Below are 57,671 nucleotides of genomic sequence, written 5' to 3' on the forward strand. Positions count from 1 at the left end.
GCCTGTATATCCCTATTTTTTATTCCTTTTGAAAGCGTTCAGGCACAGTGATTTGGTATTGAGCATTGAACTTGCCATTTACCACGATTTGCCGCTTACCCGCTCCCAGATCGATTTTTTGGCTATCGATTCGTCTGAGCCAACCATGCTCGTAAAAACTGGCGAAAAAGAGATACAAACGCTTGGTCTGCACGGACTGGCTGACAGAAAGCAGATACTCTACTTTACGAGGATTAAGATTAACCAGTCCCTGGAAAAGCTCTGCCGCGTGGTTAAATGAGAGGGTCCCCGGTACCGCGCTCAGCAACTCGTAAGCAGCCAGTTCTGGCGCACTGCCGATGAGTTTTTTCCCTTTTACATCAAGCATTATGCGGTATTTATCATTCAGCACCGGCAGTTTTTTCCCCGATATGACTATCCACTCTACACCCGGGAATTCCCTGAACCATTTTGGCAGCAGCGCTTTATTTTCCATACTCAGCCAGCACTGGTTTTGTTTGAGCTGTAGATAGTGTGAACGACCCTGCCAGACTAAGCTACTGAGCCCAGCGACATACACCGGAGCGGCTAGCTGGTTTTGCAAACATGCTAATGCATCGTTCCACTCCGGCTCACGTCCCGCACGCGCGTATACGCCGTTACCTCGTTTTTTTAACCAGCCACTTTGCGTGTATTTAAAGGCCAGAGAGGGCGAGATGGCATGCCGGCTTAACCAGGACTGAAGGATCACATCTCCGGGAGCACTGTTTTGCAGCAGCCAGTTTAATTTTGATGGCATAGATTAACCCAGGGTGTCACTTTAATAAAAAAAGTAAACTCGCTGCGCCAAATAAAGTCAAGAGCGGGTTGGCAGCCCCCCGCCCTACGCCGCTTTCTCGCTGTGGGTCACGTCGGCGGAAAACACATAGCCCAGACCACGCAGGGTTTTAATCAACGTCGGCTGATGCGGGTTTAACTCGATTTTGCGCCGCAGGCGCATGATCAGCACATCGATGGTCCGGTCGAACACCTCGGTGCTTTCATTATGAGTCAGCGCCAGCAGCTGTTCGCGATTCAATACCCGGCGCGCGTTCTGCGCCAGCGCCAGCAGCAGGCCATATTCTCCCTGGGTCAGCGGGATCGCCTGTTGCTGCGGGTTATACAGCTCACAGCGGGTGGTATCCAGCCGCCAGCCGTTAAACGTTAGGCCGGCAGCGGTGCCCGGCACCTCGCTGGCCAACGCCCCACTACGCCGCAGCACCGCCTTTACCCGGGCCACCACCACCCGCGAGCTGAACGGTTTGGCGATGTAATCATCGGCGCCCATCTCCAGGCCCACCACTACATCAGACTCACTGCCCAGACCGGAGAGCATCACCACCGGCAGCTCAGGCCGCGTGCGCTGCAGCTGCTGGAGCACCTGCAGGCCATGGGTATCCGGCAGGATCATATCCAGTAAGACCAGCGCGATGTCCGCCCGCTGCGCCACCATCGCCAGCGCGTCGTTGCCGGTCTGGCTGACCAGCACGTCAAACGCGTGCGCGCCGAGCACATCGCTGAGCAGCTCGCCCATCGCCCTGTCATCATCCACCACCAGAATGACTGGTTTCATTTTTGCCTCTGCCCGCCGGGAATTAATGTCAGTCTGATCGATTCTGCAAGGGTGCGCCGACAAATTCCTCTCCCGGTGACATTTTTTCAAGCGCCGTCACATCTCCAGCGTATCGACACGTCAAATCTGTCGACAGGCTGTTTTTCGTCAGCATTTCGCCCAAAAAAGCCACGTATTATCAAGGAATACCCACAGTGAAAATATGGCATAGAAGATGCATAGTGACGGCGCGATAGCGCAAACGCGCCCATTGAATAACTGGAGCAAGACCGATGAAAAAAGTCGTCACGGTTTGCCCGTATTGCGCATCAGGTTGCAAAATCAACCTGGTGGTCGATAACGGCAAAATCGTTCGGGCTGAAGCGGCGCAGGGGAAAACCAACCAGGGAACCCTGTGCCTGAAGGGCTATTATGGCTGGGACTTCATTAATGATACCCAGATCCTGACGCCGCGCCTGAAAACCCCTATGATCCGTCGTGAACGCGGCGGCAAGCTGGAAGCCGTCTCCTGGGACGAGGCGCTGGATTACGTCGCCACCCGTCTCAGCGCCATTAAAGCCAAATATGGCCCGGATGCAATCCAAACCACCGGCTCCTCCCGCGGCACCGGTAATGAAACCAACTATGTGATGCAAAAATTCGCGCGCGCCGTTATTGGTACCAATAACGTCGACTGCTGCGCTCGCGTCTGACACGGCCCTTCGGTTGCAGGTCTGCACCAGTCGGTCGGTAACGGCGCCATGAGTAATGCCATCACGGAGATTGATAACACCGATCTGGTGTTTATCTTCGGTTATAACCCGGCGGATTCCCACCCTATCGTGGCGAATCACGTCATTAACGCTAAACGCAACGGGGCGAAAATTATCGTCTGCGACCCGCGCAAAATTGAGACTGCGCGCATCGCCGATATGCACATTGCGCTGAAGAACGGCTCGAATATCGCGCTGCTCAACGCCATTGGCCACGTGATTATTGAAGAGGATCTGTACGATAAATCCTTCGTCGCCAGCCGTTCCGAAGGCTTCGAGGAGTATCGAAAAATCGTTGAAGGCTATACGCCGGAGTCGGTAGAAGAGATCACCGGGGTCAGCGCCCAGGAGATCCGCGCCTGCGCCCGGATGTACGCCAGCGCCAAATCCGCCGCCATCCTGTGGGGCATGGGCGTCACCCAGTTCTACCAGGGCGTGGAGACAGTACGGTCGCTGACCAGCCTGGCCATTCTCACCGGCAACCTCGGCAAGCCGAGCGTCGGCGTCAACCCGGTGCGCGGTCAGAACAACGTCCAGGGCGCCTGCGATATGGGCGCACTGCCGGACACCTATCCGGGCTACCAGTACGTCAAGTTCCCGGAGAACCGCGAGAAATTCGCCAAAGCCTGGGGCGTGGAAAGCCTGCCGGCGCATACCGGCTATCGCATCAGCGAATTGCCGCACCGCGCGGCGCACGGTGAAGTGCGGGCGGCGTACATTATGGGTGAAGATCCGCTGCAGACCGATGCCGAACTCTCGGCGGTCCGCAAAGCATTCGACGATCTGGAACTGGTTATCGTCCAGGATATTTTCATGACCAAAACCGCCTCCGCGGCCGACGTCATCCTGCCGTCCACCTCGTGGGGCGAGCACGAAGGCGTCTATACCGCAGCGGACCGCGGCTTCCAGCGCTTCTTTAAAGCGGTGGAGCCGAAGTGGGACCTGAAAACCGACTGGCAGATCATCAGCGAAATCGCCACCCGGATGGGCTATCCGATGCACTACAACAACACCCAGGAGATTTGGGATGAGTTGCGGCATCTGTGTCCGGACTTCTACGGCGCCACCTACGAGAAAATGGGTGAGCTCGGCTATGTCATGTGGCCGTGCCGCGATGAGTCCGACGCCGACCAGGGGACGTCGTATCTGTTTAAAGAGAAATTCGATACCCCGAACGGGCTGGCGCAGTTCTTCACCTGCGACTGGGTCGCGCCGATCGATAAGCTTACCGACGAGTACCCAATGGTGCTGTCGACGGTGCGCGAAGTCGGCCACTACTCGTGTCGTTCAATGACCGGTAACTGCGCGGCGCTGGCGGCGCTGGCGGATGAGCCTGGCTATGCGCAAATCAACACCGCCGATGCCGAACGGTTAGGCATCGAAGATGAAGCGCTGGTGTGGGTGAATTCGCGTAAGGGCCGCATCATCACTCGCGCACAGGTCAGCGACCGGCCGAATAAAGGCGCGGTGTACATGACCTACCAGTGGTGGATTGGTGCCTGTAACGAGCTGGTGTCGGAGAACCTGAGTCCGATAACCAAAACGCCGGAGTACAAGTACTGCGCGGTCAACGTTGAGCGGATTGCCGATCAGCGCGCGGCAGAACAGTACGTGATCGATGAGTACAACAAGCTGAAAGCCCGCCTGCGCGAAAGCGCAATGGGTTAAGGTTCGAACCTTTGTACCATTGAGTAGCCCCGGTAAGCGATAGCGTACCGGGGATTTTCCCCGGAGGCGGCGCATTGCGCCTTCTCCGGGCTACCAAATCACACAACGCTGTAGCCCCGGTAAGCGATAGCGCTACCGGGGATTTTCCCCGGAGGCGGCGCATTGCGCCTTCTCCGGGCTACCAAATCACACAACGCTGTAGCCCCGGTAAGCGGTAGCGCTACCGGGGATTTTCCCCGGAGGCGGCGCATTGCGCCTTCTCCGGGCTACCAAATCACACAACGCTGTAGCCCCGGCAAGCGGTAGCGCTACCGGGGATTTTCCCGGGAGGCGGTGCGTTGCGCCTTCTCCGGGCTACCAAATCGCACAACGCTGTAGCCCCGGTAAGCGGTAGCGCTACCGGGGATTTTCCCCGGAGGCGGTGCGTTGCGCCTTCTCCGGGTATTCACACCGCTAATTCCTGCCATTTTCTTCTTTTTCGCCTCCCTTTATACTGCGCGCTATGTTCCTTACTGATAATAAATACAAATGAAATACCTCTTTTTATTTTTACTGGTTTTCACCAGCGGCGCAGCGGTGGCCACCGAACCCGGCAGTCAGTATCAACAGCAGGCGGAAGCCGGCGATCGACGCGCACAATATTATCTTGCCGATACCTGGGTCAGCTCCGGCGATTATCAGAAAGCCGAATACTGGGCACAGAAAGCGGCCGCCCAGGGCGATGGCGATGCGCTGGCACTGCTGGCGCAGCTCAAAATTCGCAACCCCCAGCAGGCGGACTATCCGCAGGCCCGCCAGCTGGCGGAAAAAGCCGTCGAAGCCGGCAGTAAATCCGGGGAGATCGTCCTCGCGCGGGTGCTGGTCAACCGTCAGGCTGGCCCCACCGACGTGGCGCACGCCATCACGCTGCTGCAGGATGCCGCCCGGGATAGCGAAAGCGATGCGGCGGTCGACGCCCAGATGCTGCTGGGGCTGATCTACGCCAGCGGCGTGCACGGCCCGGAAGATGATGTGAAAGCGAGCGAATACTTCAAAGGCAGCTCGGCGCTCTCGCGGACCGGCTATGCCGAATACTGGGCCGGAATGATGTTCCAGCAGGGAGAAAAAGGCTTTATCGAACCGAATAAACAGAAGGCGCTGCACTGGCTCAACGTCAGTTGCCTGGAGGGGTTTGATACCGGTTGCGAAGAGTTTGATCGGATCAGTAAAGGATAAGAAAAAGCCCGGCGTACCAGCGCCGGGCTTTGTGTTTTATTGGGCGGTTTTATCAAACTTGCCCAGCACTTCGCGTTCATACGCCAGCGCTTTTTTGCGGTCGAACTTATGCTCCCACTTGGCGATAACCAGCACCGCCAGCGCATTACCCACCACGTTCAGCGCGGTACGCGCCATGTCGAGGATACGGTCGACGCCGGCAATAAAGGCGAGGCCTTCCAGCGGGATCCCCACGCTACCCAGGGTGGCCAGCAGCACCACGAAGGAGACGCCCGGCACGCCGGCGATCCCTTTAGAGGTCACCATCAGGGTCAGCACCAGGGTGATCTCCTGCCAGATGGAGAGGTCGATACCATACAGCTGGGCGATAAAGATCGCCGCGATGCTCTGATACAGCGTTGAGCCATCGAGGTTAAAGGAGTAACCGGTCGGCACCACAAAGCTGGTGATCGACGCCGGTGCGCCATAGGCTTCCATCTTCTCGATAATACGCGGCAGCACGCTCTCTGAACTGGCGGTGGAGTAAGCCAGAATCAGCTCATCCTTCAGGATGCGGATCAGGATCCAGATGCTCAGACCGCACAGACGCGCGACAATCCCCAGCACCACCAGCGCGAAGAACAGGATCGCGAAGTAAACCAGCAGCACCAGCTTGGCCAGCGGCCACAGCGAGGCGAAACCAAAGGTGGCGACGGTCACCGAAATCAGAGCGAACACCCCGATCGGCGCATAGCGCATCACCATGTGGGTGACTTTAAACATGGTTTCGGAGATGGAGCGGAAGACCGTCACCAGCGGCTCACGGTGGGTCGCCGGCAGCGAGGAGAGCCCCAGACCAAACAGCACCGAGAAGAAGATAATCGGCAGCATATCGCCTTTCGCCATCGACGCCACGATGTTGGTCGGCACCAGCGACAGGATAGTCCCCATCAGGCCATGCGCATGGCTCTGCACCTCGGCAGTGGTGCTTTGGTATTTCGAAATATCGACCGCCGCCAGCTGCGACATATCAATGCCCGTTCCCGGCTGGAAAACGTTGGCCAGGGTAATACCCAGCACAATCGCCACCGTGGTGATCACTTCGAAATAGATAATGGTTTTGGCGCCGATCCGGCCTAACTGTTTGGCATCGCCAACGCCGGCAATCCCGACCACCAGGGTCGAAATGACAATCGGGACCACGATCATTTTAATCAGATGGATAAAGATATCGCCCGCCGGCGTCAGCAAATTGCTAATTAACCAATCGCGACTTTCGGCGTGGTAATGCAGATAACTGCCCAGAAGGATACCCAGCACCAGGGCTAGCAAAATTTGCCAGGCCAGACTGACTTTTTTTGTTTTCTTCACTACTGACTTCCTCAATGAAAGGCACCATTCCTTTTCGTCATGGTACCCACTGCAGGGGGTATGAATTGTGTTGCGTTGCTTTGTAGGGTTATTTAACGCGCAATATCAGTATCATTTGCACGGCATGCTGTGCAAGCCTTTAAGAACAGGGCTTTCCTCTGCTTTTATGCATAAAGCAGCGAATTTCCCCCAATTACATTGCATAAGTATTTGTAATAAAAAATATTTCACACCATCAGTTTCTATAAATTCATTTCCGTAATTATTTCACTTCAAAGTTTCATTTGATGAAATTTCACTCAGTTTAATCATTGCGTGATCTGCCCCCCAATTAACAAACAAAGCTGTCAGAACCCCTACTATTAACGTTTGTTTGACATATATTTAACAAGTTCAAAGGAGAAAAAAAGCCATGAGCCAAATACACAAACACCCTATTCCCGCTAATATTGCGGAACGTTGCCTGATTAACCCGGATCAGTACAAGGCGCAATACCAACAATCCATAACCGACCCTGATACATTTTGGGGCGAGCAGGGCAAAATCCTCGACTGGATACGCCCCTATACCCGCGTGAAGAACACCTCCTTCGCACCGGGTAATATTTCCATCAAATGGTATGAAGACGGCACCCTGAACCTCGCCGCCAACTGCCTCGATCGCCATCTCGCCGAACGCGGCGATCAAACCGCCATCATCTGGGAAGGTGACGACGCCAGCCAGAGCAAGCATATCACCTACCGTGAACTGCATGCGGACGTGTGCCGCTTCGCCAATGCCCTGCTCGACCTTGGGATTAAAAAAGGCGACGTAGTCGCCATCTATATGCCGATGGTGCCGGAAGCCGCGGTGGCGATGCTGGCCTGCGCCCGCATCGGGGCGATCCACTCGGTCATTTTCGGCGGCTTCTCGCCGGAGGCGGTGGCCGGACGCATTATCGACTCCAGCTCGCGCCTGGTGATCACCGCTGACGAAGGGCTACGCGCCGGTCGCGCCATCCCGCTGAAGAAAAATGTCGATGACGCGCTGAAAAACCCGAACGTCAAAAGCATTGAGCACGTGGTGGTCCTGAAACGCACCGGCGGTAACATCGACTGGCAGGAAGGCCGTGACCTGTGGTGGAGCGATCTGATGGCGAACGCCAGCGCCGAACACCGGCCCGTCGAAATGAACGCCGAAGATCCGCTGTTCATCCTCTATACCTCCGGCTCCACCGGAAAACCGAAAGGGGTGCTGCACACCACCGGCGGTTATCTGGTCTACGCGGCCACCACCTTTAAATACGTTTTCGACTACCATCCGGGCGATATTTACTGGTGCACCGCCGACGTGGGCTGGGTCACCGGCCATAGCTATCTGCTGTACGGCCCGCTGGCCTGCGGCGCCACTACCCTGATGTTCGAAGGGGTGCCGAACTGGCCAACGCCGGCGCGTATGTGCCAGGTCGTCGATAAGCACAAGGTCAATATTCTCTATACCGCCCCGACGGCTATCCGCGCCCTGATGGCGGAAGGCGACAAAGCGATCGAAGGCACAGACCGCTCCTCCCTGCGTATTCTCGGCTCGGTCGGCGAACCGATTAACCCGGAAGCCTGGGAGTGGTACTGGAAGAAGATCGGCAATGAGAAGTGCCCGGTGATGGACACCTGGTGGCAGACCGAAACCGGCGGCTTTATGATCACCCCGCTGCCGGGCGCGATCGAACTGAAGGCCGGCTCCGCGACGCGTCCGTTCTTCGGCGTCCAGCCGGTGCTGGTGGATAACGAAGGCCTGCCGCTGGATGGCGCCACCGAAGGCAATCTTGCCATCGCCGACTCCTGGCCTGGCCAGGCGCGTACCCTGTTCGGCGACCATGAACGCTTTGAGCAAACCTACTTCTCCACCTTCAAAAATATGTACTTTAGCGGCGACGGCGCGCGCCGTGATGAAGATGGTTACTACTGGATCACCGGCCGCGTGGATGACGTCCTGAACGTCTCCGGCCACCGCCTGGGTACCGCCGAGATCGAATCGGCGCTGGTCTCGCACCCGAAAATCGCCGAAGCGGCGGTGGTGGGGATCCCGCACAACATCAAAGGCCAGGCCATCTACGCTTACGTGACGCTCAATCACGGCGAAGAGCCTACCCCGGAGCTGTATGCCGAAGTGCGTAACTGGGTGCGCAAAGAGATCGGCCCGCTGGCGACGCCGGATGTGCTGCACTGGACCGATTCGCTACCGAAAACCCGCTCGGGCAAAATCATGCGCCGCATACTGCGCAAGATTGCCGCGGGCGACACCAGCAACCTCGGCGATACTTCGACCCTCGCCGATCCTGGCGTCGTGGAAAAACTGCTCGAAGAGAAGCAGGCCATCACCATGCCATCGTAAGTAAGGACCGATTCCCTACACCCTCTCCCCTTCCGGGGAGGGGATAAAAATAAGTCCCTCCCCCAGGATTTCACTCGCAGGAACGCCGTCAGCAAACCCTGTCCCGGCTACGTCGCCGGAGGGGTTGCTGTCGCCAGCGTCCGCCGAGTGGATGACGAAAGGGAGACCTCTGGAGACGCTAAGATGAATGAACAACTTTGTCAGCGGATAGAAAATAGTGCGCATTTCAGGGAGTTAGTTGCATCACGGCAACGGTTTGCCGCCATTCTGTCAGTGATTATGTTAGTGATCTACGTGGGCTTTATTCTGCTTATCGCCTTCGCGCCAGGCTGGCTCGGCACCCCGCTGCATGCCGGGACCAGCGTCACCCGCGGGATCCCGCTGGGCATTGGCGTGATCGTCATTTCGTTTATCCTGACCGGTATTTATGTCTGGCGGGCCAATGGTGAATTCGACCGTTTGACCAAGAGCGTTCTCAACGAGGTAAAAGCATGATCAAGAGAGTCCTGACGGCGCTCGCCGCCACGCTGCTGCCCCTCGGCGCTCACGCTGCAGACGCCATTACCGGCGCGGTACAGCGCCAGCCGACCAACTGGCAGGCGATAGTCATGTTCCTGATTTTCGTCGCTCTGACGCTGTACATCACCTACTGGGCCTCAAAACGGGTGCGTTCGCGCAGCGATTATTATACCGCCGGCGGCAATATTACCGGCTTCCAGAACGGGCTGGCGATTGCCGGTGACTTTATGTCGGCGGCGTCGTTCCTCGGCATTTCCGCGCTGGTGTATACCTCCGGCTACGACGGGCTGATCTACTCGCTGGGCTTTCTCGTCGGCTGGCCGATTATCCTGTTTCTGATTGCCGAACGTCTGCGTAACCTTGGCCGCTATACCTTTGCCGACGTCGCCTCGTACCGCCTGAAGCAGGGGCCGATCCGCACCCTCTCCGCCTGCGGTTCGCTGGTGGTGGTGGCGCTGTATCTGATTGCCCAGATGGTGGGCGCCGGCAAGCTGATCCAGCTGCTGTTCGGCCTCAACTACCACGTTGCGGTGGTGCTGGTTGGCGTGCTGATGGTGCTCTATGTCCTGTTCGGCGGCATGCTGGCGACCACCTGGGTGCAGATTATTAAAGCGGTTCTGCTGCTGTGCGGCGCCAGCTTTATGGCCTTTATGGTGATGAAGCACGTCGGCTTCAGCTTCAATAACCTGTTTACCGAGGCGATGGCCGTCCACCCGAAAGGGGCGGCGATTATGAGTCCCGGCGGACTGGTGAAAGATCCGATATCGGCGCTCTCTCTGGGTCTGGGCCTGATGTTTGGTACCGCCGGCCTGCCTCATATCCTGATGCGTTTCTTCACCGTGAGCGACGCCAAAGAAGCGCGTAAAAGCGTGTTCTACGCCACCGGTTTTATGGGCTACTTCTATATTCTGACCTTTATCATCGGCTTTGGCGCCATCATGCTGGTCGGCGCGAACCCAGTGTTCAAAGACGCAGCCGGGCAGCTTATCGGCGGCAATAATATGGCGGCGGTGCATCTGGCGGATGCCGTCGGCGGTAACCTGTTCCTCGGCTTTATCTCGGCGGTTGCTTTCGCCACGATTCTGGCGGTGGTGGCTGGCCTGACGCTCGCCGGCGCGTCAGCGGTGTCGCACGACCTGTACGCCAACGTCTTCCGCAAGGGCGCGACCGAGCGCCAGGAGCTGAAGGTGTCCAAGATCACCGTGCTGATCCTCGGGGTGGTGGCCATTCTGCTGGGTATTCTGTTTGAAAATCAGAACATCGCTTTCATGGTCGGCCTGGCCTTCTCCATCGCCGCCAGCTGTAACTTCCCGATTATTCTGCTGTCGATGTACTGGTCGAAGCTGACCACCCGCGGGGCGATGATCGGCGGCTGGCTGGGCCTGTTGACTGCAGTGATCCTGATGATCCTCGGACCCACCATTTGGGTGCAGATCCTCGGCCATGAGAAAGCGCTGTTCCCGTATGAATATCCGGCGCTGTTCTCCATCGCCATCGCGTTCATCGGTATCTGGGTCTTCTCCGCGACCGATAACTCACCGGAAGGGTTGCGCGAGCGCGAGCAGTTCCGCGCCCAGTTTATCCATTCACAAACCGGGATCGGTATCGAACGCGGCCAGGCGCACTAAGCGTCGCCTCCCCTTCCCCGACATCATCCGGGGAAGGGGGGTATTCTGGCCGACTCAGTTATAGGTAAATGTGATCACCCCAGTGGCGTTTGCCGAACCAGCGGTCACCGCGCTGCCTGTTTTATAATAGTTGGTGGTAAAGGTGAGCGTTTGCATGGCTGCCGCGCCACCAGGATTGTCGGGATTAGTAAAATAGCTATAGCTGGCATCCGCGCCGCTGTTGGTCACCGTCGTGCGGCCCGAGGAATAAAGACTGAGGTCAGTATTCAACGGCATCGCTTTGCCATCCATATTTAACTGAACCCCCACCCCGGTGGCAACATTCTCCTCTGCCGTTAAGGCCATCACCGTGTTGCCAGGATTATTGCCGCTCGCTTGCGTCGCCGCCACCCGCATTAAAACATTGGTCCCAGGCTCGCAGGAGAGGGTCAGGGGCTGTTGCGCACTCCCCACCTTTGTCGCGGTGTTAAACTCGCTGGCATTGATGCTACCCATGGCAAAACTGAGACTGTTGCTACTGACGATGCATCCCATCGGGATCATCTGGATGCTGGTGGTGCCGCTGATATGTAGCCGGGAAATGGAGATTGTCCCCTTACTATCCTTCGCCGATACGGTAGCCACCGGATCGCTGAACGATAATTGACTGTTGCTGGCGATAGCGCCGCCGGTGGCTACCAGCTGTAGCTGATATGCCGGGGTGTAATGGGTCGAGGCATAATAATCAAACAGGCCGGTGGGCTTACCGAGATAGTAGTTCACATCGCCGATATAATGTACCTGCGAGTCGGGGCTGAAATCATCTGTATCGTTGTCATATTCACCGCTGATATTGAGCCACACCTTGACGCGGAGGCCGATCCCCTGCACCGAGGTGGCATAGATATTATCCCCTATCAGCGCCCCGGCATTGTTCGAGGACCAGGCAAACACCGCGTAGGTGCTTCCCTCGCAGTTAAGCAGCTCCGTTTGCGCGCGGGTAATTTTCCCCGAGTCATACAGCACGGTACCCGCGGTGTAGCTCCCGGCGTTGACCAGAATCTTTTCCGGCAGGTTGGTCATTGAGACATCGCCATAGTTGGTTCCGCCGCAGGTCGCCCAGCTATAGAGGGGACACAGTACCAGCATGAACAAGAAGATCAGTTTTTTCATACCCATCCCTGTCGAAACGTTATTTGTAAGCCACATCAAACGTGGCGGTAAAGCCGACAATCCCCGGCCTTACCTGGCCATAGGGCGAAAACATGCGTGCTACCATATTGAAGGTATGAACGTCCGCATTATCACCAAAGGTATAGAGAAACTGGTCGCCGGGGCCGAGGGGCTGCTGTTCGGCCAGACTGAACAGCTGCATGCCGACGCCGCTGGCCCCGTCGCTGCCTGTGCGGAAGTTTTTATAAACCGAGGTATAAGTATCATCGAATTTTGCACCGCTAAAGGCGATGGTGACCGCCGACGCATCGGCGGAACAGCTGGAAAAGACCAGCTTAACCGGCACGCTGGCTCCGCTCGACCCGGCATATCCGGAGAACGTCTGCGAGGAGACGGTGCCTAAATCGATACTGTTCGACGGTTGCACGGCCACCTCGCAGGAGGGCGCTTCGATGGTGCCCGTGACGTTAAAATTAACCGTGCTGCTGCCCTCATAAGCCAGCGCCTGAAGGGAGAGCAGCAAAAGGCTAACCAGTGCACCCCCTGTTGTTCCACACCCTTTCATGTTCATATCAGCCTCTACTTTCCATGTTGACATCGAGCCTCCCTTAGCGGCATTCGGCCTGATAAAACAGAATATCGTCGCTCAACGTGGTGCTGGAGAAATCATAATGAACGGTGCATTGCTCACTGCTTTTTTCTCCCCAGCGCGCTAACAGCTGGCCTTTTTTCTGCAGCCCCGTCAGATAGACCTGCCCCTCATCACCAACGATATTGCTGCGCGACGCGCTGCCGTGATCATTATCGAGGGTCACCAGCGCGCCGAAAGGCACCACGCCATTGCGGGTACGCAGGGTGAGCATCGCCTTATAGCCAATTCGCGTGTCGTATTTCACTTTGACGATCGCGTTACGCGTCGGTACCACCGTTCTGGCAACGTTATCCACTTCAGCGCCAGGGACTTCCTGTTCATCCAGCGCCAGGCTGTTACGATGGTACGGACGGACGTAAGGCACCACCGCATATCCGGCGGCATCCGTCGTCACGTTTGTCTGACCGCGCACTGTCACATCGCTGACGCCAGGCGTTTCGACCAGCGCAGAACTCTCGCCCAGAAAGCGTGATAGCGTGAGTCCCCCCGCATGGGCGACCATGCCGCCGCGCAGTGAATAGTTGTAGTGATTGCTGTAGCGGTCGTAGCCATAGCCGCCGGCCACATCCCCTTTCGATCCCTGGTAGTTGACGCTGAGGTTACCGGAGGTGCTTTTATCCTGGGTGTTGTACCCTTCCATCAAGCTCCAGTTCAGGGAACGATCCTCGAACGCTGAGCCGTTGAGCCCCACGCTGTGCGTGGTGTCGTTATGGCGGCCATGGTTCATGCTGTAATTCGCCGAGAGCGTCTCGCCGAGCGGGATGCTTACCGTCAGGGAGATTATCGTATCGCTGGCAGGCCGGTTATTATCGCTGTCATCGGTACTTTGCACATTACGGTTATAGGAATAGTTAATAAAGTAGGAGGCCCTGCCAATCGACCCGCTATAGCCCACGCCCACCGACTCCATGCGCGAACTGTCCCAGTAGGTTTCATTGACCAGCGAAAGCGAGAGCGAACCATAGCCGAACAGCGTCTGCGACACCGAGGCGTCAAAACGGCCTTTCGTTCTGCCGCTCTGCGTACAGCAACCATATTGTGTGGAAGAGTTATCGACAAAGTCCTGGAACGAATAGTATCCCGCCGTGGAGTAACGATAGCCGGCCACGGAAAAGTTGGTCCCTGTCTGGAGAAAACTTTTGCTGAAACGGACGCGATAAGATTGCCCCTGTTCTTTATTTGTCGAGGAGGCCGTTTCGCTCGCTTTGACATCAGCCCACGACTGAGAACCATCAAACGAGAGCGCGCCGATGGTTCCGAGGTTAAAACCGGCGCCTAACAGCAAATTGGTGTACTTATCTTCCGCCTGCTGAAAGCCGGTATAGAGAGTAACGTTGCTGGTTGCCCCATAGGCCAGAGATGACTGAATAAAATTATATTCTTTATCGTTGGAGCTACCCGATCGCGTCCTGCCGCTGCTCACTGCGTAGTCCAGCTGGCCCTCGCGCTGGAGGATCGCCAGCGACGCGAAAGGCACCACAAAGTTTTGCTCGCTGCCGTCAGACTCCTTAATGTTAACGTACAGGTCGCCGGCGCTGCCGGTGGCGTACAGATCGTTAATTTCAAAGGCGCCGGGAGCCACAGTGGTTTTATAGATGCTGTAACCATTCTGATAAACCGAGACTTCGGCAGTCGTGCGCGCGATACCTCTGATCGTAGGAGCAAAGCCATGCAGACTATCCGGCAGCATCTCTTTATCCGAACTGAGCTGTAAACCGGTAAAGCTTAAACTATCGAAGATGCTGGAAGAGGTATAGGTATTACCAACCACCAGCTGGCTGCGCAGGGTATGAATATCGCGGGCAAGATAGGAGTAAACCGACTCCCAGCGGGAGTTGTTGTCGCTGTGGCTATAGGTGCTGTAGTTACGCAGGCGCCATGGTCCCAGATTCACCCCAGGCTGCAGGCTGACAAACTGACTGTCGATAGTGGTGCCGTTATGTCGCGGTGCATTGCGCTGCCCGGTGACGCTATAGTTGAGAAGACCGGCGTTGATCCCCTGCTGCCACTGGCTCTCCGGTACAAAATCCCGCGGACGGTTTAGCATGGCAGCCTGCGGCACGGTGAAATCTATCCGCTGCTGGGCAAGCGCCACCGTAAACACCATGCCCGGAATCGCCGACAATCGCGCGCAGGTTTCTCCTGCCTCGAACAGTTTCGGATAAGCCGTGGTATTAATGAGCCATGAATTAAGCAGCTCCCCGGAAAGGCAGGGAGAAACGACCGCGCTGGCGTCCTTTTCATTTTTCTGAAACGTCAGCGATTCTGAGCCGACATATTTATCATTGATGTACACATCAAGATGATAGGTTCCAGGCGGTACGCCATCTTGCGAAAAATAGGACAGATCAACCGAAGTCGCAGTATCCTCAGCGACTTCGAGTAAATTCGGGTTGAAATATTCGCCGGCCTCAGCGTGGGGAGGTAGGGTACTCAGGCACAGAACAACAACGACGCAGATACTTTTGGCTGAAAAAAGCAGCTCAACGCTACTGAATGATAGCGGTATATTTCTTCCCTGACATACCATAATCATTAATCACGCTCCATGTGATTTCTTTTTTTCCTGTCGTGGACAGGTTACTCTGCACGGGTATTTTTAAAGTGGAAAATGGGGCCGCGAACCATGCGCCAGAAATATTTTTACCGTTAAGGCTAACCTGTGAGAAATTCATATACAGCGGTGAGCTGTTTTTTACAGTCACGGAGGTTCCGTCTTTTCCCCACTGTAATTTGTCGGCATAGGCATCCGGTGTATTACCTTTTAACGCAGCGGGCCGATAAATCAATTTTATCTTCGAGTTAATTGCAAACTGTACGACATTTTTATCAGGTACATATTCCGTGGCCGGGATCCCTTTAATATTGAGCCAAAACATGGACTCGCGATCGTCGGGTAATGTCTTTCCTGATCGAACCACGCGGACAAATCCTTTCTCCCCGGCTTTGAGACGAAACAGCGGCGGCGTAATAATAAATGCGTCTTTTGCTGGCGAGGCGGCATCGACCACCGACAGCCAGGACTGAACGATATTGCTGTTATGATCTTTATTTTCAACCGTTATTACCGCGTTATTTTTCGTACCATCAAACACCAGACGCGTACCGCCAACGACCACGCTGGCCTGCGCGAGGGAAGAAGACAGCAATAAACCAACCACAAAGAAAGGATATCTCATATGTTTAATTAAAGGGGAATAGCAGGCGATTCCCCTTTCTCCATTCAACAAAAAGCCGAATTAATGATAGGTCACGTTATAAGTTACGGTTGTCTGAACGGTACCTTTCGTCGGATCGGCATCACCCGATTTCACCATTTTAACGGTGAACGGAATGGTTGCGGCACCCGAAGAGATATCAACATCCGAACCCTCTTCGTTATTCTTCATCACGTTGCCCGCTTCGTCGAAAAGGGCCACAGCGACGCCGGTTGCCGGCTCATCAGTCGCCTGGTTTTTAAAATAATCGCTGTTCGCGGTATCAGAAACACCGCCAAAAGTGACGCGTGCGATACTGTTGCCACCTTCTTCCGCGGTCGGGCAATCGGCTAAGCTAAAGGAGAAGTTCTTAGCAGCGCCGAAGGTATACGCTTTCAGATCCGCCACTGAGGTGGTGCCCATATCAATAGCCGTTACGCCGCCATCAATGGTCGCCGTACAGGTCGTATCGGAAACAACACCATTAAAGGTAATGGTGTTATCAGCCTGAGCAACGGTAGACAGCACGCTGCAGGCAGAGAAAATCAGGGCACCCGCCAGAAATTTTTTACTCATCTTCATATTTATTCCCATATCCATTATAAACGACAATCAGTCCGTCAATTGCTTTATGCAGCGATATTAGAGAATGAAATTCAAGCAGCGCGGCGTCATGCATGTATTTACATGACATATGGTTTATGACAATTAATATTATTCATAAATAAACGACCAGCATTTGAATCCATTCAATAATACAAGCTCGCGTAAAAATAATAACTAGCATGCGGTAAGAACTCAATTATTAATGTAAAAATTGATTTTTTACGAGATAGCATCGCAACGTACGGGTGGTTATATGAAACCCCATAAAAATCAAACGGATAAAAAGTTATAAAATTCGCAAAGATAATTGGATATTTATATAATATTTATCCCGTAATTAAATTCATCGCCACACGGAAACATTTAGTTACAAAATCAATGCAGATATAAGAATTGGCTTAATCCTTTATGATGAACCGTTAAATGCATCAATAACAAAAAAAGGGAATAGCCGATAGCTATTCCCCTCCTCAATATTTCTTAACATTCACTCTGGCGATAATGTTAAAACAGCAGCCAGCGCACTAACGGCGCGGCCAGCACCACCACTACACCTGACAGCATCATGACCAGGCTGGCCACCACGCCCTCTTGCTGGCCAAGCTCATAGGAGCGCGCCGTCCCCGCGCCATGGGAAGCCGCACCGAAACCAGCACCTTTCGCCATCCCTTCCCGGATCGCAAGGCGTAAAAACAGCATATCCCCCACCGCCATGCCAAACACGCCGGTGATCACCACAAACAGCGCCACCAGATCGGGCTGGCCTCCCAGCGGTTTCGCCGCCGCCAGCGCAAAAGGCGTGGTCACCGAGCGCACCGCCAGGCTACGCTGAATTTCATCGGACAACATCAATCCGCGCGCCAGCCACACAGAACTGGTGACGGCCACCACCACCGCCGTCACCACCCCGGCGCTGAGCGACATCCAGTGGCGTTTTATCACCGCGACATTCTCATAAACCGGCACAGCAAAGGCGATGGTCGCCGGGCCCAACAGCCACAGCAGCCAATGGTTCTCTCCCATATAGCTCTGATAGGAAATATGGCCAATCACCAGGATCGCCACCAGCAGGATCGGTGTGAACACCAGCGGCATCAGCGGCAGTTTATGAAAACGGCGATACAACTTTTTATTTGCGTAATAGAGGCCCAGCGTCGCCACCAGACACAGGATACTCAGCAGGGCATCGCTCATTTTTTAATCCTGCTCACTTCGTAACGATAGACCTTGTCAACGACCCAGGCCGTGGTGCCGAGCACCATCAACGTGCTTAAGGCAATCACCAGAAAAATACGCCAGCCGTCAACCATCAACAACTGAGCATAATTGACCACCGCCACCACCGCCGGGACGAAGAACAGCAACATCTCCGCCAGCAGCCAGCGGGCACCGGCCCGCACCCAGTTCAGGGGGATCACCCGACACACGATCAGCAGCAAGAGCATCACCATGCCCACCAGGTTAGCCGGTAGCGGCACCTGCCACCTGTTGACCAGATATTGCGCGAAGATGAATAGCCCGACGTAAAGCAGCACCTGCAGCGGGATCTGAAGACGTTGCGCCACGGCGGGGGCAACGCGAGCTGGCGCGAAGGCCATGAGCGATAATCCTGAAAAAAGAAGTCAGGCGTGCAGTATAGAGAGCCGCCGAAGCGGACAGAAATGAATTAAAATCATCGCAGGTATAGTCTCAGGGAATAATTATGGATATCCGAACGCTGCGCTATTTTGTTGAAGTGGTTCGTCAGCAGAGTTTTACTCGCGCGGCGGAAAAGCTGTTTGTCACGCAGCCCACCATCAGCAAAATGCTCAAAAATCTCGAAGATGAGCTGAACTGCACGCTGCTGATCCGCGATGGCCGTAAACTGCTGCTCACCGATACTGGACGCGTGGTCTTTGAACGTGGCCAGGCGATCCTGGATGAGTTCAGTCAACTGGAGTCAGAGCTGAGCGATATCAACCATCTGCATAAAGGGGTGCTGCGGCTTGGCATTCCGCCGATGGTCGGGACGCTGATGGCCGAGCCAATCAGCCGCTTCCGCCAGCGCTACCCCGGCGTCGAGCTGAAGATCGCCGAGTTTGGCGGCCTGACGGTCCAGCAGGCGGTCAGCAATGGCGAGCTGGATATGGCAATGACCGCCCTGCCCATCGAAGAGGGTAGCCACCTCACCACACTGCCGTTATTCAACCACCCACTGTGCGTCCTGACGCCAAGGACCGCGTCATGGGAAGGAATAACCTCGCTTTCACCGGCTGCGCTGGCGGCGCATCCGCTGGTTATCTATAACGAAGAGTTTGCTCTTAGCCAGCAGTTGATGCGCCTGTTTGCCGAGCATGACGTGAAGCCACGTATCGCCGTGCGCAGCGGCCAGTGGGATTTTCTCGCCGCGATGGTGCAGGCCGGTATTGGCGTGGCAATCCTGCCGGAACCGATTTGCCAGCGTCTCGACCCGCAGAATTTTTGCTGGATCCCGTTGCAAAGCGAGCTGCGCTGGGAGCTGGGGATGATTTGGCGGGAAGGCGTGTATATGTCGCGCAGCGCTGAGGCCTGGCTGGCATGCAGCAAAGCGTTCTGGCTGGAATAATTCCCTGGTGACAACGCGTTCCGCAGAGGAATGGGTAGCCCGGGTCAGGCGCTTGCGCCGCTGCCCGGGTTTTCCCCGGTCGCGCTAACGCTTACCGGGGCTACACATTTACTGCGGTCTCGCCAGTAGTCCGAATAAGCGTCGCGCTATCCGGATTACAGGTTATTGATCTTCGATTAACAGCGCTTCCAGCAGGTCGAGGTCGTGCAGCAGCTTCTGCAGCGTCTCGTTGCTGATCTGCCGGGTGGCGCGCAGATGATACAGCTCGCCGCGCTCAGAGCGCAGGGCCGCCAGACGGAAGCGGCGCTCCAGGCTCTCTTCGAGCATAGAGGTCTCCACGTCGTTACGGCCATCGGCGCGCCGGCGCAGGTTACCAATCACCCGCGAACTGACTTCGGTCAGCAGCTGATTATCGATATTCTCTTTGGTATCCGCCGCCAGGCGCTCTTCCATCTTCTGGATCGCCACAATCGCCACGTCTGCCGTTGCCGCGCGCGCCAGCCGCTCCTCTTTCCGCTGCTGCACATTGTCGCTCGACTCAATGTGACGCAGCAGGATCGGCAGCGCTATCACCCCGACGAACAGCGAGAAGAGGATCACGCCGGCGGCGAGGAAAATCAGCTCATAGCGTGCCGGGAAGACATTTCCGTCCGGCAGCAGCAGCGGAATTGAGAGCACACCGGCGAGGGTAATCGCCCCGCGCACCCCGGCAACAGAGGAGATCAACAGCTCACGGGTAGTCCAGGAGCCAAACTCCATCGGCTTCTTCTTCAGGAAGCGCTGGCTGAGCTTACGCATCGACCACAGCCAGCCAAAACGCACCAGCATCAGCGCGGCATAGATCAGGATAATGTCGGTAAACAGCATCCAGGTCTCGACGTTGGGGTCGGCTTCCGCCGCCACCAGCGAGCTGGAGAGGATATCCGGCAGCTGCAGGCCCAACAGCAGGAAGACCATGCCGTTAAAGACAAATTCCAGCATCGCCCAGGTGCTGTTGGCGCGCAGACGCATGGCCAGCGGCGCGGTACGCATCACGCCGGAACGGGTGATGGTCATCCCCGCCGCCACCGCCGCCAGGATACCGGAGACACCGATATGTTCGGCAATCAGATAGGAGGCAAACGGCAGCAGGAACAGCAGGACAATCTGCGTGGCGGGTTCATCCCCACCCCAGCGGCTGAGGAAACGCATCGAGCGGCCATACGACCAGCTCACCACAAACCCGGCCAGCACGCCGCCGATCGCCACCTTCAGAAACTCTACGGTCGCGCCGCCAACGGTGAAGACCATGGTGCCCATCGCCACCGCGACGGCAAACTTGAGTGAGACCAGGCCAGAGGCATCGTTCATTAACGCCTCGCCCTGCAGAATACCCATGATTTTTTTCGGTATCCGCCCTTCCCCGACGATGCCGGAGAGCGCCACGGCATCGGTCGGCGAGAGTACGGCCGCCAGCGCGAACGCCGGGATCAGCGGAATGCCAGGCACAATCCAGTAGATCAGAAAGCCGATGCCGACCACCGTCACGACCACCAGCGCCAGCGCCAGACCAAGGATCTCCCGCCCGTGTTCAATAAATTCACGGGTCGGCGTTTTCCAGCCGTCGGCGAACAGCAGCGGCGGGATAAACAGGACCAGAAACAGCTCTGGATCAAATTCAACGTGCAAACCGAAGGTCGGCCATGCCAGAAGCGCGCCAATGGCGATTTGCATCAGTGGGAGTGGAACCTGAAAGGGCAGTACACGTGTCACTACCCCGGACAGTGAGACCACGAGGGTCATGATGAGGATGGTAAAGAATATTTCCATGTGTTCCCTGTTTGCTGCGTTTTCTTTTATACCTGTGAGGCGTCGTGCCTGTGAATCATACGCTACCCAGATTAACGCAAATGGAAACAGGATGTGGCTTAAAAATAAAACGGGCGGCCTGAGCCGCCCGTGAGGAGCACGAAGGGTTTAAATCGCCCAACCGCCCGCGTAAAACGCCACCAGCGCCACGGCGATAATTACCGTACCGAGGTTCAGCTTGCGCCACTCGCCGGAGACCAGACGGCCAATCACCAGGGTAGCGAAACCGATCATGATGCCGGTCACGATGTTACAGGTCAGCACGATAAACACCGCGGTGATCAGGCCAGCCATCGCGTCAACGAAGTCGTTGAAATCGATTTTTGCCACGTTGCTCAACATCAGCAGGCCGACGTACATCAGCGCCGGCGCGGTCGCGTAGGCCGGTACCAGATAAGAGAGCGGGGAGAGGAACAGGATCAGCAGGAACAGGACACCGACCGTCACCGCGGTCAGACCGGTTTTACCGCCGGCCGCGGTACCCGCCGCCGATTCGATATACACCGCCGCTGGCGCCGCGCCAACTAAACCGGAGAAGACGCTGCTCAGGGAGTCGGTGGTCAACGCTTTACCGCCGTTGATGATCTGTCCGTCTTTGTCCAGCAGGTTCGCCTGGCCGGCCACCGCGCGGATGGTACCGGTGGCGTCAAAGACCGCCGTCATCACCAGCGCCAGCACGCTGGGCAGCACAACCGGATTCAGCGCGCCGACGATATCGAGGCTGCCAATCAGCGAGTTGCCTTTATCATCGCTCAGGGATGGCATGGCGAAAATACCGGAGAAATGGACGTTGGGATCGAAAATCAGGCCGACAATCGACACGCCGATAATGGTCAGCAGAATACCGCCTGGTACTTTCATTTTTTCCAGACCGATGATCACCGCGAGGCCAATCAGCGTCATCACCACCGGGAAGCTGGCAAATTTGCCCAGCGCCACCGGCAGACCGTCCAGCGGGTTTTTGATCACCAGGCCAACGCCGTTGGCGGCGATCAGCAGCAGAAACAGGCCAATCCCGATCCCGGTACCGTGGGCCACGCCCTGCGGCAGATTGCGCAAGATCCAGCTGCGGATGCCGGTTGCCGAGATCACCGTAAACAGGACACCCATCAGGAATACCGCGCCGAGGGCCACCGGAATACTGATGTGCTGCCCCAGCACCAGGCTGAAGGCGGTAAAGGCAGTCAACGAGATAGCGCAGCCAATGGCCATCGGCAGATTCGCCCACAGCCCCATCGCCAGCGAGCCAATGCCCGCCACCAGACAGGTGGAAACAAATACCGCGGCCGGCGGAAAGCCCGCTTTACCGAGCATGCCCGGCACCACGATGACGGAATACACCATCGCCAGAAAGGTAGTAAGACCTGCAACAATCTCCTGACGCACGGTGCTGCCGCGCGCAGAAATTTTAAACCAGGCGTCTAATGAACCGCCGGTACGCGCTGAAGGCGTAGACATAGAAAACTTCCCCTGAAAATTTTTATCGTTCGTGGGTATGCGTGGTGGACCCTCCACTGCCAGTTAAACGCGATCTCCTTGTACCGAATCGCAGCGCCAGGGGGGCTGCAAAAAAGCAAACGTTTAACTCCGCGCATACACTACGGTGTGTCAACCTTATCTCCTCCCTCTGGATAGCAGAAAAAAGAGGGAGCAAAACAGAAAGGCAAACGATTATCCGGCCTTTAGATAACCCTTTTCAACCGATGTTTATCGTATTTCGCTAAATTTCGCTTATGACGAACAGAAAATAACCAGCAGATGCGCAAACGTTATCGTCTATGCGCAATCCGCTAACAATTTTTTAGTGAGTTGCTTTCATTTAGCCGGGTCATCGGATCCGCTAATACCTCAGGCACCGGGTAAAGAAAAGGGGCCGCCACGCTCGATGGCCCGTTGCCAGGCAGGTCGCTGTTCCACTCGCTGTCGCCAGGCCTCGATATGCACAAGATCATGCATACCGCCGCGGGCTAACAGCGCCATCACCGGGAAGCTCATCTGAATATCGGCCATACTCAGGCGCTCGCCGGCAAACCATGGCCGCGTGGCAAGATGGTCGTCAATAAACCGCGCATGGGTGGCCAGCTGGGGATCCAGCCACGCTTTCTGAATGCCCTTGCCCAATAGCGAGCCTAGCGAGCGGACGCCAAAGGGCACAGGGGGTTTACCCAGACTGGCGAACACCAGCTTCATTAACAGCAGCGGCATCAGCGAGCCTTCGGCATAGTGCAACCAGAAGCGGTACTGCAGTTTGTCCTCTATCGCCTGCGGCTTGAGCAGCCCACCGCTGTCCCAGGTCTCCTGCAAATACTCGAGTATGGCCCCGGACTCCGCCAGCACATAGCCGTTGTCTTCCAGCACCGGCGATTTCCCCAACGGATGGATTTTCTTCAGCGCCGCCGGCGCCAGCATCGACTTTTCTCGCTGATAGCGGACTATCTGATAAGGCAGCTGCAGCTCTTCCAGTGCCCACAGGACGCGTTGCGATCGTGATTGATTAAGATGATGTACCGTCAGCATGGGCCTCTCCCGTGGTTTGTTCAAATTAACTATAGGAACAAGCGCTCATTGCCGGGAAAATTTCGGCAAAACAGGGAGGAAAAAATGGCAGCAGCTGCCATAGTTAAGGTGTCGACGCAAACCGGAACCTCCATCAACAGATTGCGCAATACTGAGGGACGTCGACGTCGGGGGAAACCCTCTCGTGAACCAGCGAGATAATGCGAAAGACCAAGACCGGAAAACAACTAAAGCGCCCAGTTGTGGCGCTTTAGTTTTATTACTCCTCTTCCAGCAGACGGGCGCCGGTCCCCTCTTCCCCCAGCTTATCGCCCGGGTTGCGCAGCGGGCAGTCGCGCCGTGATAAACAGCCGCAGCCGATGCAACCGTCAAGCTGATCGCGCAGCGCCGTCAGGGTGTGAATCCGCCGGTCCAGCTCCTCACGCCACTGCGATGACAGCATCTTCCACTCTTTTGCGCTGAGATTGTGCCCTTCCGGCAGTACGCCAAACGCGTCGCCGATGGTCGCCAGCGGGATGCCGATGCGTTGCGCAATTTTGATAATCGCCACCGCGCGCAGGACATCGCGCCGGTAGCGCCGCTGATTACCGGCATTGCGCTGACTGTGGATCAGCCCTTTACTCTCATAGAAATGGAGAGCCGAGACCGCCACGCCGGTTCGTTTTGCCACTTCCCCGGGCGTCAGTAGCATTTTGATGCGGGGTGATTTCTTTTCCATAAAGCGCTTTACCTCAAGTTAACTTGAGGAATTATACTCGCCCGCAGACAAAACGACGAATCGAGAATTGAGAGAGGCCGCTTTATGTCCCATCAGGATATTATTCAAACACTGATTGAATGGATTGATGAACATATCGATCAACCACTTAACATTGATATAGTCGCCAGAAAGTCAGGATACTCGAAGTGGTATCTGCAGCGGATGTTCCGCACCGTGATGCATCAGACGCTGGGGGATTACATTCGTCAGCGCCGCCTGCTGCTGGCGGCGGAAGCGCTGCGCACCACCCAGCGGCCGATCTTTGATATCGCGATGGATCTGGGCTATGTCTCGCAGCAAACCTTCTCCCGGGTGTTCCGCCGGGAATTCGACCGTACCCCCAGCGACTACCGTCATCAGATCTCCGCGTGACGCGGCGGCTGAGGCACGCTCATCGGCGTGGGAGCATTGGCTAACCAGTGCATAAACTCCCGCGCCGGCATCGCTTTCGCAAACAGCCAGCCCTGGCAAAACTGCACGCCGCGCCTGGAGAGCCAGCTTACCTGCTCCGGCGTCTCCACCCCCTCCGCGATAGTCTTTAAACGCAGCCCGCGCGCCATCTCGATGATGTGTTCTGCGATCAGATGGCTGGTGTTGTTGGTGGTCAGCGTATCCACGAAGGTTTTATCGATTTTGAGGATATCGACGTTCAGGGCATGCAGATTATGCAGATTGGAGTAGCCGGTGCCGAAATCATCGATCGCAATTTCGTAGCCAGCTTCGCGGAACGCCTGGATCACCGGCGTGGTTTTCGCCACGTCGATAAACCCGCGCTCGGTCACTTCGATTTTGATCTGCCCAATGCACACCGCATAGCTTTGCGCTTTCTCACTAATCTGTGAAATGAGCCGCGCCGAATGGAAATCTGAAGCAGAGAGATTGATCGCCACGTACAGCTGCGGATGGCTGGCCAGAAACTCCCCCATTTCATAAAACAGTTCGTCCACCACATAGTCCGTGATCTGGGCGATCATGCCTTCATTTTCCGCCAGCGGGATAAACTCCGCCGGATTCATCACCGGGCCGTCAAACCCCGGCCAGCGCAGCAGCGCTTCCGCGCCGACGCAGCGGTTATTTTTAATATCGATAATCGGCTGGTAGTGCAGGCGCAACTGGCGACAGCTCAGAGCCCGCTGCAGCATATTGCGCGGCGAATGATACTGCCGACGGGTACGTGTCCACACCAACACCAGCAAAATACTGCAAATGATCCCCAGCGGCAGCGTCAGGCTGACCTGGTTACAGAAGTTGTGGTAGTAGCTGGCCCGCGAGGTAGACATGATGACCGCGATCGGCCGGATAGCGGAGCGGGCAATCGTGTAAACCCGACCATGTTGATGAAAAAAGGTATCGCCTTCGCGAATTAGCCTCTGGAGTTCTGCGGGCTCAACATTATTACTCAGCGAGAAAAAGAGGTTAGTTTTAGTATCGAAAACGCCATAGGCCAAATCGCGATCGCTGGCGATCACTGAGCTATACGAGTAGGGGTTGACCACCACCACATAGGGCCCCTTCTGCATATAGTTCATGGCAAAGCCCGGGTAAAACGGCGTATCCCGATAGTAATAAATCGCCACGTCCGGCTTTTTGGTGTAATTCGCTGCCGGCATCCGCCAGCCGGTCTCTGGGTGAACGGACGTCGAGCAGATAAAGCGCTGGCCATTGGCGTAGATCAGATCTTCCACATACAGCAGACCGCGCACGATATGCAGTAAATAACGCTGGTGATCCGCTGAACACAGTTCACCACGATACTCGCTGGCTTTTGCCCGTGCCTGATCCGCTTCCCGGATGACCATTTCCGTTTTTTGCAGCGCCAGTTGCGAAAATGAGTGTAATTGATCAATGGTTTCGGCTTTCGCCCGGATCTGGGCAAACCACAGTGCCAGCACCACCGGCAATAAAATAACCAACCCCATTCCGACGAGTCTTAGCGCCTTATGCGGCGCACTGTCACCCATTTACGCTTACATCCATGCGATATGCCTTAATTAAGGTAGCCCGAACACGTTAGCAATCGCGACTGCGATAGACATCAGCAGATATCTGCCAGCCCTTCAGGGCGTCAGCTTTCCAGCTGGTGGTGTTGAATAATACTTATTTATCCGCTATTCGAAAGATATTCTCGTCAGATTAAGAATAGACGCGTATCTGACTCGGTTTCTCCGTGTAATAAACAGGAACAGGTAATAAAACCCGCAGAATAATAATCATTAGCAAGAGAAGAAAATAAGGATCCGGACTTTACGGAATGATATCCACACAAATAACAGGCTTATTAAGCGCAGCGAAAGCTCATTTTTTGACTGGTGAATAAAGCGACAAGTGTGATATAGTTCACACAAGTTGATGAAACAGAAATGACGTTTCATCACTCTCTCGTTTGCCAGTTGAGACCAGAGCGCTATGCCATCGTCAGTCGCGCCAGGTCATCTATGGCTCCCCGACTTTCTTTGAGGATAGGTAAATGGCCATTACTACCAGTGTTGTTTTATTGCGCTGGCCCCTGGTGAGCGCAGTACTGATGTTTCTCGCCAGCTCACTGAATATTCAGCTTCGCAAAAGCGATTATGCCGGTCTGGCGGTGATCTGTAGCTGCCTCGGCCTGGCCGCCGCCTGCTGGTTCGCCACCGGTTTGCTGGGCATCACCCTGCTCGATATTGCCAAAATCTGGGGCAATATCAAAGATGTGATGATTGAAGTCATGAGTCAGACGCCGCCAGAATGGCCAATGATGATGACCTGAGCGTAAAAAGCTTCCCACCGGGAAGCTTTTTCGTTTTTTATACGCCCTACTTCCCCAGTTTTGCCATCATCTCCGGACGCATAAATTTATGGATCACCGCCATAAAGAGCAGCGACGGCACCAGCAAAATCAGCGCGGTAATCGACGATACCTGATAGTTACCCGACATGCTGGCGTTATAGAGCAGTAGCGGCAGCGTAGTGATATCCGGCGCGCCGACGAAAAAGGTGCCGGTAAACTCATCCAGCGACTCCAGAAAAACAAAGATGCTGGCGGCAACGATCCCCGGCGCCGCCTGCGGCAGCACAATGTGCCAGAAGGTATACACCGGCCCGGCGCCAAGGTTACGCGATGCCCGCGCCAACAGCGGGTCGATAGACGAAAAGGCTGCTACACAAATCCACACCGAGTACATCAGGCCGTGCACGCTATGCACCAAAACCACCCCCGCGATACTGCCGTTCAATCCCCACTGATAAAACAAACGGGCAATGTTCATGTATACCGTCAGATTGGGAAAGGCCTGCGGGATGAGAAACAACAGCATAAACAGCACCCGTAGCGGCATTTTCCGCCGGGAAAGCGCATAGCCGGCAGGTACGGAAATCAGCAAACAGACCCCCACCGATAGCAGAGCGATCAGCACGCTGGTTAACAGCGAGCTGGAGACATCGCTGTACGGATTGAAGACCTGATACCAGTACTTCAGACCCCACTGGCTGGGCAGAGGATGGGGAAAATACCAGCTTTCCGCTACGGTCCAGATCAACAGGTTCAGCAGCGGACCAAACATCGCCAGCAGCATAAACAACAGCAGCAGGGTCTGCAGCACCGGGCTGGCGCGCACTTTACGGCGTCCTTTCACCCACCATGTCGGTGAGGAGGCGAGGCTCATCGCTTTCATGATTCACCGCCTTTTTGCTGCAGGCTGTGGCGCAGGTAAAACCACGACAGCGCACCGCAGATCGCCAGCGACACCACGCCAAGCGCATTCGCCACCGCGTAATCACCGTAGGAATTAACGCGAAACGCCATATCCACGGTTAGCATCGTCGGGGTGCCTACGCCGATCATCAACGGTACCGATAGCACCGACATCATGGTCACCGTCGACAGCACCAGCGCCACGCCGATGGTCGGCAGAACCTGCGGCAGCATGATATCGAACAGGATCCGCGGCCGGGAGGCGCCAAGATTCCGTGCGGCGAGGATCTGCGACGACTCCAGCGCCGCCATCGCCCCGCAGATCAGCAGCGTGGCAAAGGCCAGTTGTTTCCAGACAAAGGTGATCACTATTCCTTTCCATCCTAACCAGGAGAGCGTCTCCAGCGGCGCGACCAGATCGGCCGCCACCAGCGCATTGTTCATCAGGCCATTTTTGGCGAGAAAAGTGCGCATCATCTGGGCGACAACAATAAAGGGAATAAACAGCGGTAAGCGATACAAAAAACCCAGCAGGCGGACAACCGGCCGGCAAGGCGAGAGCGCAATAACGGCCGACAGGGTAATGGCGATCAGCGCTAACAGCGCCACCGAGATCAGCACGATAATCAGCGAAAAGAGCACATCGCTGGCGTAAAGCGCATAGACCTTGCGGAAGTGATCGAGGGTAAACGGCTGTCCCGGCGCGGTAAATGCTGAGACCAGCGAGAACCCCAGCGGATACAAAAACAGGATCGCGATCATCAGCGCCGCCGGGGCAACCAGCAGCAGATATTTTAATGAACTGGACATAATGTACCTGGCGTCAGCGCAAGAAAGCGCCCGGACCAACAACCCGGGCGCGAGAAGAAGTTAGTTGGCCACCTGGCTTTCGTAACCCTCTTTGATATCGTCAAAATAAGGAGCGATCGGGAAGCTTTTGCCATACTTCGCCAGCGCTTCCGGCGAGATTTCGGCAAACAGCTTTTGCCAGGTCGCCGCATCCAGCTTCGGCTTCACCTGCCCGGCGTCGATGCCCGGATACCAGTTAAACTGCTTGACGATCCCCTGCGCCTGCACCTCCGGACTGGTGGCCAGCGCGATGAAGTCGCGCGCCAGCTGCGGGTTCGCCGCCTTCGCCGGGATGACGTAATACATCGGCTGACCCGGCATGCCCGGCGCCAGTAAAGCAAGCTTGATCGACGGCGGCAGCTTGCCCTGATCTTTCCAGCTATAGAACATATCGACCCACACCGGGCCCATGGCGATTTCGCCCCGGCTCAGCATGTCGAGCGTGCCGGCATTGCCCGGGGTGAAGGTGACGTTTTTATTGAACGCCTTCAGCTTCTCATAGGCCTGCTGCCAGCTCTTTTCGACGCTTTTATCATAAGGCGCGGCCGAGAGACGCTGGGCGTCGGTCCCGTAGGCGTAGATCCAGCCCACCACAAAGCTGACGCCGGACATGCCGTTCTTGATGCCGTTATAGCCAAAAGCCTGCGGGTGTTTCTGCGTCCAGGCCACCAGCTCGTCATACGACGCCGGCGGGGTACTGACCAGATCGCTGTTCCAGGCGATGGCGGTCTGGCTTAAAAACATCGGCATCACGTACCCGTCGACGTTAACCCCCAGCGCCTGGGTGGCGCTCGGCGAACTCACCATGCCGCCGGTCTGAATATCCTGACGGTATTTTTGCAGTAATCCCTTTTCCACCTGCTCCCCGCCCGCCTTCTGGTGTACTACCGCGACGTCGATATCCCACTGCTGAGCACCGCTCTCCTGCTGGGCCGTTAGCTTCTCGCTAATTTTATTCGACCCGGCGTCGCCGGGGCCGGTACCAATCACCCGCACCTTGACGCCGGGATGAGCGGCTTCAAATTTTGGCCCCAGCCAGGTTTTTACATAATCCACCATATTCTGATCGCCCGCGGTGGCGACGTTGAGAATGGTGTCGGCCTGTGCGCCAACGCTCAGGAAGAGGGTCGTTACGATCGCTGCTTTCGTTTTAGTAAACATGGACTGTCCCCAGAATAAACATACTGATGTCACGGTGATGGTGGTAAAGGAAAAATATGCAGAGCCGGCGTTGGCACGTGGAGTCGGACGCGGCTTTTCGTCGGCCAGCACTGCCCGGCATCGGCCAGCAGCAGGCGGTCATGGCAGCGCACGCTGTGGCGATACAGATTGCCCAGAAACGCGCTTTGCTCCACCACGCCCTCCAGAGCGAGTCCTCCCTGCGGCGCGGGCTGCGTTAATTCAACGAGCGCGGCATCGGCGCTGCGAAAATAAATAACTTTTTCACCCTGCTGCACGGCGGATAAACCGGATATTGCGGCAGCGGATAATTCACCGGAGGTTATTTTATTATCGGCCCCCATAAAATCCGCGACGAAAGGCGTCGCGGGGCGCTGATATATTTGTTCCGGGGTGCCAGTTTGCTCAATTCGCCCCTGATTTAATACCGCAATACGATCCGCCATCACTAAGGCTTCCTGCTGATCGTGGGTAACAATTAATGACGTAAAGCCCAGTTTCTTTTGCAGGGATTTAATTTCATGGCGCACATTCAGGCGCACTTTGGCATCCAGATTAGATAACGGCTCATCCAGCACCAGTACCTGGGGCTCTATGGCCAGGGCTCTCGCCAGTGCCACCCGCTGCCGCTGGCCGCCCGACAGTTCGGTGACTTTCACTTCGCCAAGCCCTTCAAGGTTCACTATTCGCAACAGCTCCGCCACTCGCCGCGCGATATCTGCCCCGCGCCATTTGCGCAGCTTCAGGCCATAGCCGATATTGCGCGCTACCGTCAGGTGCGGCCACAGGGCGTAGCTTTGAAACACCATGGTGATATTGCGCTGCTCTGGCGCAAGGTGGGTGATCGTTCGACTGGCAATAGCTATCTCGCCGCTTTGCACTGGAATAAAGCCGCAGAGCGCGTTCAGCAGGGTGGTTTTTCCGCATCCCGACGGGCCCAGCAGGGCAATCATCTCCCCCTGTTCAACCGCCAGATCGATATTATGTAAAACTACATTATCGCCATAACTAATTTTAAGGCCGGAAATCTGTAAATAACTCATATTGGCTACCTGGAAGCGCTGCTGCAGATATTTTTTATCAGGATGAACACGTGTTCATTTAGCGGTAAAAAAAATGCAACGTTAACTCGACATGATGTGAGCCTACTTTGTCGGGTATTTATGACAATTTAATTAAGCGGCAAAAATTTTTGGCGAGGGTCAATGAAAATCGATGTGCTTGGCTGCGGGAGCGCCTTTTCCTGCACACAAAATACCTCCGCGCTGCGGGTGATCGACGCGGACAACAAACAGTGGTTAATCGACTGCGGCCCCACCGTTCCCCGCGCGCTGTGGCAGCGCGGCGGCGGAGTCGATGATATCGATGCAATCTACTTCACCCACGTTCATCCGGATCACTGTACCGGCCTGACGGCGCTGCTGAATTACTGGAAAAGTGGCTCCCGACAGAAGCCGCTAATTATCTACTGCCAGCCCGCGCAGCAGCCGGTGCTCATGCAGCTGGCCGCGCTGGCGAACTGGCCTCAGGCGGACCTCGGATTCACCATCGACTGGCAGGCATGCCGTGACGCCTGGACGTGGCGGGACTGGCAGATCCGCACCGCTGCCACGCAGCACGAGCTGAGCAATCGCGCCATCCGCATCACTATTGCCGGACAGACCCTGTTTTACAGCGGCGACGGGCGGCCGACCGCCGACTCGATGGCGCTGATGGCCGGCGCCGGGCTGGCCTTTCAGGAGTGTGCCTCGGTGACAGTCCTGGACGACGATGCCTCGCATGGCGACTTTCCCTCCTGTCTGATGCTGTTCAGAACGCTGCAGCTCCCGGCACTGGGGCTCTATCACTGTGAGGATGCTTCTCTGGCGGCGCTGAAGCAGGTCTGTCAGCCATGGCAGGGATTATTTGTATCGCAGGATGGGGACCACTTTACGCTGCCGCGTCCCACGCTCACTGACAAGGCGCAGATCCTATGAGCCCACGTAAACCCAGCGTTACCGCTCAGGACGTTGCCCGGCGAGCGGGCGTCTCCCGGGCGGTGGTGTCCAGGGCGCTGAGCAACAACGGCAGCATCTCTTCCCACGCCCGGGAGCGGGTGCTACGCGCCGCCGAGGAGCTGGGCTACCAGGTTAACTTTCTTGCCCAGGGACTTAATCGCCAGCGCAGCCACTTAATCGGCGTGATCGTCTCGCGTATCAGCGATCCTTTTCGCAGCGCTCTGCTTGATGCGCTGCTCAACGAGATCCAGCGCCAGGGCTTTCAGGCGCTGGTGAGCGAGATCCGTAGCGAGCAGGATCTGGCACACACCCTGCGCCGTTTCACGCAGTTTCGCGTCTCCGGGGTTATCGTCACCTCCGGCCAGCCGCCGGAGGCGCTGGTGAACGAGTGCGTCCAGCAGCATATTCCGGTCGTGGGCATTAATCGCCAGCCGACAAGCCGCGGGGTGGACTACGTCTGTTCTGACAACGCCGCCGGCGCCGAACTGGCGGCCGACCAGCTGTTGCACAGCGGCTGCCAGCGGTTTGGCTGGCTCAACCACTCTCCTTCCACCTGGGCCGGGCGCATGCGCGGGGAAGCGTTCAGCCTGGCGCTGCAGGCGCGCGGAGTGAACGTCGAACGCGATCTGGCGATCCTCGCCTGCCCGGAAGAAGGTTACGCGGGCGGGTTGCAGGCCGCGGCGCTCGCCGACGAGGCGCTGGAGGGGATCTTCTGCGCCAACGCCCAGCTTGCCTGCGGCTTTCTCGATGGGATGCGCCAGCGCGGCAGAGAGGCGCCTGAGGATTTCCAGCTGATTGGTTTTGATAACACGCCGCCAACCGCGCAATATAGCTACCAGCTCACCACGCTACATCAGGATGTCGCGGCGATCTCTCGCCAGGCGCTCGCCCGACTGCTGGAGCGCGCCGCCGATCCTTTACAGCCTTCACGCACCACCTGGGTGGAGGTGACGTTAATTCACCGGCGCACGTCGCCCTTTGTTATCTGAGAGCAGGACCATGACGGAAACACAACGAGAGTCATTATGCGCCTTGATTCGCCGGGCTGGCGCCCACGCCCAGGCGTTGCGCGATGCGGGATTGCAGGTCGATAAAAAATCGCGCCAGGACTTTGTGTCGCAAGCGGATCTCGCGGTAGAACAAGAGATTAAGGGCTGGCTGAAAGCGCACTTTCCGCAGGAGGGTTTCCTCGGTGAAGAGAGCGGTTTCGCAGGTGACGACCAGACCGTCTGGGTGCTGGATCCCGTCGATGGCACCACCAACTTTATCCTTGGCATGGATTACTGGTGTATCTCGCTGGCGCGAGTATGCCGGGGCGAACTGACGCTTGGCATCATCTACGCCCCCGATCGCGATGAATTTTTCTTCGCCGCCCGCGGCGAAGGCGCGTATCTCAACGGTCGGCGCCTGACGCTACGCGAGCCGGATCCCGACGCGGTGGTGATCGGCATGGGGCGCTCCAGCCGGGCCCCGGCCAGCGACTACGCCCGGGCCATCGACACCCTGCTCGACGCCGGCCTGGAGTATCGCCGTTTTGGCGCAGGCGCCCTGATGCTGGCGCATGTCGCCGCCGGTCAGCTCCATGCCTATTATGAAGCCCATATGAACAGCTGGGACGCGCTGGCGGGTATGTTGTTGATTGAGGAGGCGGGCGGAACATGCAATGCGTTTCTCGCCGATGAGGGCCTGCGGCAAGGCAACCTTGTGCTGGCTGGCTGCACAAGTGTTCAGCCGCGACTGGCCGCCCTGCTGGCGAAATAACGCCGCGCCGCCGGCGGCTGACCGGCGGCTTTCATCGGCTAACGCCAGGGCTCGCCGCGGGGAATATTATTCGGGCAACGCTTAATCGTGCAAAAGGACTGGTAAAAACAGGAGTCAGATCGCTCGCCGCCGGCATGATACGGACACGACGGCCGCTCGCGTAATTTTTCCCACTGCGCCTCGTCGTACACCGTAATATTGTAGATTTTTAATGAATGATACCGGTCATTAATTAAAACTCTCGAGGAATAGAGTCTTATCGACTCACCGGGCAGGAGGATCACATCTGCCTCGTACCACATGATAAATTTTAAGAAACGCAGACTGGAAATTGCCGAGAAGGCGATACCGGATTGCGGACAGATTAGAGTATTAAGTATCGTCCATTTCATATTCCTTCCTTATAACAGAGGCTACGAATTATTATCGCATATAGTGATAGCATTCATTATCATAAATCGCAAGCCTCCCTGATAATTATGTGATTTAAGACAATTCCCAATAGGATAATCCATTATTGGTAACCTTTTTTCTTACCCGGAAGATTAATGATTAGCACCTATAAAAAAATAAACAAATTAACCCATGAAAAGAAAATATAATAAAAAATAAGATAATATAAACATAATTGACAAAACGTCTTAGTCCCTCTGGATGAGACCTCAGACATTGGTATCAGATGATGTAGCACTGAGCGTGACCCGCGCTTTCGCAGGCAGAGAGGAAGACGGCAGCCAGCTATTTATTGCGCGTTTGCCTCGTCGTACATCAATAGACCGACGAGGCCAGCAGGCCGCGCTGGGGCCCTACCAGGTTTTGCCGATATTAAACTGAAACTGTTCTGCTTTATCACCATCGTACTTTTTAAACGGCTCCGCCCACGAGAAGACCAGGGGACCGAGGGGAGACATCCACTGCACGGCAATCCCCGCGGAGAGACGAATATGACTCGGATCGCCGTAATCAGGGATCCCTGCCGCCAGCGTCTGCGCGGTATTCTGCCAGGATGTGCTCCAGACCGTTCCTGCATCAACAAACAGCGAGGTTCGCAGACTATCGGCATATTTGTCATTCACAAAGGGGGTTGGAATAATAAATTCGCTGTTCAGCACCGCCATGGCATTCCCACCGACCGCATCAGACGAGGCGTCCAGCGGGCAGGCGCTATAGCTGCTTTCGCTACCATTGCAGCGATAATAGGCCGCTTTAGGCCCAATGGTGTTAGAAGAGAAGCCGCGCACCGACGACGAACCGCCGGCGTAAAAGTTATCGTAGAACGGCACACTTTTACCGTCTAACCCGCCGGCATAGCCTGCGCGCAGGCGTTCCATCCAGACCCAGCGCTTGTTCTCGCTCAGCGGCAGATATTGGGCGGTGTCAAAGGAAAGTTTGTAGTAGCTATTATCCGAACCGGGGAGGGTCACTTTGCCGCTCAGGCTGCTCTTGTTTCCCGCGCGCGGGAAGAAGCCGCGATCGAGATCGTTGTAGCCCCATCCAAGACTCACAAAATAATCGTTGGCGCTATATTTTGCGCCGCTGTCGCCATCTTTCGTCACCACGCTGGGCTCGATTCCCCGTGAGCTGAGGTAGCGCCAGGTCGTCAGCTCCGGATCCATATTAGTCAGGCGATTATGAACATAATCCAGTCCCAGGTTCAGGGAGTTATTTTCACTAATGGGAAACCCCAGCGTACTGCCTAAGCCATAGCTCTGCTGGTTGTAGCTCCCGGCATCCGCGTCGGAAGCATCATAACTGTTATAAAAAATCTTTCCGCCCAGGCTGATGCCATCGACGGTAAACCACGGGTTCGTCGCCCCCAGTTCAAGATAAGACTGGTAGCTGTTGCGCGTCCCGTTGAAGCTGACGCTATTGCCCGTTCCCAGCCAGTTATCCTGCGTCACGCCGAGCTGATAGCTCACGCCGCTGTCCGTACCAAATCCCAGGCCCACGTTGAATGAGCCGGTGTTGCGCTCCTTCACCTTGTAGACCACATCGACCTGATCCGCCGTCCCATTGACCGGAACGATCTCCTGTTCAACGTTCTCAAAAAAACCCGTTCGATCAAGACGTACTTTCCCTTGCTCGACTTTTTCGTTGTTAAGCCACGCCCCTTCCATTTGGCGCATTTCGCGACGCAGCACCGCGTCCCGGGAGGTGTCGTTACCGGAAAAGCGGATCTGGCGTACCGAGTAGCGGCGACCGGCGTTGACCTGAATATGCAGCGTCACGCGGTGATGCGCATCATCGATTTCCGGCGTGGTCGTCACCTGCGGCCAGGCATAACCATACTTACCGAAACGTTTTTTGATCTCATTTTCTACGGTGGTGATTTGCGCCCCGCTGTACCATGCCCCCGCCAGCGGCCGGGAAAGGGCCTCGATCTCCGGCCCATGCTGCGCCAGGTCGCCTGTCACCTGAGTTCGGTCAACCCGATAACGTTCGCCTTCATTGAGGGTAATGGTGATGTACAGGGATTTTTTATCGGGCGTCATACTGACCTGCGTGGACTGAATAGCAAAGCGCGCATAACCGCGATCGAGATAAAAACTGCGCAGCGTTTCCAGATCGGCTTCCAGCTTCTGTTTCTGGTATTTTTTATCCGCTACCACGTTCCACCACGGCACATTATCACGTAGCTGTAGCTGGTCCACGAGCGTCTCTTCCCGAAACGCCTGGTTGCCGATAATATTAATTTGTGCGATTTTCGCCGATACGCCTTCCTGAAAGACGAACGTTAAGTCAACACGATTACGCGGTAACGGCGTCACTACTGCGTGAACCTGCGCACTGTATTTCCCCGCGCTGTAATAGAAATCCTGCAAACCCTTTTCTATTTCGCTAAGCGAATTTCTGTCCAGTGCGCTACCGACAGAAATACCGGTCGCGGCGAGATTTTCCTTTAGCGCATCATCCTTCACCGACTTATTTCCGGAAAAACTGACGCTGGCGATAGTGGGCCTCTCCTTAACCTGCACCACCAGCGTTTTACCATCGCGCAGGATCTGCACGTTCTCGAAATTGCCGCTCGCATACAGCGCGCGCACTGCCTCGCTGACGTCCTCTGGCGTCACCGCATCTCCCGCGTGCAACGGCATACTTAATAGCGCCGCCCCGACGGTCACGCGCTGCAGCCCTTCAAAGCGGATATCATCAACTTGATAAGATGTTGCGGCGTACAACGTTAAGGGGGCAATCAATAATCCGTTGATGATATGGGTCTTTTTTAACATGAATGTGTCGTCTACGAGAGAATGAGCAATAGCAGTGTTCTGCTGGCGTTGAGCTTATTTGTTCAGGGTGCATATCTAAAATATGCGACAGAAAATAACCTGAGCGAGGCGCAGAATTACATGCAATTATGGCGACAAAATGGAGAAAAAATGGATGTTAAAGCATCTTTAAAAATATATTTAATGATGGAACTTTTTCTGAAACCCATGGTTCTAATGGCCAACACCAGGACTATATTTAGATTTACCTGAACGTTTTTATTAATAAAAAGCCCCCTTTCTTATTAATGGAAAGGGGGAAGGATCTCGTTAGGAATGATGCTCTCTGGGATCACCAGGAACAGGGAGAAAAATAACCTGCAACCCAGCAGATTTAATGAAGAGAAATTGAATAAATTATGCAATCGACATCACAACATTTTATTAGGCATTCATCGCCAGACGCCGTTAACGACCATCTCCATATTTTCCTCAAAATAGCAGAATACAGTAGGGTCGCCTTATCAAGGCATCAAGGAAAGTCTATCGTTATCTACAATAGCCAAGCAGTGGCGCCTCGCCAGGGAAGGTGAGGCATAGGCTTCGCCATCCTGCCGCCTCCCATCATCAGCCACAGGGAACTGCGTATGACACGCTTACTCAAGACAATCTTACCCGTCATCCTCTGCGCCCTCTTCGGGTTATCGTTCGCCTCTCCAGCGCAGGCTGCCGCCAGTCTGCCGATTGTTCTCCCCGCGCTGACATGCGATGCGCTAAGCGCTACCGACTTCAGCGCCGCCGTTGGCGCAAAGGTCACTATCAACCACACTGAAATGCAGACCTCCGCGCAGGGAAGCTGGTGCAAGGTGAGCGCCACTATCGCCCCCCAGATTGGCGTGCAGATTGCTCTGCCGACCCAGCGCTGGAGTCAACGTTTCTTGCAGGTCGGCTGCGGCGGACTGTGCGGGAGTATTAACCTGAGTCTGTCGAATGCCAGCGGCTGCCTGCCGGCAATGAACGGCGAGTTCGTGGTGGCAGCAACCGATATGGGGCACCATGGCAGTATGATGGATGCGTCATGGGCCGAAGATCCGCAAAAGCGCATCGATTTTGCCTGGCGCGCCAACCACCTGACCGCAGTGCTGGCCAAAGCGGTGATGCAGACGCTTTACCGCCAGCCGCCAAAGTACGCGTACTTTATGGGCTGCTCAGACGGCGGTCGCGAAGCATTGATGGAAGCGCAGCGCTTTCCGCAAGATTTTGACGGTATCAGCGCTGGCGCGCCAGCGGCCTTTTTCCAGTTTCAGAACTCCTTCTTTCACGGCTGGAATGTGGCCGCCAATCAGCGTCCGGACGGTACCGCTATCCTGCTGAAAGATCGCCTGCCGCTGATTCACCAGGCCGTGCTGGCCCACTGCCCGACGCTTTCCGGCGTGCAGGATGGCATCCTGCAAAATCCCTATGCATGTCAGTTCTCTGAGACATGGCTCCCCCGCTGTCCTGCCGATGCTCAGAACCGTTCTGCCTGCCTGACGCAGGAAGAGATCGAGGTGGTGAAAAAGCTCTATCGCGGCGCTTACGACAGCCACGGCGCCCAGTTTGTCGCTGGCGGTCTGCCGCTGGGCTCCGAGCTACGCTGGCCGGTGCCCGAGACGCCGACCGGCCACTCGATGTCGGAAATGATGGTACTGCCGGCTCTGCAATCCGTGCTCCTGCCGGGAGGAAAACAGAAGATCCAATCGATGCGGGATTTCCCGCTTAATCAGCAGAATTTTGACGCCGTCGCCCAACTGGCACCGCTCTATAACGCGGCAAATACCAATCTTCATGCCTATCAACAGCGCGGCGGCAAGCTTATCCTGTGGCACGGCCTGGCCGATGACTCCGTTAGTCCGGCCTTTTCAATCGCCTATTTCCGGGGCGTAGAGGCAGAGATGGGCCATACCGCAACGGATACCTTCCTGCGGCTGTTTCTGCTGCCAGGGGTGGCCCATTGCGGTAATGGCGAAGGTTACGATCAAATTGATCTCCTGACTCCGCTGATGCGCTGGACCGAGGAAGGCATCGCGCCGCAGGAAATTATGGCCGGCAAACGGGCAACAGCCGCTGCCGACCTGCCGCCGATGACAGAAAAAACCGATGCGCAGACGCAGTTTCACGGCGTGCAGAAAGTCAGTCAGCCTTACGCTGACGCCGCTCCGGCCGTTATCGCGACTCGCCCGGTGTACCCCTTCCCGGCCATTGCCCGGTATAACGGGCGCGGCGACGTGAATGACGGCGAAAATTACCATGCAGAGCAATCAACCACGTTTGGTCATCTGCAGCTGGCAAAACCCGCCAGCGACTATATTGGCCCTGATAATCAAAAAAATTATCAGGTTCGCCACGGCGAACTCACTGTTCAATAAACCCCAGGGCTCCTCGCTGAGGAGCCATTCATTATGGGATTAGCCGCAATCATGCGTAGCAAAACGCTCCAGCAATCGGTATTAAACGACCTGCTCCTGTGGATCGATAATAATCTGGATAAGAAACTGACCGTCGACGATCTGAGCGATATCTCGGGTTATTCCCCCTGGCATTTGTTTCGGCTCTTCCGTCATTATTTTGATCGTTCGCCGATGGAATATATCCGTCAGCAGCGCATGTCGCTGTGTTGCCGTTTATTGCTGACGACGCCCGGTTACCGGATTGTCGATATTTGTATGATGGTCGGTTATGACGATCTCAGTGCGTTTAACCGTACCTTCAAAAAATATCATGCGCTCACGCCCACTCAGTATCGCTATCAGGTCACGCGGCAAAAATAAGGAAGGTCCCCCTCCTCCGCATTGCTGCGGTTGGGAATGGAAGGGGGACAGGGGATATTACAGAAGGGAAATAGCAGGACGCTATTATCGAACCCGGTCGGGATCAACGACCTTGCGCGACGGAAATCAGTATAAAAGGATATGTTGAGCTAATAATGTAGAGGGCGTGAAGATTTTGTCACCATTTATAACCGCCTCCTCCGCTTTCATCTGAAATAAAAAAACCGGGTCGCGCTGCACCCGGTTTACTCCTCATCAGCCCCATCAGAAGTGAGTATTAACGCTCACAAAGAAGGTCCGCCCCGATTCGTTATAGGTCTCCGCACCCGCGCCATACAGATAAGCTCCCGTCGTCGCGTTGCCGGTCGTTTGCGCATTCCCTGCCCGGTAGTGGCGGATATCAAACAGGTTATCTATCCCGCTGGTGAAACTTAGATTTTTGTTCACGTCCCAGGTCGCACTGAAACCGACAATGCTGTATGGGCTGACTTCGTTTAGTTCACTGCCGCTAACCGCCTCGCCTTTGTAATTAAAGCGTTTTGGTTTCTGTCGGCCATACCAGGTAAAGGTGCTCTGCAGGGAGAGATCTTCACGAACCTGCCAGCTCAGCGTCGAGTTCAGGGTAAATTGCGGGATCACTGACAGTCGGTCGCCGGTCGTCTTATTCTTGCTCTGCAGCATCCATGTCAGGTTATTGCTCCAGTTAACCGTCTCCCCCACCGGAAGATTCAGCGTTCCTTCCAGGCCTTCCACTAATGCCTTTGGTACGTTTTCCCACTGATAGATATTGGTGGTACCGTTGCTGGCAGTACCCACCGCCGCATACCCTGACTCAATCTTGTTGTGATAGTCGTTACGGAACCAGGTGATCCCCGCCTGATAGCCATCATGCTTGTATTCAAGACCAATCTCTTTATTAACGCTGGTCTCCGCTTTCAGGTCGCTATTCCCCATCAGATAGCAGGCGGAACTACTGGCGTAACAACCCTGACCGTTGCTATAGAGAATATAGTTCGGGTTCAACTGGTAGAGGTTGGGTGCCTTGTAAGCGCGGGCAATGCCCAGCTTCAGCGTCCAGTCGTCCGTCAGTTCCTGGGACAGGTTCAGTGACGGGCTCCAGTTATTGCCGACGATGCTGTGATGATCGAAGCGCAGCGCGGGGGTCAGCATGGTACTGTCCGTTAGCGCCATGTTATCTTCGGTAAACAGCGAGAAGATCTCGGCGCTGGAGTACGGGCTACGACCAGTAGCCGACACACCGTCGATAGTCCCGTAAGAGAGCGCCTGGGTTGTCGATACGCCATCTTTCATCCGCTGCTGATTCCATTCGGTGCCCAGCGTCAGATTCTGATCGACCCCCAGCGTAAACGGAATATTCACTTCGCTATGTAGCAGGACATCGGCCAGATCGATATCTGAAAACTCGCTACTGGAGAAGATCCCTTCCGTACCGCCCGCCAGCCCTTCATCCATTCGCGAGTTACGGGTGTGTTCGTACTGGGCATAGCTGTTGCTGGTCACGCCATTATCCCAGCCGCCGGTCCATGTTACGCCGTAAGTTTGCCGGTAGAGACGGTTGGTCTCTTTCCCGTACATACTCTTCACCAGCGTACTGGTATTGGTGTTTTGCGTGTCGCCGGCATAGAGATTACCCTGGCGGCTGTAACCGGCCTCAAACTCCAGGGCCTGCATCGGGGCGAACGCCCAGCGCAGCTTACTGTGAATATCTTTGTTCACCACCCCTTCACGTCCGGCGGGATAAGAACCGGCGTAGGAACCGGTACGTTCCGCTTCATGCCCGGCGTTAATATCCTGAGCATCGGCCTGGGTTTTACTCAGATTCCCCCAAAGATTGAAGCTGACACTGTCCGACAGCGGACCATTGAGGCTAAAGTTGGTACGTTTCGTCGCCCCTTCTTTCCGGTGCTGCGGCGCATTCATATAGGTATTCCACGAACCGTGCCATTCAGGCGTGGTCGGCCTGGTCACGATGTTGACAACCCCGCCCATCGCGCCATTACCATAGCGCGCCGCCGCCGGGCCGCGGATCACATCGATATGATCGATCATCTCCGCTGGCACCCAACTGGTATCGCCACGGGAGTCACGATCGCCGCGCCAGCCATACCGCACCGAGTTACGGCTGGTGACCGGTTTACCATCGACCAGCACCAGCGTATTCTCGGGCCCCATGCCACGGATATCAATTTGCCGGTTATTGCCGCGCTGACCGCTGGTGGAGTTGCCGGTCAGGTTTACCCCTGGCTGTGTGCGAATTAACTCCGACACATCGCGGGCGGGGGGATGTTTGCGGATCTCCTCTGCGGTAATGGTCGACACGCCCGGTGCCTGCAGGTTCTGCCTGGCGGCGGTTATGACCATCGTCTCCTCGTGGTTTTCGGCAGTGCCTGCGCTTTCGTCAGGGGTCGATTGTTCGGTCACGTTCTCCGCCGCCTGCAGCGGCACGCTACAGGCGAGCAAAGTAATGACGATCCCCAGCGGGAAGTGAGATGTGTATTTCATAGAATATGCCCTGTTTTCTGATGCTGTCGGGCATAACGCCTTCCCCAATCGAAAAAACAATGGGATAAAACACTCGCCTCAGCGCCGCGCCAGATTTTGGCGCAGGTCAGCCCCTTCCCGGCATTAATGGGAATAAGAAAACAGCGTGAGGCAGAATAAAATTAAGTGCCCTGTTTCATCATTAGAGAAAAAGCGCTGCGCGCTATTCTTTGATAGCGTAATCCAGACAGCGAATAATAAGAGTTATGTGCCGTGTTACGGTAATAAAAATGAGATTCATTATCAAGATGATAATAAGCAATATCGCAGAAAAATAAAACACACCTTAACAATCATAAAGTTACCAAAAAGAAAATAGAGAAGAAGAAAGTAAAAATATCATCATTCATTTCTACTTATCATAAAAAAACCACATTTCCGCCATATTATCTCCATAGTTAAATTAAAGATAAAAGCACATTAATAGTAAGCGCTAATATTGGAGAAAACTATTTGTCGGTATCGTTATGTTTTTTCATCCCTTGTCGTGCCCGGCTAACGGCGGCCGTTCTGCTAAAATAATCACATCCCCCTGCGGAGTGTTCCTCCATGAACGCAAACTTGCTATCACGCCGGTTTATCGCCAGGCTTATCTGCCTCGCGACGCTGTTATTCGCCCCTTTCCTGCTTGCGGCGGAGGCGGAAAAAGCGCCGCCGTTAGCAAGCGAAGACAATACGCTGTCGATCCACATCGACGATATGCTGCAGCCATGGAAAGGCGATCTGCCCGGCATGACCGAGCGGCGTACCATTCGGGTATTAACCACCTACAGCAAAACCTTCTTTTTTATTGATAAAGGCACTCAGCGCGGAGCAACGCACGACATCTTTATCGCGCTGGAAAACGATCTGAATAAACAGCTGGCGAAGGATAAAAAGCTCAAACAGCGCCACCTGAAGCTGCATATCGTTTTCGTGCCGGTCAGTCGGGATAATCTCTTCACCGCGCTCAATGAAGGTAAAGGCGATATTGCCGCCGCCAACCTGACCATCACGCCCTCGCGGGAAGCCCAGGTCGATTTCGCCCAGCCGCTCTACAGCAACGTCAAAGAATTACTGATCTCCGGCCCGGCATCGCCGAAGGTCGACAGCCTGGAGCAGCTTTCCGGTCAAACCGTCTTTGTTCGCCGCTCCTCCAGCTATTATGACAGCCTGCAGGCGCTGAACGCCCGATTTGCCCGTGAGTCGCGCCCACCGGTGATACTGGAGGCGGCGCCGGAAGCGCTGGAGGATGAAGATCTGCTGGAAATGCTCAACGCCGGACTGGTGCCATTGATCGTCGTCGATCAGCATAAAGCGATGTTCTGGAAACAGGTGTTTCCAAAAATTCAGATCCATGACAACGTGGTGCTGCGCGACGGCGGTAACATTGCGTGGGCGGTACGCAAAGACAGCCCGCAGCTGCTGGCGGTGCTGAACAACTTCGTCAAAAAGAATCGTCAGGGCACCACGCTGGGCAATACCCTCCTGCTGCGTTACCTGAAAAATGCCAGCTATGTCAAAAATGCCGCGGCGAGTAAGGAGCGGCGCAAGTTCCTCGCCATGGTGGAAGTCTTCCGCAAATATGGCGATCGCTACGATGTCGACTGGCTGCTGATGGCGGCCCAGGGATACCAGGAGTCGCGGCTGAACCAGTCGGTGCGAAGCCACGTCGGGGCCGTCGGGGTGATGCAGGTGATGCCCAGCACCGGAAAAGAGCTGAAAGTGGGCGATATTAAACAGCTGGATCCCAACATCCATGCTGGCGTGAAATACATGCGCTGGATGATAGATCGCTACTATGCCGATGAGCCCATGACCCGGCTCGATAAGGCGCTGTTTGCCTTTGCCTCCTATAACGCGGGTCCGGCACGTATCGCCCGCCTGCGCACCATGACTAAACAGCGAGGATTTGACCCGAACGTCTGGTTCGGTAATGTCGAAAATCTGGCGGCAGAAAAAATTGGCGCCGAGACGGTCACCTACGTCAGTAATATCTATAAGTATTACATCGCCTATCGGCTGATCGTCGATGATATGGCCCGCAAACAGCAAGCGACGGCCGTACCGCGGCAGGAGCCGGTGGCGCAGCCAGCCAAACCACAGCCCGGCGTGGCGACGCCGGAGACCGCTCAGGCGCCCTCTGCCTGAAACACTCGTCGCCGCAGGTTAAAAACCGGTTCTGAGGCGGTGGCGCAGAAATAATGCTGAAAGGATGATGCTGACAGGATAAAGAAAAAGCCCCGGCGAAACCGGGGCTTTCTGTTTTTAGCTGCGCAGACAATGCGCTTAAGGCAAGCCTTAGAACGGAATGTCGTCGTCGAAGTCCATCGGCGGTTCGTTAGAAGGCGCTGCCGGCGCCTGCTGCTGCGGACGAGACTGTGCGCCGCCGCTGAACTGGCTGCCGCCCTGCGGCTGCTGAGGCTGACCCCAACCGCCCTGCTGCTGGCCGCCGCCTGCCGGTGCGCCGCCACCCTGACGGCCGCCCAGCATCTGCATGGTGCCGCCCACGTTCACCACGACTTCGGTGGTGTATTTGTCCTGACCGGATTGATCGGTCCACTTGCGGGTACGCAGCTGGCCTTCAATGTACACCTGAGAGCCTTTACGCAGATATTCACCAGCGACTTCTGCCAGTTTGCCGAACAGCACAACGCGGTGCCACTCGGTCTGCTCTTTCATTTCGCCGGTCTGCTTGTCACGCCAGGATTCGGAAGTTGCCAGCGTGAAGTTGGCGACAGCGCCGCCACTTGGCATGTAGCGTACTTCCGGGTCCTGCCCCAGATTACCGACGAGAATCACCTTGTTTACGCCTCTGCTGGCCATGTTCGTGTCTCCTGAATACGTTTCTTAATAGTGTAAACGCGCGAGTGTACCATTTCCACGTAGCATTTTGATAGCTGCGAGGCTGATTCCAGAGATAGCACCCGATAAGACATTGTTGCACACTCCCCCTGAATTTGCATTCCGATACTGTATATTCATTCAGGTTAAATTGTGTCATAATTAGCCGTTTCTGCCGTTTGTCCTTCAAGCAAACCAGGCAATCCGTGTATCTACCTACCGGGAAAGGTGAATGGATAAGATCGAAGTTCGGGGCGCCCGCACCCATAATCTCAAAAACATCAACCTCGTCATCCCGCGCGACAAACTCATTGTCGTCACCGGGCTGTCCGGGTCTGGCAAATCTTCACTCGCTTTCGACACCCTGTATGCCGAAGGCCAGCGTCGCTACGTCGAATCGCTCTCCGCCTATGCGCGACAGTTCCTGTCGCTGATGGAGAAGCCGGACGTCGACCATATCGAAGGGCTGTCGCCGGCGATTTCCATCGAACAGAAATCAACCTCTCACAACCCCCGCTCGACGGTGGGTACCATTACCGAAATTCACGACTACCTGCGTCTGCTGTACGCCCGCGTCGGCGAGCCGCGCTGTCCGGATCACGATGTGCCGCTGGCGGCGCAAACCGTCAGCCAGATGGTCGATAACGTCCTCGCGCAGCCGGAAGGCCTGCGCCTGATGCTGCTGGCGCCTATTATTAAAGAGCGCAAGGGCGAGCACACCAAAACCCTGGAAAACCTCGCCAGTCAGGGCTACATCCGCGCGCGGATCGACGGCGAAGTCTGCGATCTTTCGGATCCGCCGAAGCTGGAGTTGCAGAAGAAGCACACCATTGAGGTGGTGATTGACCGCTTTAAGGTGCGCGACGATCTGGCGCAGCGCCTGGCGGAGTCGTTTGAAACCGCGCTGGAACTCTCCGGCGGGACCGCCGTCGTGGCCAATATGGATGATGAAAAAGCGGAAGAACTGCTGTTTTCCGCTAACTTCGCCTGCCCGATCTGCGGCTACAGCATGCGCGAGCTGGAGCCGCGTCTCTTCTCCTTCAACAACCCGGCGGGCGCCTGCCCGACCTGCGACGGTCTCGGCGTTCAGCAATATTTCGATCCCGACCGCGTGGTGCAGAATCCGGAGCTGTCGCTGGCGGGCGGCGCCATCCGCGGCTGGGATCGGCGTAACTTCTATTACTTCCAGATGCTGAAGTCGCTGGCGGAGCACTATAAATTCGACGTCGAAGCGCCGTGGGGCACCCTCAGCGCCAGCGTGCAGAAAGTGGTGCTGTACGGTTCCGGTAAAGAGAATATTGAATTCAAATACATGAACGACCGCGGCGACACCTCGGTACGCCGCCATCCGTTCGAAGGCGTGCTGCATAACATGGAACGCCGTTACAAAGAGACAGAATCCAGCGCGGTGCGCGAAGAGCTGGCGAAGTTCATCAGCAACCGTCCGTGCGCCAGCTGCGACGGCACGCGTCTGCGTCGCGAAGCGCGCCACGTGTTTGTGGAAAACACGCCGCTGCCGACCATTTCCGATATGAGCATCGGCCACGCGATGGATTTCTTCAACAATCTGAAGCTCTCCGGCCAGCGGGCGAAAATCGCCGAAAAAGTGCTGAAAGAGATTGGCGATCGCCTGAAGTTCCTCGTTAACGTCGGCCTCAACTACCTGACGCTCTCCCGTTCAGCGGAAACGCTTTCCGGCGGCGAAGCCCAGCGTATCCGTCTGGCGAGCCAGATTGGCGCCGGGCTGGTTGGCGTGATGTACGTCCTGGATGAGCCCTCCATCGGCCTGCACCAGCGCGATAACGAACGCCTGCTGGGTACCCTTATCCATCTGCGTAATTTAGGCAACACCGTGATCGTCGTTGAGCATGACGAAGACGCGATTCGCGCCGCCGACCATGTGATCGATATCGGCCCTGGCGCCGGGGTCCACGGCGGCCAGGTGGTAGCGGAAGGGCCGCTGGAGGCCATTATGGCGGTCCCGGAATCCCTGACCGGCCAGTTCATGAGCGGTAAACGCAAAATTGAAGTACCGAAGCAGCGCGTGCCCGCCAACCCGGAGAAAGTCCTCAAGCTGACCGGCGCGCGTGGCAACAACCTGAAAGACGTGACGCTGACCCTGCCTGTCGGCCTGTTTACCTGCATCACCGGCGTCTCCGGCTCGGGTAAATCGACGCTGATCAACGACACCCTGTTCCCGATTGCCCAGCGCCAGCTCAACGGCGCAACCATCGCCGAACCGGCGCCGTATCGCGACATCCAGGGGCTGGAACACTTCGATAAAGTGATTGATATCGACCAGAGCCCGATCGGCCGCACGCCGCGCTCCAACCCGGCAACCTATACCGGGGTGTTTACCCCCGTGCGCGAGCTGTTCGCCGGCGTGCCGGAGTCCCGCTCCCGCGGTTATACGCCGGGGCGCTTTAGCTTTAACGTCCGCGGCGGACGCTGCGAAGCCTGCCAGGGCGACGGAGTGATCAAGGTTGAAATGCACTTCCTGCCGGATATCTACGTGCCGTGCGACCAGTGCAAAGGCAAACGCTATAACCGCGAAACGCTGGAGATTAAGTACAAGGGTAAGACCATCCACGAAGTGCTGGATATGACCATTGAAGAGGCGCGTGAATTCTTTGATGCCGTACCGGCGCTGGCGCGTAAGCTGCAAACCCTGATGGACGTCGGCCTGACCTATATTCGTCTCGGCCAGTCGGCAACCACGCTCTCCGGCGGTGAAGCCCAGCGCGTGAAGCTGGCGCGCGAACTCTCCAAACGCGGAACCGGCCAGACGCTGTATATCCTCGATGAGCCGACCACCGGTCTGCACTTCGCCGATATCCAGCAGTTGCTGGAGGTGCTGCACCAGCTGCGCGATCAGGGCAATACCATCGTGGTGATTGAGCACAACCTTGATGTGATTAAAACCGCGGACTGGATTGTCGATCTCGGCCCGGAAGGCGGCAGCGGCGGCGGCGAAATACTGGTCTCCGGTACACCGGAAACCGTCGCCGAGTGCGAAGCCTCGCACACCGCGCGCTTCCTGAAGCCCATGCTGAAATAATTAGCGGGTAAGCTGCTGCCGGACCGGCTCCGGCAGCATTTTCACCGCCTGCTGGTAAGACGCATCGACCAGGTAATAGATTTGCGAATCCGGCAACGAGCCATCCAGATAGACCGTGCTCCAGTGCGCTTTATTAAGATGCTGGCTGGGCCGGACATCGCGGTGCTGCTGTCGCAGCAGCTCCGCCAGATCCGGGCTCGCCTTCAGCGCGACCGCCGGCCGCTGGTCCTCAACCTCCTTCACCATGGCAAACAGCACGTCTGAGACCTTAATCTGCGTGGCTTTCCAGTCGCTGTGGACGCTCTGCTCTGCTCCCGGTTTCGCCATGCAGTACTGCAATAACTCCGAAATTGTCATCTTTTATTCCCCCATGAGCGTCGCAACGATGCGCCGCGACCCGCCGTGTATCCGATGCTCCCCCAGCCAGATGCCCTGCCAGGTCCCCAGTTTGACGCGCCCGTCCTCGACCGGCAGCATCAGCGACGCGCCAAGCATCGATGATTTGATGTGCGAAGGCATATCATCAGGGCCTTCATAATCATGTTCGTACGGCGCGTTATCCGGCACGGCGTTGAGAAAATACTGCTCCATGTCATACCGAACGGTGGGATCGCAGTTTTCGTTGAGCGTCAGAGAAGCAGAAGTATGCTGGAGCAGGAGGTGCAGCAGGCCGACCTTCACCCCGGCCAACCCGCGGATCTGGCCGAGGATTTCGTCGGTGACCAGATGAAAACCACGGGATTTGGGCCCAAGCGTCAGGGTTTGCTGATACCACATCATCGACTCCTTTTGCGAATGAATCTCTCTAAGTGTGCAGCAATACGTGAAAAGGTAAAACCTTCCCCCCCTGATTTTGCATAAAAAAACGGCAGCGCTGCCGCTGCCGTTTATCCCGTTCAGGCGATCGTCAGTATTCAGAATTGACGATCACTTCTTCACCCAGCGCCCCGGCCATCGGCAGCGGCTTATAAGAGGAGTTGGCGGCCCGCAGCACGCGGATCCCGCGGGCGCCGGCCTCACGGGCGGCGGTGATGTCGTTATCCGAATCGCCGTAGAAAACCTTTATCTGCTTCGCCTGCAGCCACTGGGTCTTGGTGTTCTGGCCCGGCTTATCGCCGGCGAAAATCACCGGATTCATGCTGGCGGCCGGAATGAGGAAATCATCCTGCAGAGTCTTAGAAACGGTTTCTGTTGGGGTCTGGCTGCGGCCGGTGACGAACCAAATGCTATCGCCACGTTTTACATGCATTGCAATCAGCTGGCGCGCGACCTCTTTCGGCATGCTGAATTCATCCCAGCCGTTGTTCATTTTTTCCCAGAACTGCGGGTTTTTCAGGTAATCCTCACTGCCGGGGGAGAAGGTTTTTTGCCCGCGCCAGAAGCCCGGACTGGAGAAGAGGACGGTGTCATCGATATCAAAGCCGACGGCCATCGGCGGCCGCCCCAGCAGGCTGTTCTCGATTTGCGCCACCGAAACCCAGTGGATCGGCGCCTGCTCGGCCAGCTGGGCCACGTTGGTGCCCACCCACAGTGGCTGAGGCGTGGAGGCGCGCGCCACAACGGCGCTGTTCAGCGTGAACAGGAGAGAAGCCGCCGCAAGGGCGAGAGTAAGTTTGCGCATATTTATCCCTAAATCTATCAATCATTATTATTTTTAATAATGTGCATGCTTAGCAACGCCGGGACCTTACCCGCAGGTGGCATGGATGAAAAGCCTTTTTCGCGCAGATGTCATAGAAAAAGAGGATGATCACAATCAGAGAGGAGGTTGCCGCTGCCAGTTGACCGGCAGCGACAATCCACTGGAGAGCGGCTTACATCACCGCGGCAAAGGCTTTCGCCACTTGCTGAACATTACGTGAGTTTAACCCCGCCACGCACATGCGACCGCTGGCGATCAGGTAGACACCAAACTCGTCGCGCAGACGATCCACCTGCGCCGCACTGAAGCCGGTATAGCTGAACATCCCGCGCTGCTTAAGCAGATAATCGACTTTGCTGCCGGGAGCTACCTGCAGCAGTGCGTCGACCAGCGCCTGACGCATAGTCAGAATATGCGCGCGCATGGCGTCCACTTCCGCCTGCCAGGTGGCTTTCAGATCTGCATCGTTCAGCACCGTCGCCACCACCTGCGCGCCAAAGCTCGGCGGGCTGGAGTAGTTACGGCGCACGGTAGCCTTCAGCTGCCCCAGCACGCGGCCTGCGGTTTCGCTGTCTTCACAAACCACTGACAGGCCGCCGACGCGCTCCCCGTACAAGGAGAAAATTTTGGAGAACGAGTTGCTGACCAGCATCGGCATCCCGGCGCTGGCGATGGCGCGAATGGCGTACGCATCCTCTTCCAGCCCGGCGCCAAAGCCCTGGTAGGCGATATCGAGGAACGGGATCAGTTGACGCGCTTGCAGGATCTCCACCACCTGGTCCCATTGCTCCGGCGTCAGGTCGGCGCCGGTCGGGTTGTGGCAGCAGGGGTGCAGCAGCACGATGTCGCGTGCCGGCAGCGTTTGCAGTCTCGCCAGCAGGTCCGCAAAGCGCACGCCGTTGGTCGCTTCATCAAACCAGGTGTAAGTACTTACTTCGAAGCCAGCCCCTTCAAAGATGGCGATGTGGTTTTCCCAGGTCGGATCGCTGACCCAGACATGAGACTCCGGAAAGTAGCGTTTGAGGAAGTCGGCCCCGACCTTCAGCGCGCCCGAACCGCCGACCGTCTGAATGGAGGCAATGCGATTTTGCTTAAGCGCGGAATGCTCTGCGCCAAACAGCAGCGGCGCAATCGCCTGACGGTAGCCGCTCAACCCTTCCATCGGCAGATACAGCGAGGCGCCATGCGGTCCGGCGTTCAGGCGTGCTTCCGCTTCCGCCACCGCCTGCAGCTGCGGGATAATGCCGTCATCGTTGTAGTACAGCCCGATACTCAGGTTGACTTTGTCGCTTCGCGGATCTTCTTTGAAGCGTTCCATCAGAGAAAGAATAGGGTCGCCGGCGTAGGCGTCAACTTTTTGAAACACGCGATGTATCTCCAGGTTTACATAGGGCAGGTTCTTACACAATAAACCGGATATGACGGCAGGTCGAGAGGATGTTGAGGGGAAAATGACCGCAAGGTGGCATAACCCGCTTTTTCGCTCGCGGCTGTGCCGATGGCGTCCCGGATAACCATCAGGGTTATCCGGGACGGCTGGTGCTTAGTCGAGGTATTTCATGGCGACGCGGGAAGTCAGTCGCGTAATAAGTTCGTAAGCACTCACTTTCGTTATCTCGGCGATGCGCTCTACCGGAAGTTCCTCTCCCCACAGCACCACAGCGTCGCCGGCTTTATCCTGGGCCTGCGGTCCGAGGTCAACGCAGATCATATCCATCGCCACCCGACCGACAATCGGCACTTCGCGGCCATTGACTAGCACCGGCGTGCCCGACGGCGCGGCGCGCGGATAACCGTCGCCATAGCCCATCGCCACCACGCCGAGACGGGTGTCGCGTTCGCTGATCCAGGTGCCGCCGTAGCCGACCGGTTCCCCTGCTTTATGCTCGCGTACCGCAATCAGGCTGGACGTCAGGGTCATCACCGGCTGGCAGCCAAAATCTTTCCCGGTGGAACGATCGTCCAGCGGCGACACGCCGTACAGGATAATCCCCGGACGCACCCAGTCGTAATGCGACTGCGGCCACAGCAGAATGCCGCCCGAGGCGGCGATAGAGCGCAGCCCCGGCTTGCCTTCGGTAAAGGTGGTGAAGATATCCAGCTGGCGTTCGGTGGCGCCGCAGGTCGGCTCATCGGCGCGGGCGAAATGGCTCACCACGTTCACCGGCTGGCGGACGTTTTTACACTGGCTCAGACGCTGATAAAACGCCTCGGCTTCCTCCGGGCGCACCCCTAAGCGATGCATGCCGGTATCCAGCTTCATCCACACGGTCACCGGCTCGGGGAGGTCGGCTTGTTCCAGCGCCGCCAGCTGCTCGGGGCTATGCACCGCCGTATGCAGGCGCTGGGCAGCGATCACTGCCAGGTCTTCCGCCGCAAAAAAGCCTTCCAGCAGAAGAATAGGCTGGGCGATGCCGCCCGCTCGCAGGCGCAGCGCCTCTTCCAGGCGAGCGACGCCAAAGGCGTCGGCGTCGGTCAGCGTTCGCGCGGTCTCAAGAAGACCGTGTCCGTAGGCGTTCGCTTTCACCACCGCAACCAGTTTGCTGGCAGGCGCCAGTTCACGCAGACGTTGCAGGTTGTGTCGCAGAGCGCGGCGGTTGATAACTACAGTTGCCGCTTGCATTTGAATTCCTTAAAAAAAGACTGACAGAGGTTTACTCATCGTCATACTGAGGGCCGGCATAATTATCGAAACGCGACCACTGGCCGTTAAAGGTCAGTCGCACGGTGCCGATCGGGCCGTTACGTTGTTTACCAATGATAATTTCCGCGATGCCTTTTAAATCGCTGTTCTCGTGATAAACCTCATCACGGTAAATGAACATGATCAAGTCGGCATCCTGTTCGATAGAGCCGGACTCACGCAGGTCGGAGTTGACCGGGCGCTTATCGGCACGCTGCTCAAGGGAGCGGTTCAGCTGCGAAAGCGCCACCACCGGCACCTGCAGCTCTTTCGCCAGCGCCTTCAGCGAGCGGGAGATTTCGGCGATCTCAAGGGTACGGTTGTCGGAGAGCGACGGCACGCGCATCAGCTGCAGGTAGTCGATCATAATCAGCCCGATACCGCCGTGTTCGCGGGCGATACGCCGGGCCCGAGAGCGCACCTCTGTCGGCGTCAGGCCGGAGGAGTCATCGATATAGATATTGCGTTTTTCCAGCAGGATCCCCATGGTGCCGGAGATCCGCGCCCAGTCTTCGTCATCCAGCTGGCCGGTACGAATGCGGGTCTGATCGACGCGCGACAGCGAGGCCAGAGAACGCATCATGATCTGTTCCGAGGGCATCTCGAGACTGAAGATTAATACCGGCTTATCCTGCAGCATCGCCGCGTTTTCCACGAGGTTCATCGCGAAGGTCGTTTTACCCATCGACGGACGGGCGGCGACGATGATCAGATCCGACGGCTGCAGGCCAGCGGTCTTTTTATTGAGGTCGTCATAGCCGGTATTCACCCCGGTGACGCCGTCATGCGGCTGCTGGAACAGCTGTTCGATACGGGCGACGGTGGCGTCGAGCACATCGGCGATGTTTTTCGGCCCTTCGTCTTTATTGGCCCGGCTTTCAGCGATTTTGAAAACCCGGGACTCGGCGAGGTCGAGCAGATCTTCGCTGGTTCGCCCCTGCGGGTCGAAACCGGCTTCGGCGATCTCGTTGGCCACCGAAATCATCTCGCGCACCACCGCGCGTTCGCGCACGATGTCGGCATAGGCGCTGATATTCGCCGCGCTGGGGGTGTTTTTGGAGAGTTCGGCCAGGTAGGCGAAGCCGCCGACGCTATCCAGTTGCCCCTGACGCTCCAGCGACTCGGCGAGCGTAATCAGGTCAATCGGGCTGCCGGACTCCTGCAGGCGCGCCATCTCGGTAAAAATATGACGGTGCGGACGGGTATAAAAGTCGTCGGCAACGACGCGTTCGGCGACATCGTCCCAGCGCTCGTTATCCAGCATTAAACCGCCCAACACCGACTGCTCCGCTTCAATCGAGTGCGGCGGGACTTTCAGCCCGGCGAGCTGCGGATCGCGTTCGCGGGTTTCTGTCTGTGGTTTGTTGAAGGGTTTATTTCCTGCCATAGCCTAACATTTCACCGATACGGAAAAGAGCGTGACAGTATAGCGAGAAACCCATTGCCGCTAAAGAACCGGACCGGGCAATACGTTCAATCTCGCCTCATCCACCGATGACGGCCAACGCCAGGAACATAAGCATTATCATGCAGATAAATATAAAAAATTTTCTGCCTGACCCTGCTTTCAACGAAAAAAATAACAGACAAATCAGGCCTGCCAGTGCCAGGCCTACCGCAATGGCCAGAATGACCAGGCCATCATACTGAAAATTCGTCATCCACTCTCCCTGTCCGCCCGACGGCGGCCCTCTCCTTTTTCCTTTCTATACGATCTGGCCCTGAGGCAGGTAAGAAAATCCGTCACCGCCGGCGCAGGCTGTTAAGCTTACTGGATAATCTCAGAACAACACAGGAGCGAACATGGCAACACGCATCGAATTTTCGAAACACGGGGGGCCTGAGGTGCTTCAGGCGGTCGAGTTTACCCCTCGCGATCCTGCGGAACATGAAATTCAGGTCGAAAACAAAGCCATCGGCATCAACTATATCGACACCTATGTTCGCAGCGGCCTCTATCCGCCGCCGTCGCTACCGAGCGGTCTGGGCACCGAGGCGGCCGGCATTGTCAGTAAAATTGGCCACGGGGTGACGCACATTAAAGTTGGCGATCGGGTGGTGTACGCCCAGTCGGCGCTCGGCGCCTACAGCACGGTGCACAATGTGCTGGCCGACAAAGCCGCAGTCCTGCCGGATGCTATCTCTTTCGAACAGGCCGCGGCATCGTTTCTTAAAGGGCTAACGGTCTGGTATCTGCTGCGCAAAACCTATGAAATTAAGCCTAATGAGGTGTTCCTGTTTCACGCAGCCGCTGGCGGCGTAGGGCTGATTGCCTGTCAGTGGGCGAAAGCGCTGGGCGCTAAACTTATCGGCACCGTCGGCAGCGCGCAGAAAGCGCAGCGTGCCAAGGAAGCTGGCGCCTGGCAGGTGATTAACTATCGCGAGGAGTCTATCGTGGAGCGGCTCAAGGCGCTCACCGACGGTAACAAAGTGGCCGTGGTTTACGATTCGGTGGGGAAAGATACCTGGGAGGCCTCGCTCGATTGTCTTCAGCGGCGTGGGCTGATGGTCAGCTTCGGCAATTCATCGGGCCCGGTGACCGGCGTCAATCTGGGGATCCTGAATCAAAAAGGCTCCCTGTACGTCACCCGCCCATCGCTACAGGGCTATATCACCAACCGGGAAGAGCTGGCGGAAGCCTGCAGTGAACTGTTTTCGCTGATCGCCAGCGGGGTGATTAAAGTGGACGTCCCCGAGAATCAGACCTACCCGTTGAGCGAGGCCCGTCGGGCGCATGAAGTTCTGGAAAGCCGGGTGACTCAGGGGTCCAGTCTGCTGCTGCCGTAAGAGGACAAAGGGACAAAAGTTTAGGGCTTCCACCTGGGAAGCCCTTACTTTTTTTTAGTTCGGCTGTATGTAGGGTACAGCGCGATGAATTCGTTAACGCGCTAATAGTGACAGATTTGCTCAGTAATGCCTACGCGGTTGTCAGCAAAATTGTTCAGGTTGTGACACACCCCTCAATACCTTAGTAACGCCAGCGGTTATTGTCGCGAAAAGCGTTTCCGTTCGGGGATTTCAGCGCCCGAATAATCCATACCACCACCACGGCGAGCAGCAGCCACGGCAGTAATTTGATCATCAAGGCGAACAACCCGCCGACGAACATCAGCGCCGTCGCCACTACGATAGCCGCGATAATCCCCAGCAGCGATACGCCGGTGACCAACAGCATGACAAAAAATCCAATAACAAATAATAGTTCCAGCATGGTTCTCTCCCCACAGTCATAAATCTTTCTCTACTGCAGGTATTACAAAAAACATGCCAACTCTAACAGCCTGAATACAAAAGAAAACGCCCCTCGACGGTGCGCGGGGCGTGGTCAATTTCACCAGGTTTTCGTCAGAAATTAACGTTTATCGGCTACCAGCTTAAGCGCATGCTCCAGCACCGCAATATCGGCGCCAGCTTTATGCGCATTCTCGCTCAGGTAACGACGCCACTGGCGGGCGCCGGGGATCCCCTGAAACAGCCCCAGCATATGGCGGGTGATATGACCCAGATAGGTGCCCTTGCTGAGCTCGCGCTCAATATAAGGATACATGGCCCGCACCACCGCCACCGGATCGGCATCCGCACCGGCGACGCCGAAAATTTCTCGGTCGACCGAAGCCAGAATGCCCGGGTTCTGATAGGCCTCGCGCCCGACCATCACCCCATCCATATGCTCAAGCTGCAGTCTGGCTTCGTCCAGCGATTTGATCCCGCCGTTAATCGCCATCGTCAGGTGGGGAAAGTCGCGCTTCAGCTGCCAGACGCGGGGGTAATCCAGCGGCGGGATCTCGCGGTTCTCTTTCGGGCTCAGCCCGGAGAGCCAGGCTTTGCGGGCGTGAATAATAAACATCTCACACTCGCCCTTGCCGGAGACCGTCTCAATGAAATCGCACAGAAACTCATAGCTATCCTGGTCGTCGATACCGATACGGGTTTTTACCGTGACCGGAATCGACACCACATCGCGCATCGCCTTGATACAGTCGGCCACCAGCTGCGCATTGCCCATCAGGCAAGCACCAAACATACCGTTCTGCACGCGGTCGGAGGGGCAGCCAACGTTGAGATTGATCTCATCATAGCCGCGCGCTTCGGCCAGCTTCGCGCACTGCGCCAGGGCCTGCGGATCGCTGCCGCCGAGCTGCAAAGCAACCGGGTGCTCTTCTTCGCTATAGGCCAGATAATCGCCTTTACCGTGAATAATCGCCCCAGTGGTCACCATTTCGGTATACAGCAGCGTATGCCGCGACAGCAGCCGCAGGAAGTAGCGGCAGTGTCTGTCGGTCCAGTCGAGCATCGGCGCGATGGAGAAACGGTGAGCCGGGAAAACGGAAGAGGTTGATTCAGGCATCATGGTGAATAAATAAGCATCCGGGTAAAAAGGGGCGCTACTATAGCATAAAGATACACCACAGGCGCATACTGCGCCGCGCTTCGCCCCTCACCTGCAACGACTACTTTTTCCGCGGCTTGCCGTCGTGTGGTCCGAAGAACTGCGGCGGATGGTCAACCCAACGATCCTGGCGCGTCGCGGCATAGCCGGGATTGAGCGGGTAATAAATGCGGTTGTACTTCTTGTTGGCTTCGCCCACCACCAGCAGGCGAACTTCCTGCTCGGTGTTATTGAGAAAGGTGTGGCAGATGCCGGTGCCGGCAGGAAACCCAACGCTGTCGCCCGGCTCCAGCTTCCAGAGATAGCCGTTTATCCACACTTCCGGATAACCCTCCAGCACATAGATGAACTCTTCTTCATCGCTCTCCGCATGCGGATAAGAGGTGCGCCGCCCCGGCGGCAGCCGCTCGTGGTGGATCCCCAGCCGGTTGAGCCGTAAACCGCGCCCCAGCGGCGCGCCTATGGAAAAACGCTCCGGGCTGTCGGGATAAGTGGCATCGTCGGGCCCTTCCAGTTCGCGCCAGTGGCGAATGCAATCAGGTCGTTTCATCGTTTTCTCCCGAAAATGAGACACTTCAGATATAGCATACCCCGGGCTATACGTGTTGCGTTTAAGTTCGGCATGGCG

Annotated in this window: 49 protein-coding genes and 1 pseudogene; 16 read left to right on the forward strand and 34 right to left on the reverse strand. The window is 56.3% G+C overall.

Annotated elements, in window-relative coordinates:
• Nucleotides 1-19: 19 nt before the first annotated feature.
• The gene (locus ACKLKD_RS12930) at nt 20-778 is read right to left on the reverse strand and encodes a type IV toxin-antitoxin system AbiEi family antitoxin (RefSeq protein ID WP_087804896.1); all 759 of its coding nucleotides are present in this window, start codon (nt 776-778) and stop codon (nt 20-22) included.
• Nucleotides 779-862: 84 nt separating this feature from the next.
• Nucleotides 863-1,591, reverse strand: coding sequence for a response regulator transcription factor (locus ACKLKD_RS12935; RefSeq protein WP_087804898.1), 729 nt, complete (start codon nt 1,589-1,591; stop codon nt 863-865).
• 272 nt (nt 1,592-1,863) lie between these two features.
• On the opposite strand from ACKLKD_RS12935, the gene fdhF reads away from it, so the two are divergent.
• Both fdhF and ACKLKD_RS12945 read left to right on the forward strand, forming a co-directional pair.
• Nucleotides 1,864-4,011 (forward strand): formate dehydrogenase subunit alpha, encoded by a 2,148-nt coding sequence (gene fdhF, locus ACKLKD_RS12940; protein WP_077598918.1) that lies wholly within the window; start codon nt 1,864-1,866, stop codon nt 4,009-4,011.
• Nucleotides 4,012-4,539: 528 nt separating this feature from the next.
• The gene (locus tag ACKLKD_RS12945) at nt 4,540-5,226 is read left to right on the forward strand and encodes a tetratricopeptide repeat protein (protein WP_025712555.1); all 687 of its coding nucleotides are present in this window, start codon (nt 4,540-4,542) and stop codon (nt 5,224-5,226) included.
• Between the two features lie 36 nt (nt 5,227-5,262).
• Here ACKLKD_RS12945 and gltP read toward each other — a convergent pair whose 3' ends face one another.
• Together gltP and ACKLKD_RS12955 are read right to left on the reverse strand one after the other, a co-directional pair.
• Nucleotides 5,263-6,576: a glutamate/aspartate:proton symporter GltP gene (gene gltP / locus ACKLKD_RS12950; RefSeq protein WP_012543161.1), complete on the reverse strand. Its 1,314-nt coding sequence runs from the start codon at nt 6,574-6,576 to the stop codon at nt 5,263-5,265.
• Nucleotides 6,577-6,687: 111 nt separating this feature from the next.
• A pseudogene (locus ACKLKD_RS12955) lies at nt 6,688-6,888 on the reverse strand (hypothetical protein).
• Nucleotides 6,889-6,988: 100 nt separating this feature from the next.
• Between ACKLKD_RS12955 and acs the strand changes: the two are divergent.
• The 3 genes from acs (at nt 6,989) to actP (ending at nt 11,094) form a co-directional block, all read left to right on the forward strand.
• Complete coding sequence (acs, locus tag ACKLKD_RS12960; protein WP_025712553.1) at nt 6,989-8,947, forward strand: acetate--CoA ligase; 1,959 nt, start codon at nt 6,989-6,991, stop codon at nt 8,945-8,947.
• Between the two features lie 183 nt (nt 8,948-9,130).
• Complete coding sequence (locus ACKLKD_RS12965; protein ID WP_004177812.1) at nt 9,131-9,442, forward strand: DUF485 domain-containing protein; 312 nt, start codon at nt 9,131-9,133, stop codon at nt 9,440-9,442.
• The gene (gene actP / locus ACKLKD_RS12970) at nt 9,442-11,094 is read left to right on the forward strand and encodes a cation/acetate symporter ActP (RefSeq protein WP_087804933.1); all 1,653 of its coding nucleotides are present in this window, start codon (nt 9,442-9,444) and stop codon (nt 11,092-11,094) included. Before ACKLKD_RS12965 ends, actP begins: the two co-directional genes overlap by 1 nt.
• 54 nt (nt 11,095-11,148) lie before the next feature.
• On the opposite strand, the gene ACKLKD_RS12975 is transcribed toward actP, so the two are convergent.
• From ACKLKD_RS12975 to ACKLKD_RS13005, 7 genes are all read right to left on the reverse strand, one after another.
• Entirely contained in the window at nt 11,149-12,246 is a 1,098-nt protein-coding gene (locus ACKLKD_RS12975; protein WP_080897649.1) for a type 1 fimbrial protein, read from the reverse strand.
• 19 nt (nt 12,247-12,265) lie between these two features.
• Nucleotides 12,266-12,817 (reverse strand): fimbrial protein, encoded by a 552-nt coding sequence (locus ACKLKD_RS12980; RefSeq protein ID WP_087804935.1) that lies wholly within the window; start codon nt 12,815-12,817, stop codon nt 12,266-12,268.
• A gap of 37 nt (nt 12,818-12,854) precedes the next feature.
• Nucleotides 12,855-15,434 (reverse strand): fimbria/pilus outer membrane usher protein, encoded by a 2,580-nt coding sequence (locus ACKLKD_RS12985; RefSeq protein ID WP_080924787.1) that lies wholly within the window; start codon nt 15,432-15,434, stop codon nt 12,855-12,857.
• Nucleotides 15,388-16,077 carry a fimbrial assembly chaperone gene (locus ACKLKD_RS12990; RefSeq protein ID WP_080897651.1) on the reverse strand — a complete coding sequence of 230 codons (690 nt, stop codon included), beginning with the start codon at nt 16,075-16,077 and terminating at the stop codon, nt 15,388-15,390. Before ACKLKD_RS12990 ends, ACKLKD_RS12985 begins: the two co-directional genes overlap by 47 nt.
• A gap of 60 nt (nt 16,078-16,137) precedes the next feature.
• Nucleotides 16,138-16,695 carry a fimbrial protein gene (locus ACKLKD_RS12995; protein WP_165931844.1) on the reverse strand — a complete coding sequence of 186 codons (558 nt, stop codon included), beginning with the start codon at nt 16,693-16,695 and terminating at the stop codon, nt 16,138-16,140.
• 510 nt (nt 16,696-17,205) lie between these two features.
• Nucleotides 17,206-17,895, reverse strand: a complete 690-nt coding sequence (locus ACKLKD_RS13000) for an LrgB family protein (RefSeq protein WP_025713511.1) — start codon at nt 17,893-17,895, stop codon at nt 17,206-17,208.
• A complete protein-coding gene (locus tag ACKLKD_RS13005) occupies nt 17,892-18,299 on the reverse strand; it encodes a CidA/LrgA family protein (protein ID WP_025713512.1) in 408 nt (135 codons plus the stop codon). Before ACKLKD_RS13005 ends, ACKLKD_RS13000 begins: the two co-directional genes overlap by 4 nt.
• Before the next feature lie 104 nt (nt 18,300-18,403).
• Between ACKLKD_RS13005 and ACKLKD_RS13010 the strand changes: the two genes are divergently transcribed.
• On the forward strand, nt 18,404-19,285 hold the full coding sequence (locus ACKLKD_RS13010) for a LysR family transcriptional regulator (protein ID WP_025713513.1): 882 nt from the start codon (nt 18,404-18,406) through the stop codon (nt 19,283-19,285).
• 162 nt (nt 19,286-19,447) lie between these two features.
• Here the strand turns inward: ACKLKD_RS13010 and ACKLKD_RS13015 are convergent, their stop codons facing one another.
• The 4 genes from ACKLKD_RS13015 to soxR form a co-directional block, all read right to left on the reverse strand.
• Complete coding sequence (locus ACKLKD_RS13015) at nt 19,448-21,094, reverse strand: Na+/H+ antiporter (protein WP_004206334.1); 1,647 nt, start codon at nt 21,092-21,094, stop codon at nt 19,448-19,450.
• A gap of 147 nt (nt 21,095-21,241) precedes the next feature.
• Nucleotides 21,242-22,591 carry an NCS2 family permease gene (locus ACKLKD_RS13020; protein ID WP_025713514.1) on the reverse strand — a complete coding sequence of 450 codons (1,350 nt, stop codon included), beginning with the start codon at nt 22,589-22,591 and terminating at the stop codon, nt 21,242-21,244.
• A gap of 390 nt (nt 22,592-22,981) precedes the next feature.
• Nucleotides 22,982-23,650, reverse strand: a complete 669-nt coding sequence (locus tag ACKLKD_RS13025) for a glutathione S-transferase family protein (RefSeq protein WP_025713515.1) — start codon at nt 23,648-23,650, stop codon at nt 22,982-22,984.
• A gap of 259 nt (nt 23,651-23,909) precedes the next feature.
• Nucleotides 23,910-24,368, reverse strand: coding sequence for a redox-sensitive transcriptional activator SoxR (gene soxR / locus ACKLKD_RS13030; RefSeq protein ID WP_004206331.1), 459 nt, complete (start codon nt 24,366-24,368; stop codon nt 23,910-23,912).
• A gap of 84 nt (nt 24,369-24,452) precedes the next feature.
• Here soxR and soxS point away from each other — a divergent pair, with 84 nt between their 5' ends.
• Nucleotides 24,453-24,782, forward strand: a complete 330-nt coding sequence (gene soxS, locus ACKLKD_RS13035) for a superoxide response transcriptional regulator SoxS (protein WP_004151738.1) — start codon at nt 24,453-24,455, stop codon at nt 24,780-24,782.
• Here the strand turns inward: soxS and ACKLKD_RS13040 are convergent.
• Nucleotides 24,767-26,371 (reverse strand): EAL domain-containing protein, encoded by a 1,605-nt coding sequence (locus ACKLKD_RS13040; RefSeq protein WP_025713516.1) that lies wholly within the window; start codon nt 26,369-26,371, stop codon nt 24,767-24,769. The genes soxS and ACKLKD_RS13040 overlap by 16 nt on opposite strands.
• Nucleotides 26,372-26,877: 506 nt before the next feature.
• Between ACKLKD_RS13040 and ACKLKD_RS13045 the strand changes: the two genes are divergently transcribed.
• Nucleotides 26,878-27,156, forward strand: a complete 279-nt coding sequence (locus tag ACKLKD_RS13045) for a YjcB family protein (protein WP_025713517.1) — start codon at nt 26,878-26,880, stop codon at nt 27,154-27,156.
• Between the two features lie 46 nt (nt 27,157-27,202).
• Here ACKLKD_RS13045 and ACKLKD_RS13050 read toward each other — a convergent pair whose 3' ends face one another.
• From ACKLKD_RS13050 to ACKLKD_RS13065, 4 genes are read right to left on the reverse strand one after another with little or no spacing between them, the layout of a single operon-like run.
• Nucleotides 27,203-28,060 (reverse strand): ABC transporter permease, encoded by an 858-nt coding sequence (locus ACKLKD_RS13050; RefSeq protein WP_087804900.1) that lies wholly within the window; start codon nt 28,058-28,060, stop codon nt 27,203-27,205.
• Complete coding sequence (locus ACKLKD_RS13055; protein WP_025713519.1) at nt 28,057-28,890, reverse strand: ABC transporter permease; 834 nt, start codon at nt 28,888-28,890, stop codon at nt 28,057-28,059. Before ACKLKD_RS13055 ends, ACKLKD_RS13050 begins: the two co-directional genes overlap by 4 nt.
• A 60-nt stretch (nt 28,891-28,950) precedes the next feature.
• Nucleotides 28,951-30,090, reverse strand: a complete 1,140-nt coding sequence (locus tag ACKLKD_RS13060) for an extracellular solute-binding protein (protein ID WP_087804902.1) — start codon at nt 30,088-30,090, stop codon at nt 28,951-28,953.
• Between the two features lie 29 nt (nt 30,091-30,119).
• Nucleotides 30,120-31,151, reverse strand: coding sequence for an ABC transporter ATP-binding protein (locus ACKLKD_RS13065; RefSeq protein WP_087804904.1), 1,032 nt, complete (start codon nt 31,149-31,151; stop codon nt 30,120-30,122).
• 162 nt (nt 31,152-31,313) lie between these two features.
• Here ACKLKD_RS13065 and ACKLKD_RS13070 point away from each other — a divergent pair, with 162 nt between their 5' ends.
• Genes ACKLKD_RS13070 through ACKLKD_RS13080 form a run of 3 tightly spaced genes read left to right on the forward strand, consistent with a single transcriptional unit; the run spans nt 31,314 to nt 33,866 of the window.
• Complete coding sequence (locus tag ACKLKD_RS13070) at nt 31,314-32,084, forward strand: MBL fold metallo-hydrolase (RefSeq protein ID WP_087804906.1); 771 nt, start codon at nt 31,314-31,316, stop codon at nt 32,082-32,084.
• Complete coding sequence (locus ACKLKD_RS13075; RefSeq protein WP_025713523.1) at nt 32,081-33,094, forward strand: LacI family DNA-binding transcriptional regulator; 1,014 nt, start codon at nt 32,081-32,083, stop codon at nt 33,092-33,094. The genes ACKLKD_RS13070 and ACKLKD_RS13075 overlap by 4 nt, the downstream gene beginning before the upstream one ends.
• A 10-nt stretch (nt 33,095-33,104) precedes the next feature.
• Nucleotides 33,105-33,866 (forward strand): inositol monophosphatase family protein, encoded by a 762-nt coding sequence (locus ACKLKD_RS13080; RefSeq protein ID WP_025713524.1) that lies wholly within the window; start codon nt 33,105-33,107, stop codon nt 33,864-33,866.
• A gap of 38 nt (nt 33,867-33,904) precedes the next feature.
• Here ACKLKD_RS13080 and iraM read toward each other — a convergent pair whose 3' ends face one another.
• Nucleotides 33,905-34,258 carry an anti-adapter protein IraM gene (gene iraM, locus ACKLKD_RS13085; RefSeq protein ID WP_025713525.1) on the reverse strand — a complete coding sequence of 118 codons (354 nt, stop codon included), beginning with the start codon at nt 34,256-34,258 and terminating at the stop codon, nt 33,905-33,907.
• A 414-nt stretch (nt 34,259-34,672) separates the two neighbouring features.
• Complete coding sequence (gene bamA / locus ACKLKD_RS13090; protein ID WP_087804909.1) at nt 34,673-37,096, reverse strand: outer membrane protein assembly factor BamA; 2,424 nt, start codon at nt 37,094-37,096, stop codon at nt 34,673-34,675.
• A gap of 626 nt (nt 37,097-37,722) precedes the next feature.
• Here bamA and ACKLKD_RS13095 point away from each other — a divergent pair.
• Together ACKLKD_RS13095 and ACKLKD_RS13100 are read left to right on the forward strand one after the other, a co-directional pair.
• On the forward strand, nt 37,723-39,483 hold the full coding sequence (locus ACKLKD_RS13095) for a tannase/feruloyl esterase family alpha/beta hydrolase (protein WP_087804911.1): 1,761 nt from the start codon (nt 37,723-37,725) through the stop codon (nt 39,481-39,483).
• Nucleotides 39,484-39,516: 33 nt separating this feature from the next.
• Nucleotides 39,517-39,885 carry a helix-turn-helix transcriptional regulator gene (locus ACKLKD_RS13100; protein ID WP_025713528.1) on the forward strand — a complete coding sequence of 123 codons (369 nt, stop codon included), beginning with the start codon at nt 39,517-39,519 and terminating at the stop codon, nt 39,883-39,885.
• A 264-nt stretch (nt 39,886-40,149) separates the two neighbouring features.
• Here the strand turns inward: ACKLKD_RS13100 and ACKLKD_RS13105 are convergent, their stop codons facing one another.
• The gene (locus ACKLKD_RS13105) at nt 40,150-42,408 is read right to left on the reverse strand and encodes a TonB-dependent siderophore receptor (RefSeq protein ID WP_087804913.1); all 2,259 of its coding nucleotides are present in this window, start codon (nt 42,406-42,408) and stop codon (nt 40,150-40,152) included.
• A gap of 588 nt (nt 42,409-42,996) precedes the next feature.
• Between ACKLKD_RS13105 and ACKLKD_RS13110 the strand changes: the two genes are divergently transcribed.
• Nucleotides 42,997-44,577, forward strand: a complete 1,581-nt coding sequence (locus tag ACKLKD_RS13110) for a lytic transglycosylase F (protein ID WP_087804915.1) — start codon at nt 42,997-42,999, stop codon at nt 44,575-44,577.
• A 150-nt stretch (nt 44,578-44,727) separates the two neighbouring features.
• Here ACKLKD_RS13110 and ssb1 read toward each other — a convergent pair whose 3' ends face one another.
• On the reverse strand, nt 44,728-45,252 hold the full coding sequence (ssb1, locus tag ACKLKD_RS13115; protein ID WP_025713817.1) for a single-stranded DNA-binding protein SSB1: 525 nt from the start codon (nt 45,250-45,252) through the stop codon (nt 44,728-44,730).
• 250 nt (nt 45,253-45,502) lie between these two features.
• Between ssb1 and uvrA the strand changes: the two genes are divergently transcribed.
• Nucleotides 45,503-48,328 (forward strand): excinuclease ABC subunit UvrA, encoded by a 2,826-nt coding sequence (gene uvrA / locus ACKLKD_RS13120; RefSeq protein ID WP_025713816.1) that lies wholly within the window; start codon nt 45,503-45,505, stop codon nt 48,326-48,328.
• Here uvrA and ACKLKD_RS13125 read toward each other — a convergent pair whose 3' ends face one another.
• From ACKLKD_RS13125 to ACKLKD_RS13155, 7 genes are all read right to left on the reverse strand, one after another.
• On the reverse strand, nt 48,329-48,685 hold the full coding sequence (locus ACKLKD_RS13125; RefSeq protein ID WP_025713815.1) for an MmcQ/YjbR family DNA-binding protein: 357 nt from the start codon (nt 48,683-48,685) through the stop codon (nt 48,329-48,331).
• 3 nt (nt 48,686-48,688) lie between these two features.
• A complete protein-coding gene (locus ACKLKD_RS13130) occupies nt 48,689-49,105 on the reverse strand; it encodes a secondary thiamine-phosphate synthase enzyme YjbQ (RefSeq protein ID WP_025713814.1) in 417 nt (138 codons plus the stop codon).
• 130 nt (nt 49,106-49,235) lie between these two features.
• Entirely contained in the window at nt 49,236-49,949 is a 714-nt protein-coding gene (aphA, locus tag ACKLKD_RS13135; RefSeq protein ID WP_025713813.1) for an acid phosphatase AphA, read from the reverse strand.
• Nucleotides 49,950-50,142: 193 nt separating this feature from the next.
• On the reverse strand, nt 50,143-51,336 hold the full coding sequence (gene tyrB / locus ACKLKD_RS13140; protein WP_025713812.1) for an aromatic amino acid transaminase: 1,194 nt from the start codon (nt 51,334-51,336) through the stop codon (nt 50,143-50,145).
• Between the two features lie 177 nt (nt 51,337-51,513).
• Nucleotides 51,514-52,593, reverse strand: a complete 1,080-nt coding sequence (gene alr, locus ACKLKD_RS13145) for an alanine racemase (RefSeq protein WP_087804917.1) — start codon at nt 52,591-52,593, stop codon at nt 51,514-51,516.
• Nucleotides 52,594-52,624: 31 nt separating this feature from the next.
• Nucleotides 52,625-54,040: a replicative DNA helicase gene (dnaB, locus tag ACKLKD_RS13150; protein WP_002884942.1), complete on the reverse strand. Its 1,416-nt coding sequence runs from the start codon at nt 54,038-54,040 to the stop codon at nt 52,625-52,627.
• A gap of 97 nt (nt 54,041-54,137) precedes the next feature.
• Nucleotides 54,138-54,314 (reverse strand): hypothetical protein, encoded by a 177-nt coding sequence (locus tag ACKLKD_RS13155; protein ID WP_157738380.1) that lies wholly within the window; start codon nt 54,312-54,314, stop codon nt 54,138-54,140.
• A 142-nt stretch (nt 54,315-54,456) separates the two neighbouring features.
• Here ACKLKD_RS13155 and ACKLKD_RS13160 point away from each other — a divergent pair, with 142 nt between their 5' ends.
• Complete coding sequence (locus ACKLKD_RS13160) at nt 54,457-55,440, forward strand: quinone oxidoreductase (protein ID WP_025713810.1); 984 nt, start codon at nt 54,457-54,459, stop codon at nt 55,438-55,440.
• 181 nt (nt 55,441-55,621) lie between these two features.
• Here ACKLKD_RS13160 and pspG read toward each other — a convergent pair whose 3' ends face one another.
• The 3 genes from pspG to ACKLKD_RS13175 form a co-directional block, all read right to left on the reverse strand.
• Nucleotides 55,622-55,864: an envelope stress response protein PspG gene (gene pspG / locus ACKLKD_RS13165; protein WP_012543188.1), complete on the reverse strand. Its 243-nt coding sequence runs from the start codon at nt 55,862-55,864 to the stop codon at nt 55,622-55,624.
• Between the two features lie 141 nt (nt 55,865-56,005).
• Complete coding sequence (gene dusA / locus ACKLKD_RS13170; protein ID WP_087804920.1) at nt 56,006-57,004, reverse strand: tRNA dihydrouridine(20/20a) synthase DusA; 999 nt, start codon at nt 57,002-57,004, stop codon at nt 56,006-56,008.
• A 100-nt stretch (nt 57,005-57,104) separates the two neighbouring features.
• On the reverse strand, nt 57,105-57,593 hold the full coding sequence (locus ACKLKD_RS13175; RefSeq protein ID WP_002884935.1) for a cupin domain-containing protein: 489 nt from the start codon (nt 57,591-57,593) through the stop codon (nt 57,105-57,107).
• Between the last annotated feature and the right edge of the window lie 78 nt (nt 57,594-57,671).

It is taken from the genome of Klebsiella sp. 10982 (genome assembly GCF_048589245.1).
In the GTDB taxonomy this organism is placed as follows: Bacteria; Pseudomonadota; Gammaproteobacteria; order Enterobacterales; family Enterobacteriaceae; genus Klebsiella; species Klebsiella quasivariicola.

Coding starts and splice junctions, on each gene's coding strand:
- ACKLKD_RS12930 (WP_087804896.1), bottom strand. CDS start 778: ATGCCATCAAAATTAAACTGGCTGCTGCAAAACAGTGCTCCCGGAGAT.
- ACKLKD_RS12935 (WP_087804898.1), bottom strand. CDS start 1,591: ATGAAACCAGTCATTCTGGTGGTGGATGATGACAGGGCGATGGGCGAG.
- ACKLKD_RS12945 (WP_025712555.1), top strand. CDS start 4,540: ATGAAATACCTCTTTTTATTTTTACTGGTTTTCACCAGCGGCGCAGCG.
- acs (WP_025712553.1), top strand. CDS start 6,989: ATGAGCCAAATACACAAACACCCTATTCCCGCTAATATTGCGGAACGT.
- ACKLKD_RS12965 (WP_004177812.1), top strand. CDS start 9,131: ATGAATGAACAACTTTGTCAGCGGATAGAAAATAGTGCGCATTTCAGG.
- ACKLKD_RS12975 (WP_080897649.1), bottom strand. CDS start 12,246: ATGAAAAAACTGATCTTCTTGTTCATGCTGGTACTGTGTCCCCTCTAT.
- ACKLKD_RS12980 (WP_087804935.1), bottom strand. CDS start 12,817: ATGAACATGAAAGGGTGTGGAACAACAGGGGGTGCACTGGTTAGCCTT.
- ACKLKD_RS12985 (WP_080924787.1), bottom strand. CDS start 15,434: ATGATTATGGTATGTCAGGGAAGAAATATACCGCTATCATTCAGTAGC.
- ACKLKD_RS12990 (WP_080897651.1), bottom strand. CDS start 16,077: ATGAGATATCCTTTCTTTGTGGTTGGTTTATTGCTGTCTTCTTCCCTC.
- ACKLKD_RS12995 (WP_165931844.1), bottom strand. CDS start 16,695: ATGGATATGGGAATAAATATGAAGATGAGTAAAAAATTTCTGGCGGGT.
- ACKLKD_RS13000 (WP_025713511.1), bottom strand. CDS start 17,895: ATGAGCGATGCCCTGCTGAGTATCCTGTGTCTGGTGGCGACGCTGGGC.
- ACKLKD_RS13005 (WP_025713512.1), bottom strand. CDS start 18,299: ATGGCCTTCGCGCCAGCTCGCGTTGCCCCCGCCGTGGCGCAACGTCTT.
- ACKLKD_RS13010 (WP_025713513.1), top strand. CDS start 18,404: ATGGATATCCGAACGCTGCGCTATTTTGTTGAAGTGGTTCGTCAGCAG.
- ACKLKD_RS13015 (WP_004206334.1), bottom strand. CDS start 21,094: ATGGAAATATTCTTTACCATCCTCATCATGACCCTCGTGGTCTCACTG.
- ACKLKD_RS13020 (WP_025713514.1), bottom strand. CDS start 22,591: ATGTCTACGCCTTCAGCGCGTACCGGCGGTTCATTAGACGCCTGGTTT.
- ACKLKD_RS13025 (WP_025713515.1), bottom strand. CDS start 23,650: ATGCTGACGGTACATCATCTTAATCAATCACGATCGCAACGCGTCCTG.
- soxR (WP_004206331.1), bottom strand. CDS start 24,368: ATGGAAAAGAAATCACCCCGCATCAAAATGCTACTGACGCCCGGGGAA.
- soxS (WP_004151738.1), top strand. CDS start 24,453: ATGTCCCATCAGGATATTATTCAAACACTGATTGAATGGATTGATGAA.
- ACKLKD_RS13040 (WP_025713516.1), bottom strand. CDS start 26,371: ATGGGTGACAGTGCGCCGCATAAGGCGCTAAGACTCGTCGGAATGGGG.
- ACKLKD_RS13045 (WP_025713517.1), top strand. CDS start 26,878: ATGGCCATTACTACCAGTGTTGTTTTATTGCGCTGGCCCCTGGTGAGC.
- ACKLKD_RS13050 (WP_087804900.1), bottom strand. CDS start 28,060: ATGAAAGCGATGAGCCTCGCCTCCTCACCGACATGGTGGGTGAAAGGA.
- ACKLKD_RS13055 (WP_025713519.1), bottom strand. CDS start 28,890: ATGTCCAGTTCATTAAAATATCTGCTGCTGGTTGCCCCGGCGGCGCTG.
- ACKLKD_RS13060 (WP_087804902.1), bottom strand. CDS start 30,090: ATGTTTACTAAAACGAAAGCAGCGATCGTAACGACCCTCTTCCTGAGC.
- ACKLKD_RS13065 (WP_087804904.1), bottom strand. CDS start 31,151: ATGAGTTATTTACAGATTTCCGGCCTTAAAATTAGTTATGGCGATAAT.
- ACKLKD_RS13070 (WP_087804906.1), top strand. CDS start 31,314: ATGAAAATCGATGTGCTTGGCTGCGGGAGCGCCTTTTCCTGCACACAA.
- ACKLKD_RS13075 (WP_025713523.1), top strand. CDS start 32,081: ATGAGCCCACGTAAACCCAGCGTTACCGCTCAGGACGTTGCCCGGCGA.
- ACKLKD_RS13080 (WP_025713524.1), top strand. CDS start 33,105: ATGACGGAAACACAACGAGAGTCATTATGCGCCTTGATTCGCCGGGCT.
- iraM (WP_025713525.1), bottom strand. CDS start 34,258: ATGAAATGGACGATACTTAATACTCTAATCTGTCCGCAATCCGGTATC.
- bamA (WP_087804909.1), bottom strand. CDS start 37,096: ATGTTAAAAAAGACCCATATCATCAACGGATTATTGATTGCCCCCTTA.
- ACKLKD_RS13095 (WP_087804911.1), top strand. CDS start 37,723: ATGACACGCTTACTCAAGACAATCTTACCCGTCATCCTCTGCGCCCTC.
- ACKLKD_RS13100 (WP_025713528.1), top strand. CDS start 39,517: ATGGGATTAGCCGCAATCATGCGTAGCAAAACGCTCCAGCAATCGGTA.
- ACKLKD_RS13105 (WP_087804913.1), bottom strand. CDS start 42,408: ATGAAATACACATCTCACTTCCCGCTGGGGATCGTCATTACTTTGCTC.
- ACKLKD_RS13110 (WP_087804915.1), top strand. CDS start 42,997: ATGAACGCAAACTTGCTATCACGCCGGTTTATCGCCAGGCTTATCTGC.
- ssb1 (WP_025713817.1), bottom strand. CDS start 45,252: ATGGCCAGCAGAGGCGTAAACAAGGTGATTCTCGTCGGTAATCTGGGG.
- uvrA (WP_025713816.1), top strand. CDS start 45,503: ATGGATAAGATCGAAGTTCGGGGCGCCCGCACCCATAATCTCAAAAAC.
- ACKLKD_RS13125 (WP_025713815.1), bottom strand. CDS start 48,685: ATGACAATTTCGGAGTTATTGCAGTACTGCATGGCGAAACCGGGAGCA.
- ACKLKD_RS13130 (WP_025713814.1), bottom strand. CDS start 49,105: ATGTGGTATCAGCAAACCCTGACGCTTGGGCCCAAATCCCGTGGTTTT.
- aphA (WP_025713813.1), bottom strand. CDS start 49,949: ATGCGCAAACTTACTCTCGCCCTTGCGGCGGCTTCTCTCCTGTTCACG.
- alr (WP_087804917.1), bottom strand. CDS start 52,593: ATGCAAGCGGCAACTGTAGTTATCAACCGCCGCGCTCTGCGACACAAC.
- dnaB (WP_002884942.1), bottom strand. CDS start 54,040: ATGGCAGGAAATAAACCCTTCAACAAACCACAGACAGAAACCCGCGAA.
- ACKLKD_RS13155 (WP_157738380.1), bottom strand. CDS start 54,314: ATGACGAATTTTCAGTATGATGGCCTGGTCATTCTGGCCATTGCGGTA.
- ACKLKD_RS13160 (WP_025713810.1), top strand. CDS start 54,457: ATGGCAACACGCATCGAATTTTCGAAACACGGGGGGCCTGAGGTGCTT.
- pspG (WP_012543188.1), bottom strand. CDS start 55,864: ATGCTGGAACTATTATTTGTTATTGGATTTTTTGTCATGCTGTTGGTC.
- dusA (WP_087804920.1), bottom strand. CDS start 57,004: ATGATGCCTGAATCAACCTCTTCCGTTTTCCCGGCTCACCGTTTCTCC.
- ACKLKD_RS13175 (WP_002884935.1), bottom strand. CDS start 57,593: ATGAAACGACCTGATTGCATTCGCCACTGGCGCGAACTGGAAGGGCCC.